Source organism: Enhydrobacter sp., assembly GCF_030246845.1.
Taxonomy (GTDB): Bacteria; Pseudomonadota; Alphaproteobacteria; order Reyranellales; family Reyranellaceae; genus Reyranella.
On the sequence record NZ_CP126889.1, the window covers coordinates 939,322 to 994,352 of the forward strand.

The window sequence follows — 55,031 nt, forward strand, 5'->3', positions numbered from 1 at the left end:
TCAGCAGGAGGATAACCACGATGATCAGGATCAGGCCCACACCGCCGCTGGGGTAGTATCCCCAGCCGCTGCTATATGGCCATGTCGGAAGCGCTCCGAGCAGCACCAGGATAAGTATGATCAGAAGGATGGTCCCAAGCATTTTGATCTCCCGTCATCGCGACCATCCTTGGATGGCGTTACTGCGACAACGGTAATGCTGGCTGCAAGTTCCTGATTTATGTTCGATGACGAACAGTAGTGAGTGCAAATGCTAATCGTTCAGCATCCCTGCGGCTCACAGAGCGTTCCATTGAACATTGTTCAGCAAATCGTCAGGTAGCATGTGCCCTCAAAGAACGTCGCCGGGTTCGGCGGAGGAGCTGTCCGATGCCTTGGGCGATGCCGAACGCTTCCGGCTGCTTGTCAGTGCCGTCAGGGACTATGCGATCTATATGCTGGATCCTGCCGGCTACATTGTGAGCTGGAATGCCGGGGCCGAACGCTTCAAGGGCTACAGGGCCGAGGAAGTGATCGGGCGCCATTTTTCCCTATTCTATACGCCCGAGGATCAGGAGCGCGGAATACCGGCCCTCGCCCTCGAAACAGCCCGCACCTCTGGCAAATTCGAGACCGAGGGCTGGCGCATGCGCAAGGATGGTGGCCGCTTCTGGGCCCATGTGGTGATTGACCCGATTACCGGCCCGGCTGGCAACTTGGTTGGCTTCGCCAAAATCACCCGGGACCTGACCGAACGCCGCGATGCCCAGGAAAAATTGGAGAAGGCCAGGGAGGCTCTATTCCAGTCACAGAAGATGGAAGCGATCGGCCAGTTTACCGGCGGCGTCGCGCACGACTTCAACAACCTGCTTGCCGTGGTGCTGGGCGGCCTGGAACTGGTGCAACGTAGGATTGGTGAGGACGATCCCCAACTCCACCGGTTGCTCGACAATATCAGACAAGCCGCCCAGCGCGGCGCCAATCTCACGCAGAGGATGCTGGCTTTCGCCCGCCGGCAGGAACTCAAGCCGGAGCTGATCGACATCTGCGCCCAGGTTCGGGGCATGGTGGACCTTCTGGATCGATCATTGGGCCCCGATATCACCTTGGCAACGCGCTTCCCGAGAAAAGCGGTGCCGGTGCTGATCGATCCGACCCAGCTCGAGATGGCTGTGCTGAACCTTGCCGTGAATGGGCGAGATGCGATGCCGGGTGGAGGAACTGTCACCATCGAAGTGGCCACCGAGACACTGGACGACAGCAATAGCCACGGTTTGAGCGCCGGAAGCTATGCCCTCCTGTCGGTGATCGATCACGGCATGGGCATGGATGAGGACACGGTGCGACATGCGATCGAGCCATTCTTCTCTACCAAGGGCATCGGCAAGGGAACCGGTCTGGGCCTCTCCATGGTGCACGGGCTGGCCGAGCAGTCGGGCGGCCGGCTCGTGCTGCGCAGCACACCGGGCAAGGGAACGAGAGCAATCCTGCTTTTGCCCCTGCAATCGGCCATCGTGACCGAAGGCCCGGAGCAGGTAGCCGCAGAGGCATCAGCGTCGCCGCCGCTGAATCTGCTCGTCGTCGATGATGACGCCCTTGTCTTGATGAGTACCGCGGCCATGCTCGAAGAAGCAGGCCATTCGGTCACCACGGCCTATTCAGGACAGGAAGCGCTCAAGGTCATCAGCCAGTCCAAGCCATTTGATGTGTTGGTTACCGATCAGGGGATGCCGAGCATGACCGGGCAACAACTGATCCAGCGCGTGCGCGCCCAGTTCCCCCAAATGGCGGTCATTCTGGCGACGGGCTACGCCGAGACACCGCCCGGCTTGGCAGCGGACGTGATCCGGCTGGGTAAACCTTTCCTGCAAGAGCAGTTGTTGCGGGCGGTGCGAGCGGCGAAGGAAGGATTCCGTGCCGAACCTCTTCAGGGTGACTGCTGACAATTGGTAGCGCAACCAAGGGCATTGAGTCCCGGGCGAGTGCTGGGCGTGTGTGCCCAATAGCAGGGCTTGCGGGCGGCCCCGGCCACTCGCTCCGTTGGCGGCTGTCCACTCCAATGTTTCCAACTGGTCGTACAAGGCTTCCAGGGAATTCAGGATACTCTCGGTAACCTGTTCCCTTAGTGCGATTGTTTTGCACGCCTCGCCTGCCAGATCCAGCGCTCGGCATCACCCATGTCGCTGAAGATGCCCAAAGGCCGCTTGCCGAGCATGAGTTGCATGATGAGCGGCCGGTGCGAGGTGATGCTGTCTCTAGTTGCTATGACCGCGCAAGGCCCGAATCGGGAAAGAGTTGCAAACCCGCTGACCATCCCGGCATAGACGGGCACATCGCTCTCGCTCATCCCTGTGAAGCCGCGCTGCGCGTCGAACAACTTGGGATAGGCGAGAGCGTTTTTGGAAGCCAAGGCGTGAAGGAACGCCTCCAGATCCGAGAGCGACACCGCCCCCTCCGCCTGCATGCTCACTAGGCGCTGGCGCCGCGAAATATTCCAGTGAAGAGGCATATCCCGGCCATCATATCGGCCGGCCTACCTTTCGCCCAAGCAACGAAAAGGCATACCTGACCCTATGGAGGCGAGCGAAATGCCTTCCTTGCGTGCTTGCCTTCGCGCTGGCGCTGCTGCCACCAATCGGCGACCGAGCTGGCACTATGGCCGCAAGCGAATATGACGGCCACCATCAGCGCACCTTGCAGGAGCCAATTCATTGCGCGCTTGCCCTCCTTGAATTGAAACGGCGCGAGAAGCAGGTGCGTTGCGCGCTATCTCATTCGTCTCACTGTCATTCAGGGCAACCGCTTGCGGCCAACTGCGGACACAGTCGCCTTGTCGATCGAGCAATGGAATTCGCTGGCCCAGCCCGGATGTTTGTTGGCCTCCTGTGCCGAAAGGGCATCGATCAGGACGGAGGCATCGCCGGCCCGCTCAAATGCGCAGAAAAGCACGGTTTCTGAGCCTGTCTCTTCAGAACTGAGCGCAAAGTCACCTTCTGGCTGCAAACGCTCGATCAGGAGCTTCATGAGTGCGGCCAGATCCTCGCAAACACTTGCCGGAGCATGCGCGACGACCAGATGCAGGTCGTGCCGCCGCTTGGTGAAAGCCGGCCAGGCGAATTGGGCCATGGCCTCGACAACGCGCGCGCTTCGATAAAGGCTCCCATTTGATGCAGATTATCTGCGAGCCTGGCGCTCCTAGGCGAACGTCGCATTCTGTATCCAGCATTTGCGCATAAGCTGGGACTGCCTTGTCCATGGACATGGAAGAACGGGCGGTCGCTGATGCCAACGACCGCCCGGCGTAAGCTACCAGTAGGTTGGCGCCCCGTAGTATCGATCGACCGTCCGGCCAAAGTCCGGCGTCCATTCGAAATTTTCGTAGTCGTCGAGTGTCGGCGCTTGTTCGAGCTTTTGCCGGTCGAGATTGACGACAAAGCCTTGCTTACCCTCGTCATAGGTGAGGGCGGACCATGGTAGGGGGTGTTGCTTCTCGCCCATACCCAGGAAACCGCCGAAAGACATGACGGCATAGATCACTCGGCCGCTCTTCTTGTCGAGCATCAGGTCATCGACCTCTCCCAGCTTCTCACCGGCCATGTTGTAGACATTAGTGCCATTCACCATCTCGGCCCCGATCAGCGAGCCATTGGTGATTTTGGTGACATCAGCCATAGCTGCCTCCGTTGTTGGTGTGTCCGCGATTGAACGGTCTCGCGTGGGCCAACAACGCGCCGCTCCGGTTGCCAGTTCCGGACCGAGCCTCGCGCTGCCTGCAAAAAGGGCCGGGACGCGCGCTTGCACCCATTGCCTGATCATCTCCGTCCGAACTTGTGCCGGTCCGCCGGTGGCACGAACTCGCTTGCACGGCCAGGCTGGCGGTCAGCGCCCAATATTCGCGCGTGGGCCTTGGGGTGCCGTTCCGGCTGCTCGCGAACGTCCTCGCGATAGTCGTCCATTCCCGTCTCGGTATGCGGGTGGGTGACGGTGTGCTCGGCGACGCCGCCGCAGACGGAGCAACTGAAGCTCACGGTGCGATAGTCGCGGTCGAGATAGCCGGGAGGCAAGCGGAGCGGCGCGAACCGGCGGCAGGAGTCGCAGCGCAGCCACATCGAACCGAAAGTCTTGCGAAGCGCGCGAAACGTATAGGGAGCGGCAGGCCAGGGACCGACCATGCGCCCCACCTAGCGGGTCCAACCAGCCGAAAGGCCAAATGCATTTGACACGCCGAACACTCCCAAAGTGCTCGACCGGGTTTCCCACGCCCTCTGTCTCCGCGCAGACCTTGTAGCGCCCTTGTCCAGGGACAGCCAGATCCTTTGGCTCTTTCCTTTCTGCCCGCGGAAGTTGTTGGCAGTTGCAGCGGACGAGTGCCAGCGCCGAGCAAGACGATTGCACTTCCCTCTCGCACGACAACAGCGCATCATGGGTCATCGCTGGCCGAGGGAATGGGGCGCCAGCGCCTGAGAGACAGCGCCGGCGATCAATCGGTCACAGCACTCCCGCCTGACAAATCATGGGAGTGCTTATGGCATCGTTCAACAATCCGAAAGCCGGACAGGACCCCGGACGCCTCGACGGACTAAACATCCTGGTTGCAGAGGACGATTTCGTCATTGCGGAGTACGTGCGCACGGTCATCGAATGGGCCGGCGGCAGCGCGATCGGACCCGCAGCGATGGTCGCGAACGCCCGCACCTTGGCGATGACCGAGCCACTGGATGGTGCCGTCCTCGACATCCAGCTACGTGATGGCGATGCGGTACCGATAATGGATCTGCTCGACAGCCGCGGAGTGCCGTTTGTCGTTCTGACCGGCCACGCTCACACTGTCTTGCCGAACCGTTTCCATCACGCGCCATACCTTGCCAAGCCCTTCGAGGAAGCCGAACTCATTCGCCGCCTGGCAGAGGCGCTGGAATACGGACGGGCCCCGCTACCCGCATGGCGCCACATGACATCACGTGCAAGGGGGAATTGCTGACCATAGTAGGGCATAGCAACCCCCCATATTGGTCGTCGGCGGGCGCGCGCCTGGCTTTAGTGAGTTCCAAAAGGTTGGACGCACGCCACTTTCGGGCGGAACCGTTAGTCAGGAAAGGGCGGCGAATCCGGCGACTTCAGGACAAGACGCTCCGACACCGCGTCGGTGTCGCCATCCAGGAAGGCGCAGGCAAGCGCTGACAGCATGGCATCCCAACTGTCGAACTCGACATGGTTCCCGAACTGGCCCGCATACTCGGCCGGGAGGTCCAGTCTCCAAGTCTCAACCCTCCGGGCCTGACCCGGCGAATAATCCTGAACCCCAAGCACCCTGACCGGTGATCCGCTGGAGAGCGGCGTGAACTCGTAGACCACGTTCGCAATCATCATCGTCGTGCCTCCCACAGGCAGGATGATGCGACGGCCCGTCTGGCCAGCGCGGCACCGATGGGCCGCTTTCCCCTACCCAGAGGAACCGCCGTCAGCAAGCCCGCATCTGGCCCCGAATCGGGCTATGGCGCAAGCGGCATCCGGCGTGCGTCTATCGAAGCCCACCTCATACTGGCTGGTTTCGCGTTTGGTTGTGACCATTGCTACTTGCTCGATCATTGACCTTGCATCATAGGCCGCGCATCCGGTCAAATTCTTCCTGGCGGGGGCCGGGAGGTTGATGTGATGTTAGGGAAGGGAAAGAAGGCGTCGGCCAAAAAGAAGGCGGCGCCGTCAAATGTAGTTGTGCCGTTTCCACGCCCGAAGCCGGATCCTGAACCAGGGCCAAGCGAGCCACCATTTCAGGTGTTCAAGTTCCGCTTCAGAAGCGGGTTCATCGGAGAGCTGGTGCTGCCGACCAAAGAGTACAGTCGACTGTGGTACAGGGTGCAGGAGCCCGACGGTTTCGACCACTTTATCGTTTTCGACAGCGAGAAGCGCCGATTCGCATTGAACGTCCGGCATCTGGTCGCAAGTCAGTTTGACTGGATTGGCGAGGACGGCCTGCAAGGCAAAGCCATCCGGGAGGACGAAGATGTCGGGGAGTTCTATTTTTCGGACTCCAAAAAGCCTTTACGCTTGGAAGTCGAACCCGACGAGATGACACTAGAGGAGTTCGACGACGCAGCGGAGGACGACAATGACCTCTGCCAGATTGCCAACTTCTTCTTTTGGCTCGACTCGGCCCATGAAGGCTCTGACTACGCCGAGCGGCTGCGCATTTCTGATGGCTCTATCATCTGGTTCCGCTTGCAGGACCTATCGTTCGTCTCGGTTCCCCTTTGGTGGTTCTCCGACCATCTCGAGCCTGAGGAAGAGCACGCCAAGTGAAAGGCCCCGACACCGCAAGTCGGGGCCTTCCTTGTCGAGCTGGTGGCAGGCTACGACGCCACCGGCTCACGCTTCCGAGGCTGCGGCCAGCGCCGGAAGGCGATCAGCCACAGAATCACAATCATTCCCAGCGGTGCCGCCGATAGCAGCGTCCACCACCGCGACAGGCCTATCCGCTTGAGCAGTGCCCATGCCGGAATAGCCGTCAGGACAACGACAGTGGCGTAGGGCAGGAGATTGGCCGTCATGCGTCCGCCCAGCCGCCGCGCTTCACGACGCCGAACATGGTCGCGGCGCGACTGATGCTGTCGTCTGCGGACGCAAGCGCCTGCCGGACGGCGTGACCCATGGTTGCCAGCCGTCGCCAATCGCCGGGAGGCTGTTCTGTGCCTTCGCACGCCTGCGCTTGTCGGTTGGCCGTCTCGATCAGCACGCTTAGCAGGTCGTAAACATCCGATGTTCCGGCCGCCGCGTCGGCGAGATAGCGTTCGACGATCGGCCCCCATAGCTTCATCGACTTCCCGGGCGTTGCTCGCTTGACGCCATCGCGGCGCATTTTCCTGCGGGTCATTGTCCATCCTCCGTCTTGGCATTGCTCCTGCTGTCACTGGCGGCGCTTCCCTTCCGGGCAAGTTCGGCAAGCGCTGCAACGCGCTTCATGGTCTTGCCGCTGGAGGCCTCGATCTCCTCCCCGACCTTGCGAAGCAAGCCCGTCAGGTAGACGACATGGCCCCACTTGTCCTTGGCGCCCGGCGACAGCAGTTCCGGGAACTGCGTGGCGTCGTCGCTGACCAACTCGAGGAGAGCGGCCAGCCGGACGACTTCGATGCCGCACGTTTCGAGGTCGTCGCAGTCGCCCTCGATGTCGTCCATCTCCTTGGCCCAATCGGGTGCCGTCTGCATGGTGGTCATTGTGCGGCCTCCTCCTGGCGCATCGGGAAGCGGTTGGTGACGCGGTAGCGGACGATCCATTCGTTCCGCTTTATCGGGCATGTGCCTCGGAAGCCGGGCAGCGCGGTCACGAAGTGGCGACGGCCAACGCTGTCAATCCGCATGAGATGGCGGCCGCCGGTGAAGCGGCCCTCAAGGATGTAGTCACCTTTGGTGACAGGACCCTCGACGGGGGCGAGCGCCAACAGATCGCCGGGACGGTAGCCCTTCCACGGCTTGGAGCCATCGAAGGTGAAAGCCGGATCGATATTGAACGTGCCTCCGGTCACGCGGGCGGTAACGAAAGGCTGGATGCGGTCAAGCACCTTCTGCTGTAGCGCCTTCGGCAAAGCACCCGGCCAGCAGCCGACGATTTCGACAAACTGCCTGAAGTCGCTTGGGCATCGGAGCGGCACGTCCAGCAGGATCAGGAGCGCCGCGCGCATCACCAGCCGATTGGCCCGCCGCCATTCGCCATAGGTGTGGCAGCCCGCGCATTCCCACGTCACTAGATGGTCGTCTGGGAAGCTTCCGGCCCACCCGGGTCTATGGGGCCGGGCAGAGTGCACCGCGTACTCGCGTAGGCGGTTGATGCGCTCGGGCGGTAGGTCCAGGCCAACAATGTGCTTGCGGACGAGTGCGAGGCCCTTTTCCCCGTCGCCATACCTCGCGATGACACTCAGGGCATAGGCTGCGACGGCCCGTTGACGGGTGAACGCAAGCGACGACATCTGCGTGCCGTCAGCGTCGCGACGGATCCTGGTGTCCTCGTCATCGGTGTAGCTGTCGAAAATCATGGCGGCGCCTCCCTAAGCCAGAGAAGCGCGCGCGGCGCGGTAGGCCTTGGCGGCCCGGATGAAGCCCTTGAGCAAGTACCGGTAGCGGGCGAGCCAGCGGGCCTTCTCCTCCCCGCTCATGCGGCTCATGCGCTCCCACGGGCCGCGCGCGTCGCCCTCGTGGACATGCACATGGCTCAGCCAGTTCAGGGCGACGGCCGCCTTCGTCTCGTGCGGCAGGAAATAGCCGTCGATCCAGGCGGTATCCCGATGCTCGCAATAGAGCATGTCGGCGCCAAGCCGGGCGGTGACGGCCGCCACATCGTTCCGGGCGTGCCTGACCTCTGCGGTGCAGATGGTGGCCGCCCAACGGCGGAAGGGAATGCCCGCCAGCTCATGCGAGGGCAAGGCGGTACGTCGAGACACAATGATGCTATGGATATCGGTAGCCATGATCCGGTTCCTCCTAAGGGTGTCCGGGTTGCGGTTAGAGCCTTGGGGAAGCTGCAACTTCCCTTTGGCTCGCTTTTCTGATATCAGCAATTCATGGCTCGGTCAATATCTGATATCAAAAAATCACCGCGGCGAGGCAGGCCCCCAAAGCCTGGGGGTGTTGATCCCGGTATCTTCACGAGATTGCCAACAGACACGCTCGCGGCCGTGGATGCCTACGCCGAGAAGGCCGGCATCAGTCGCAGCGACGCGGTGCGGCAGTTGATCGAGGCCAGCCTCAAGAAGGTTAAGGGTCGTGGCTGAGACCGCTCGAAAGTCTTCATTGCTAAACTGGCGCCGTGGCTTGGTGCGCCTCTGGGCGATGGTATCTATTCTCTGGATCATCAAACAAATTGTGGAAATTGCCCCGCTTGTTGACGGCAGGAATTGGACCTGTCTTTTCCGAGCTTGCCGCGCAGGCGGTGGAATCATGGGCTTCAACTACTTGCCCGCGATGTACACCTTTGGGCCGCCCGTTGCCCTACTCATCTTGGGCTTAGCAGCGGGATGGATACTCAAAGGCTTTCGCCAATGAACTGGGTGCGCGGACTGTTTCGGTCCTGGGCGGTCATATCGCTGCTGTGGATACTGGTCGCCGGCGCGATCCAGTGGACGAATCTTACAGGGTACCGAACCTACGACGTAGCTGGGGCAAGCAAGGCAGGATACTCTGCTGAGGAGATCAATTCGTATCTCTGGAGCCGGCAGTTGCACGCAGCGACATGGATAGCTGCCCCGCCCATCGGCCTTCTTTTGCTCGGCTTAATGGCAACGTGGGCGATCCGGGGTTTTCGCCAATGAATTGAGGGTCCCGGGCTATTCTGGCTGTCGCTGTTGGATGCGCCTTAGACCCTTTGATCGTCTTCTCGTATCGACTTCAGTGTAAAAGTCTCGCGCACAAGCTCGCCTTCCTTCAGGACCTGCCTGATTGCGAATCTTCCGGTGGCTGTTTTGTTGGCCCATTGAGTCGCAAGCTGAGCGGCGTCGAAGGCTGATAGAGCGCGATCGATCTTCCCTCTGATCACACCCCGCAGTCCCTCGCACCTGAACTCGAACATGTGCGCTTCGGGTAGAACTCCCGCAAGCTGCCCCACTATGTCCTCGTCCTTATCAAGGATAGTCGTAGTCGTCGCGCGTTTCGCCGCACGAGCCACAGCATCATTGTCGAATGGTCTATCCGTCTCGCCCGCCACAAGGCGGAGTGTCGCCCCTTCTTGACTTAGATAGGAAAAGAATTCGCGCGCCTGAGAGAGGATCCGCTCATCAACGTTCTCAATGGCAGTCTCGAACTTCTGTTCGTCAGCTTCAGCAAACGCTGAAAGCAACTCAGTTACCTGATCAAGCGCTGATTTTAGAGAGCTATCAAATAGCTGATCCTGTGGCCGCAACTCTTCTAACAAGAATCCGAACGAACCTCTGAGCACGTCTGTAACATGCAAGCGAGTGGCTGCCTTGTTTGGCAGGGGACCACGTTGGGCAAGTCCAGTGGCGCTATCTTGAACGAACTGCTTTGCAACGAGGTCCTGTATCATGCCAACCGCGCGCCCTCCGAACTCACTCTCAATTCCGAGAGAGCCCACCACCGGCCTGCCTCCGAAAAAGACAGCCGCCTGGGCGTGTTGGTCTTCCTCAGGGGGCAGTGCAGCAAGCTCTGCCTCGATTTCGGCCTTCCGGTCCTGAAGGCTCATCCGAATGACTGCGTCTTCGTCTGTGAGCCGGCCCAGCATTCCTTGCACGGCGGCTAGATCAGCCGCTGCATGGTCCCGCTTTAGCTTACGAATGCTACTCATGGCACTGCTTGACCATTTAGCGCGGCAGCCTGCTGGATAGCTGCAACCGCGATATCATCCACCGCTTTGGGTCCGAGATCTACTCGGAGCATTCCTTTCCAGAGATAGTCAACACGCCGATGAGAAAAAAGGCCACAATAGTATCGGGTAGCGTCTACCACCGCCTCCGGTCTCGCGTTCATATCGATCCAAAACACGTCCAGTCGATATGTTCCTTTCGCAGCCAACCTACTAAACACGTTCGGATTCTGCGCCATTAGAAGGGCCATGTCATTTGCATTTGTGGCGCGGGGCCGCAGAAAAAACGTAACCACGTCAAGGTCGTCGGGGTTCTTCCTTTCAACAAAACTGCCGTCTAGCCACTGAAACCCGGATGCGAGACCCAGTTGGCGAAGCTGATCCCGGTGTGCCAGCCACTTTGTCAGTATGTCCAAGCGATCAACCGTACTACCAAACGCATTCACCACATCAATTGGTTGAACGGTATATGGACTAAGGTCGGTTGGCACAGCACCTGGATCTCGTCCAGTAAATGGGGGAAGCACTCCCTGAATATTTAGGGGCGGTACAGGCATTGATCGCTTCTTCCTACGATCCAGTTTTCACCGCTGAACGCGCCCGCCACTCCCACGCCGGCTCGCAGCCATGGGCATGGACCCCCAGGCGATCGGCCTTGGCCTGCTCCTCCTCCCGCACGTAGTCGCTGCTGTACCTGACGAACGCCCAGGCCATCCCAGCCCGCACCATGGCCGCCTGGATATCGACGCCATCGGCCCGGCATAGCCCTACCATCCGACCGTAGCGGTCGTAGCCGCGGTTGTCGCAGGCGACGTGGTGGCCCTTCACCAGCTCGCGCATCTTGCGGGTAGCCTCGATGCCGGCAAGCCATCGATCGGGACAGCGCTGATGGATCTCCGGCGCGTCGATGCCCCACAGGCGCACGCGCTCCTTGCCGAAGCGTAGGGTGTCGCCGTCTGTGACCGTCTGCGCTGCTACCGGGACGGCCAGAACCAGTGCAATCGCCCCCACGACCCGTCCTAGCGGCACGGGAAACTTTCAATAAGCGCCGAAGTAACGAGTTGAGACGCAAGCAAATGGCGAATTTCTGAATGCTGCCAGAGATAGCGAATGACTACATCCATGATCTGCCCTCCGGTCACGCCTGCCGGCACACAAGCTCGAATCGAGGATTTTTGCGTCACCCTGCCGTATTCGAGTCCATCTGAGATGCCCTCGATGTAGGCCAAGCAACGCGACTGTTCCTGGAAGTAATTATAGGTACCCTGTTGCGTCGTGCACGCGGCGTATAGCTGATTGCCATCGAAATAAGCTGCCTCAGCAGGGGAAGCCACCACCAGGGTCAGAAGACCGGCAGCCCACCACTTCATGGCGCGCACTTGAACCGCATGTTCACGCTGCCAGCGGCCATGGTTGATCCGCCGAAGCCACCACCATACTGATTGAAGCCGCCACCGGACGAGCTTTGGTAGATGTCGCGCTCCTGATTGCCCACCAAGAGCGGATGCATACCCTTCTGTGCGCAGAATTTGCGCGCCTCGTCGAAGGCAACTGTCTGGGCGCCCGTGGCTCCGCCTCTTACCGGAGCCGCCCGTGCCGAAACGAAATAGGTCCCATCTGCGGCTTCCATGACCGGACTTGCCGTGGCGCACGCCGCAACCGTGAGGAACGCGAAGATAGAACTGATCGCAACGACTCGCATAAATGCTCCCCCTCCCCGCTTTGGAAGCAATCGTTACACGAGATATCGTATACGACAAGCTCGCAACGGTTGAACTCTCGCAGCTACGTGGTAGCATTTGTATCGAGGAGAGCCGCTGGGGGACGAAGTGCGGTTGCTCGTTACGATTCTGACATTGATTGCGTGGCCGGCGATGGCCGCCGAGCATACACCTTGGCCCGGACACAAGGTCGTCGTGCCGCGCCTCGCTGACATCCTGCCCGTCCGTGGTGGCGACAGTTGCTGCAAACATTGCAGGAAGGGGCAGCCGTGCGGAAACACTTGCATCAGCGCGAAGGCGAAGTGCCATCAGCCGCCGGGATGCGCATGCTAAGACAATCAGCGCGAGCGATGGCTGCTCTAAGCACCATTGTCGCCCTGACATCGCCCGCGACGCTTCGTGCCGATGTCGAGGACTGCCGCAACGCCATACAGACCTTCAAAAGCGCCCGATCGGATATCGCTAGCGCATTGCAGTCATACGTGTCGTGCGTCTCTGGTAGCGATGGCCACGATGATTGCTCCTCGGAGTTTGGAACGCTGACTTCCGCTCAAGATGATTTTGAGACCGCTGTTTCCAGCTACGAAGGCGAATGCAGTTAGTCAGCGCTCAAACCCCTTCCGGCGCATGCATGCGTTGAAGAAGGAGGTTTCCGCCGGGAACAGGCCCGGGTTCTCGACAGCGATGTCCCTGCCTGGCACGCCAATACGTTGCGGCGGGTACTGTGCCTCAGCTTGGCGCCGGGCTTCGATGTGACAGTCCTGCGTATCACCGAGCCCAGCTGGTGAGCCATCGGCCCCCTTCCTCCAACCGTCGCCTTGCCCGGCAGCACACGCGGTCAATGCCAACAGTGGGATAAGGAGCCAAATGCCGTGCAGCCGGCGGCTCAACCGTGATGTCCTACGCGGCCTGAGCAGGATCCAAGGCGGTCCGGCGCTGCAATGCCGGACTGACGACGCGATCGAAGATGGCGCGCTCACTCGAGTTCAAGGCGCCGTAGCCTTCGTGGCAGGCCTTCCAGGCCACTCCGTAGGCCGGCGTTCCACTCTCGACCTCTCCATCTTCCAACAGGCCCTCGATAGCCCACAGCAATTCGTCCGAATGATCGGCCAGTCCCATTCCCTTCGCCCTCCGCCGCGGGAAATGGGTACACCATGGGTGGATTGGAAGACGCAGCGGTCACGCAGAAACGCATAGCGGCGGCCGGGTTCGTCATAGCTCCGTCGCGAGAGCTGGTCGCCGGTCGGACCTAGTAGCGTCTTTCTGGCGTGGTGGCTGCGCCGACAGCAGCGCCGCCCAGCCCGCCCACGACCGCACCGCCTACCGGGTGTCCGACCGTGGAGCCCACGACGGCCCCGGTGCCGGCGCCGACCGCACCGCCTGTCACGGCACGCTGCCCCGGGGTGTCCCCGCAGGCCGCAACCGCCAGAACGAGCCCCATCGCGAGCAAGGTTCCAATGGATCTCATGGTGCCTCCGTACATCGATACGGAAGCAACGCGGCGATCAGAGCGCCTGTTGCTGTGGCCACCGTAAGGATTTTCGTGCACGGCGATCGACCCGTAGGCCCGCAGCACGACATCGCCGTTGTCGCGGCTCCAATCGAAGTCGCTCATGGCGCAGCCCTCTGTTCGGCATCAGGCCGAATGTCAGGGCGGTCCTCTTCCGGATCCTCGGCAAACTCGACGCGGGTCTTCAGGACGTAGCGCGCGTGGGTGCCGGCATAGGGACCGCCGTGCTCCTCATCGATCGTCACGATGTTGAGGCCGTAACGATGGCGCAGCTTGTGGACGTATCCGCTCCAGCGCGGGCCCGGCGTGGTAATCGGCGTGCAGCCCACAGGGCCGGCATGGATCAGGGCACCGAGAGCCCACGCATCCCTGCCAACAAGTTCAATGCTGCGGGGCAGGCCTTCGCCGTCGAATACACGGAACGACTTCTTCACGCGCGCCATTACCGGACCCCCATCGAAAATCCGGCCAGCTCAGCCACAACAAGCGCCGTTTCCGGCGCCAGCCCATGGCGGCGAGCAAGGTGCTTGGCGGCGATCGGGAGTGACCGGACGCGAACCTTTTCGGCGTGCTTGAAGAGCGGAAGGTGCAGAGCGCTGTTGCTAGCGCGACGCGGAGGGGTTACAAGTTTCATGTCGTTTAGCTTTCATCGTGGTTGGTGGGTTAGACGAAACGTTTCGGCCCCAGCGTTCACCGCGCTGGGGCTTTTCATGTCAGGCTGCTTGTTTGTCAGAGGTTGAGGTACGGAGCGGGCCTAGCCGCTTCTCTGCCCAGGCATCGAGGGAATCACGCGGATAGAGCGGCACGCGGCCGGCTACATACGCGGGCGGTCCATCAGACTTCTGGCAGTACCACTTCGCCATTGTGGATGGCTGGACGGGGATGCCATGCACTTCACGGAGATAGCGGGCCGCATCAGCGCGGCGCAGCTTCGGCGGCCAATTGTCGGAAGAGAGGTTCACTTCGCTGGCTCCTTGCACGGTCGGAATTGACCGCGTTTCGGAGCAAAAGATGTTCGTGCCAGAAATCGCCGACCATCATCGCGGCGAAAATTTTATCGGTTCGTTAAATGCCCTTGGAGCAATAATCGCGGACACTTTAGCCTCCGCGATTTAACCGCGATTATCACCGCCATTTGAAGAAGGCGTTGATGCGCTATTGCGTGATGGCGAAGTGCCGCGCGTCGCACACCAGCCATTAGGCAGTGTGCCCATCCATGCCCGTATCGTATCGCGCGAGAGTCCATTTCCCGCTTTGAGCAGCCCGCCCAGACGAGCGCCCTGCTGATCCTTCGGCCCACGCATCGCGTCTTGCGCCATTCCCTCGGTAATGAGCTGGCCTGCAAGATGTCGGCCGTTCGCCCATTGCTTGAACTGGTCCGGAACGTCATCGCGCGAGTAAGTGACGGGTGGGATATAGGTTGGCGTCTGCGGTATGAGATTTTTGCTCTCAAATGACTGTCCTGACACGTCGGCACCGGGAAGCGGCTCGGACACATGCACCGAAGCTGTTTCGACAGACTTCCACAGTTGCTGCGCCTTGCTGCTACTAACCAACAAATCGCTATAGTCAGTGGGTTTTGCGTCGCCGACACGCTGAGCAACGCACAACCGAACGCCCGGAGCCATCCAATGTGATGTGTCGAGTAGCTCGGCGCTCTTCCAAAATTCTGTCGGCAGCGTCATACGCTTGGATGCGACGACGCTTGAGCGGTAAAGCGCGCGAGCGCCCTGACAAGTGACGGAGATAAGTCCCTGCTGGGCCTTGGCAATAATCTCGTCTCGCGCGCCGTAAACGCCCGGGCAACGTGATTCGGCAAGATCCAATGAATTCCTGGCGCGTGATGGAAGTGCGCTAACAGCGTCTTTGCTGCGCTTCACAATCCACACGCACAGCTCTGGAATTGTCCATTCGGCCGAACTGAAACTCACGGTACCTCCGCAGGGTGCATCCGCATTGAGAGGGTCGGCGCGGCGGGCGGAGTGCGGATCTCCGAGTTCGCCCGGCCAAGGACTAGCCGCGCCGATGGGAACAAGTTACGCGCTCGCTTGCGCTCCAATCCTGGTGACGGTCGCATCCTTCTCGCCGGCCATGGCTCTTGCGATGGTTTTCGCCACCCGATCGGTGGCCGCCAGAAGAGTCGCATCGACTACATGGATATAGCGGCCAGTGACGGTGCCGTGGGAGTGGCCCAGCATGGCCGCTATGGTCGGATCGCTGCAGCCAAGTGCGTTGGCGGTAGTGGCGAAGCTGTGGCGCAAGGTGTGCAAGGTGGCGCCCCTGAGTTTGGCTCGCTTGGCGATGCGCTCCCAGGCCTTGGGAAGCCCCTGATAGGGTGCTCCCTCTTCTCCCATGCCGAAAATCGCGTCGCTCCTGGGATGCGGTGGCAGATCCACCAACAGATCAACGGCAGCCTGCCCGAGCGGACGCAGGCTGTAGCCTTCCTTCGTGTTGGCAAGCCGTAGTTGGTGATGATCGAGGTCCACTTCCGACCCGACGAGCCCGGTCACTTCGCTCTTCCTGCAGCCAGTCAGCGCCAATAGGCGGATCTCGTTGACGGCATGCCGGTTCTCGCCCGCCGCTTCCGCAGATTTCAGCGCCGCGCCGAGCTTCCGGTAGTCGTCCATGGTCAAGAACTGGTTCAGCTTCTCGTCGGCAGGCCGCTCGATGCCATGCACCGGGTTGTCCTTCCGCATGCCTTCGCGGATGGCGTAGCTGAATATGCCGCCCAGGAGCCCGACCGTCCGGGCAGCCGTGCCCCGCCCACCGGTGACGCGCGCAACGCCCTTGGGCTTGGTCTTGATGGTCGCCTTGGTCTTGCCGGTCTGAACACCCGTCAGGAACCGCCGGACATCGGACGGCTGCACGTCCGCCACGGCCATCGTGCCGAGTAGCGGCTTGATGTGCCGTTCAATGCGGCCCCGATCGGTGGCGAGGGTCGTTTCGGACTTGGGCCGTTTCCGCTTCCCGAAGACCAACCCTTTCTCGGCTGCCTTCAGATATTCGTCACAGAGCTTGGAAACGGTCATCCGGCCACGGGCAGCGCCACGGTCGGCCGATGGATCGCGACCATCAGCGACGCTCAGGAGCTGCCTTTTTGCCCATTTGCGCGCTTCCTCGGGTGTGGCAGCCCCGCCGTCCTTCATGGCCAGCCTTCGCGTCCTGCCTGCCTTGTTTCGATACTGGACGCCCCAGATCCGCACTCCCGCCGGGGACCTTGGTCCGGGCGGCTTCACGCGCAGCAAGAAACCCTTCAGCTCGCTGTCTCGATACAGCGTATCCCTGGTGACTGGTTTCAGCGCATCGATAAACCGCTTCGTAAGCTTTGGCATCCGGCCTCCGCATAGCCTCCCCCAAGAGGTCCCTTTTGGCCTGGGGACACACTGGGGACACAGGAGCAGGAAAACTGGAGAAATTTCCCGCGTTTTCCGCTGCCTTCCGATAATGGCTCTAGGCCGCCGTTTTTCAAGACTTGTCTATTGTGGGAAAATCCGGGGACACATCGGAAAACTCTTTTCCGCTGCCCTCCGAAGGCAGAGGTCGTGAGTTCGAATCTCGCCGGGTCCGCCAATGATTTCAGAGGTTTAGCACCACCTTCGAGGGCCATCTCACCCCCGGCCAAGCATTGGGGAAGCATGCGCGATATTTTCGCCTCTGCCTTGAACAAACTCAGGCCAAGTCGCTCCGTACCTCGCAAGCTCCTGACACGCACAAACTACTGTAAGCGCGCTGCCCTGCCCGTGCCTGCGAAGGCGCGTGAGAGCTGCATAGATCAGTGCTCGATCCTCCGCGCGTTGGACGCTTTCAACAAAGAGGACGAGGTGTCGAGCTTCCCACCCCTTGAAGCTGTGGAGGGTCGTCGCCTTTACATTCGCCGCGCCCTGAAAAAACGCGCGCTTCTTTCGACGCGAAACTGACGCCTCAGCATCGAAGGTGTGCAGAACATGCACCCCGTAGACCTCAAGCTCGCTCACCACCTCTTGTCCAATTGCCTTGCCGGACAAAAACGTAATGTCAGCGATGGCCGTATCTGCACGAAGCCGTATCATCTGGTGGCGGATTTCGGCAACACACACCGCGACAGAGCTGCCCGGTTCATGCACTTGGACCCAGCGCAGTTCGACGGGGAACAGGTCGGCGAACTCCATCTGCTCACTCTTGCGTTCCACCTCCGGGATATCAACTTCCTCCGTGGTAAGGAATTGCCTGGCAAACTCCTTCACGAGCGGAACCACGCTCGGAGGAAGCCGATAACTGACCCGCAACTCCGCCCAAGGACCTCGAAAGCCCGCATTGCCCATCGCGTCCTCTGTCCAAGCCGCAGCAGTAGCGTAAATATTCTGAGTCTTGTTTGCAGCAAGCACCATCTCCCCACCTGCCTCAACGGCCCTTCGAAGCGCTTGCCACCATTCCAGATAGTAGTCCTGTCCTTCGTCGACCAGCACGGCGTCATAGTGAGGAAGCGTGTCGGGATTCTCTTCGTAGAGGCGCTGCACCAAGCGGGGCAGGTCCTTCTGCAAAACGTCGTCTACTTCGAATTCATCTGCAGCAGACTCCTCTGTCCATAGTTCGTCGTAGGCATTTTTGTTACCGCTCCCAATGCACACACGCTTGCACCACATATGGAAGTTTAGAAAGTCGACCTGTCGGCGAACGACGGAGCGACTGGTGGCATGACGAACGGCCAAGTCGCGTAGGTAATTCAAGAGCGTGATGTTATAGGTTGCGACGAGGACTCGCTTCCCTTGGTCTGCCAATTCTGCTGCACGCGCCGCGAGTACAACGCTCTTTCCGGAGCCCGCAGGTCCCTTGATCCGACGGTAACCGGAAGCAGTACGCGTTGTCGCGAGCTCACGCTGGCGAGCGTCCATTTCCAAAAGATGGCGCTGCTCACGACTGAAGGCCGGTTCGCGCAGCCACCCCCTCAAGTCCTCGGCAATCGCCGCCGACATATATTGTGATGACGTACGTGTCCATTCCGGAAAGATGGCGTCAAGGTTCTCACTCGCTACGTCATCTGCTCCTGCAATCGGATAGTATCTGGGATAGGCTTTTGCGCCAGCGTCATGCGCTCGAAACGGAGCCAGCAGTGCCTCAGCCTGGCGTCGGCTTGCTCTTGAGAAAATGAGCCCAGCGGTGACCGCAGCAAATCCTGCACAGTCGTTTAGCCGAGGGCAATAAAGATCAAACAGCTCATTCTTGTAGAGCCGCACCTTCGTGACTGGGTTGTCGTCCTCCCGGCTGAAAACGCGCCCTTGCGCATCACGGGCCATCAAGCGGAGCCTGCCAGTACTGGCGTCCGAGAAGTAGCTCAACTTGGCGAAGTTCCAGTCCTTCACCTCAAATACAGCGACCCCAACATTGGGATTCAACAGAACTACGTCAGGCCTAAGAGCCTATCCGGAAAGAACTTGAGTCGGAAGAATCTGTTGTGATTCATTGTTCGGCACTCTGTGGTTTGAGACAGGTGCCAGATGTGGACGACAGAGCATCGTCGGGCTCATGAGCGCAAGGCGCTGCGCTACCCCAGCGATTTGACGGATGCGGAATGGGCACTGGTGGCGCCGCTGATTCCCCCCGCCCGCCGTGGCGGGCGGCCGCGCGACGTCAATATGCGGGAAGTGCTGAACGCCGTGTTCTATCTGCTGTCGACCGGTTGCCAGTGGGACGCCTTGCCCAAAGACCTGCCGCCCAAGAGCACGGTGTACGACTATTTTGCGCTCTGGCGCTCGGATCGGACTCTGCTGCGCCTGCATCAGGCCCTGTATGTCCAGGTGCGCGAGGCGGCGGGACGCAAGCCCGAGCCGACAGTAGCAATCCTCGACAGTCAGAGCGCCAAAGCGGCGCAAAAAGGGGGGCCTCGATCGATCCGCAAGGCTACGACGCGGGCAAGAAGGTGACCGGTCGCAAGCGACATATCGTCGTCGATACGCTCGGCCTGTTGCTGAACGTCGTCGTCCATCGCGCCAATGTGCAGGATCGCGACGGCGTCCGCCGGCTGCTGCGCAACGCAAGACGCCGCTTTCCCTCGATCCTCAAACTCTTCGCTGATGCCGGTTATCAAGGGCCACGCGTCGCCCAAGTCGTTGCCGATATCGGCTCCTGGCAGATCGAAATCGTCAAGCGCACCGAGGCGCACAACTTCAGCGTTCTGCCCAAGCGATGGATCGTCGAGCGAACCTTCGCCTGGATCTCTCGCAACCGCAGGCTCGCTCGTGACTTCGAACGCTACGCCTGCACCGTCGTCGCCTTCATTCGCCTTGCCATGATCCGACTCATGCTCAGGCGCTTGACCAGGCCAATACATTGTTCCTGAATCACAACTTCTCGGATCGGCTCTAAGGCCGTTCAGGTGCGGCTGAATGTAAATTTCCCATTCTGGAGGCAGCAGCCTATCAAATAGACCAATGACTTCCTGCTCGCCATCCGTTAGAGGCGTCAGAAGGCTACCAAGCTCTGACAATGGCGGTTCCACTATTCGCTTCGACATTTTTGTGCTCGTCTCAGCACTCAACAAGGACTGTGCAGCTTAGCGTACAAGGCAGAGGTCGTGAGTTCGAATCTCGCCGGGTCCGCCATTCAAATCAGGAGCTTAGTTGAGCCGCCAGAACGGTCTCCGGCGTTGGAGACACGGCGGGACACGTCCGCGCGGCTTCGCCGACTTGAGCGCTGTGCGGGCAGTTTCGGCATTGACGCAATGCGAGGGGATGGCTGAGCTGTGTGCGCACTTCGCGCTGATCGGCCAGCAATGGTCAGAAATCATCCGTTGGCGCAACGGGCCGATCGAGAATGTCTGCGCCGGATCGCAGGTGCGGGCCACGCGGCGCGTCGACGATACGCGCTCTGGGGATGGGCACGATGAACTTGCCGCCCCATTGGCCGATATGGGCGAGCTGGGACATCACTTCGTCCTGCAGATTCCAGGGCAGAATCAGGACGAAGTCCGGCTTGTGGCGGTCGATCGCCTCGGGTGCCCTTATCTCGAGGCGGGTTCCGGGCAGGAACAAGCCCTGCTTGTGCGGCGACCGGTCGACGGTGAAGTCGAGGGTATCGCCGCCGATACCGCAGTAGTTCAGCAACGTATTGCCCTTGGCCGGCGCGCCGTAGCCTACGATCGAATGGCCCTGGCGCTTCAACGCGATCAAAAGCTCGAGAAGCGATCGCTTGGTTTCCCGTACCTGTTCGGAGAAGCGAATGTACGGTTCATCGGTGTGCAGGCCCGCCTCTCGCTCCGTCGCGGCCAGTTCGTCGACGCGATGGGTCCGCTCGTGCACCGCTTCTGTCCTGCAGGCGAACAGGCGCAACGACCCGCCATGCGTGGAAAGTCGCTCGACGTCGAAGATGCGCAGCCCGTTGGCGGGAAAGATGCGCTCGGCAGCCAACAGGGACAGATAGGAGAAGTGCTCGTGATAGATCGTGTCGAACTCGTTCAGCCGGATCAGGTTGAGCAAATGGGGAAACTCGAACGTTGCCACGCCGTCAGGCTCGAGGATCGCCGCGAAACCACTCACGAAATCGTTGATGTCGGGAACATGACCCAGCACGTTGTTGGCCACGGCCAGGTCGGCGGAAAAGCCCTCGTCGGCCAACCTGATTGCCGTCTCGCGTCCGAAGAATTCTATTCGGGTCGGGATGCCGATCTTCGCGATGGCGAAATCGGCCACTGACCTGCACGGTTCGATGCCGAGGACCGGGATACCTTTCTGCTTGAAATACTGCAGCAGGTAACCGTCGTTGCTCGCCACCTCGACGACCAGGCTCTGCGGTCCAAGTCGCAAACGGCGCCGCATATACTCGGCGTAGTTCTTGGCGTGTTGCAGCCAGCTCGTCGAAAATGAGGAGAAGTAGGCATAGTCCTCGCGGAACAAGTCCCGCGATCCGTGAAAGTCCCGGAGCTGCACGAGACGGCAATTGCCGCATACATAGGCCTTCAGGGGATAGAAGGACTCGGCCTGGTCGCGGCGCGCGGGGCTGAGATAGTCGTTGGCCACCGGCGTCACGCCGAGATCCGCGAACACCGTCGTGAGAATGGCGCCGCAGTGCCGGCACGATGCATCCCTGCCCAAACCATCGGGCATTGCTCCCCCTCCAGCGTCACCCCAAGAGAAACGTTCAATCCGGTAGCACGTGTCCGTAACGCCAGCCGTGGCAAAGCTGTGTTTGAAGCCTGCCACGCTCGGCACCCTGTTCGATTTTAGATTCATAGCAACCGCGAATCCTGCAAACGGATCTCGGGAGAGGAAGTCGGTATTCACACCTCCCGCGCTCGAAGGTAGCTATCGGCCGCGCTGGCAACTGTGCCGCATGCCGCCCAGGCACGGCACTCATCTCGTCGATCCAGCGACCGGCAAGCCGCCTGACGGGGAGGATATCGTCACAACCCTGCGAAATGGGCGAGAAACGCCGGCAGCGACCAGCAGTCAGAAGAGCGACCATCCCTGGCTACCGGCGACGGCGCCGAGAATTGTCACGACGCCAAGCGTCAACAATACCCAGTGTGCCCGCTGCAGCCATGCGAAGGCGCGCTCTGGCTGCGTGCGAGCCCAAGTATTGAATCTCCGATGGAGAATGAAGGGCTCCGCAACGAACAAGACAAACGTAAACAACAGCCAAACGCCCGCCATCGCGTGCATCCACCAGAAGTGCGCCGAGAGGAATCGATCCCACAGATCGAGGCGTTCTGTCATATAGATCCCAGTCAGCCCGACGACGACGATTGCCGTCCGCGCCTGCCAGACGAAGCGGCGTTCAATCGCCTGGAATGCCTTGAGCCTGTCGCTTCCCAACAACCCTCGCCGCACCGCCGGTAGCATGGCAGTTGTCGCCATCGAAACGCCGCCGATCCAGATCACGACGGCAAGGACATGAAGTGCACGGGCAAAAATGACGTCCATCATGGGCCCATCCAAGGGTGTCGTCACGCAGCGCCTGGGACAATCCGCAGGCTGAAGCTTCATCTCAAACTTATACTCTCCATCCCCATGTGGGTTTGCGCTGGAGCAAACCGGGCTCCTGTCCTGTGGGCCGGGATCAGAGTGACCTGGATGTGCAGGTCACTCCCTTGCCGATGATGACCAGCGCACCATTTCCCGGTCCACGATAGCTGGCCGCGCCCACCTGAATTTGCTTTACTTCACCTGACAATGAAATTCAGGGAGACGTCTATGCGGGCATCATTCTTGCGTAGCGCTGCTGCCGCTGCCATTTCGTTGATGGCGATCGCGTTCGCTGCCCCCGGATTTGCACAAGACAAGGTGCACCTTCAGACCGACTGGATTCCGTCGGGCGAGCACGCCATGTACTACGGCGGCTGGAGCAAGGGCATCTATGCCAGGCACGGCATCGACATAACCATCACGCGCGGCTACGGCTCGGGCGATACCGTGACCAAGGTCGCCGGCGGCGCGGCCGATTTTGGCGTTGCCGATATCGCGGCGGTGCTCACCGCCCGGGCGCGCACCAACGTTCCGGTCAAGACGATCGCGGTCCTCTACAACGAGTCGCCTCATTCGCTCTTTGTCCTCAAGAGCTCCGGCATCACCAGCTTCAAGGGATTGGAGGGCAAGAAGATCGGCGTCACGCCCGGCAACAGCCACCGCTTCTATTTCCCCGAAGTCGCCAAGCGGGCCGGCACGGATCCCAGCAAGATCATCTGGACGAATATGGATGGCGCGGCGATGGCGGCCCAGCTGATCGCCAAGAACATCGATGCCGCGCCGTTCTACTCGATCCACTACTACTACATCAACAAAGCGGCGGAGAAGGCGGGCGAGGAGCTGGTGGCGCTGCCGTTCGTCTCCGTCGGGTTCAAGATTTATGCTGCGACCCTGATCAGCACCGACAGGCTCGTCAAGGAGAAGCCCGATCTGGTGAAGCGCTTCCTAGCCGCGACGAAGGAGGCCTTCGAATGGGCGCGCGACAATCCGGACGAAGCCTGCAAGCTGCACGTCGCCCGCTTTCCCGAGGTCCAGCTCGATGACTGCACGCACAGCCTGAGTGCCACGATGGCCTTCGTATTCAACGACCATTCGAAGGAAGTTGGCTTCGGCAAGGAGAGCGCCGAGCGCCTGAAGTTCACCTGGGGCGTGGTGGCCGAAGCGCAGGAGCTCAAGAAGGACTGGGACTACAAGCAGGCCATCGACACAAGTCTCCTGCCACAGAAGTAGTCGGCCAGGAGGAGTGCGCCCGTGATCTTGCTCGACCACGTGACACGCGTCTTCAACTCGCGCGACGGCGATCAGGTCGTGGCGCTCGAGGATGTCTCGGTCTCGATCCACGCCAATGAATTCGTCACGCTGGTCGGGCCGTCGGGCTGCGGAAAGTCCACCTTGCTGCGCATCGTCGCCGGCCTGATCCTGCCGACTGCGGGCAGCGCGTCGATCGGCGGCGTCCCGATCCGCGAGCCACGCTCCGAGACCGGTATTGTCTTCCAGGCGCCGACGCTGCTGCCGTGGGCCAGCGTGATGGACAACGTGCTGTTTCCGCTGCGCATGATGCACAAGATCGATTCGAGCAGCGCCGACAAGGCGGCCGCCCTGATCAAGCTGGTCGGGCTCACCGGCTTCGAGCGCAAGTCGCCGCAGGAACTCTCGGGCGGCATGCAGCAGCGCGTCGCGATCTGCCGGGCATTGGTCCACGAGCCGGACATTCTCCTCATGGACGAGCCGTTCGGTGCGCTCGACGCGCTGACCCGCGAAGAGATGACGATGGAATTGCTGCGCATCTGGAGCGAGCGACCCAAGACCGTGCTGTTCGTCACCCATTCGATCACCGAGGCCGTGATACTCGCCGACCGCGTCATGGTCATGACGCCGCGACCCGGTCGCATCGTCGAGATCATCGATGTGAAGGCGCCTCGACCGCGCAGCTTCCATGTGGAGGGTAACGCCGCGTTCCACGACGCCAGCCGTCGTATCCGCGAGCTCATCTTCGGACAGCGCCATGTCAGTCCAGGCCGCGCCGCCGCTTGAGAAGCGGCGCAGGCCGCCTGCCGCCGCTTTCAGCGAGATCGTCGTGCCTCTGCTCGCGACCGCGGCCTTCTTCGTGATGTGGGAGGGAATCTGCCGGACGTTCAATGTGCCGGCCTATCTCGTTCCTGCCCCGAGCCAGATCTGGACGGACACCGTGGCGATCGGGCCGGCCGTCCTCGGGCACACAATGGCGACCCTGAAGACCGTGCTGTTGGGCTTTGCCGTCTCGATCGTCATCAGCCTGCCTCTGGCGGTCCTGCTGACGGCCTCCCCTGCCATCGCCGGCGCCATCTATCCCTTCCTCGTCTGGACGCAATCCATTCCAAAGGTGGCACTGGCACCGATCCTCGTCGTGGCGCTCGGCTCGAACGAGCTTCCACGAGTCGTGATCACGGTTCTTGTCGCCTTCTTCCCGCTGGTGATCTCGGTCGCTACCGGCCTGATGTCCGTGCCGCCGGAACTGCTCGAGCTCAGCCGCGCCTGTCGCGCCTCGAAATGGAGCGAGCTGTGGCGCATCCGCTTGCCCTTCGCGATCCCTTTCATATTCGCCGGCCTCAAGGTCGCGGTATCGCTTGCCGTAGTCGGCGCCGTGGTCGCGGAGTTCGTCAACGCCGATTCCGGGCTGGGTTTTCTCATCGTGACATCGACCGCGTTCTTCAAGGTGCCGGTGGCGTTCGGCGCGCTGATCATCCTGTCGATCATGGGCGTTGTGCTGTTCCAGATCGTGGTGATCATCGAGCGTGTGTTCTTCCCGTGGTCGAGCGCAAATGCGCAGGTGGCGTCGTGACCATCGGCCTGTCGAGGCCCGCTGCGGGCTGCTTTTCTGAAGAGAGGGCAAGATGGCCAAGAGGATGACGGTGATCCGCGGTGGACGTGTACTCGACATCCGGGGCCATGCCGCGCCCAAGGCCGACATACTGGTCCGGGGCGACACCATTGCCAAAATCGGCCCGCCCGGCATGGCCGCTCCGCCCGACGCGAAGGTGATCGATGCCAGGAACCGGTTGCTGCATCCCGGCCTGATCAATGGCCACACCCACAGCCACGGCAACCTGGCCAAGGGCATGGGCGATCGGCTGACGCTCGAGTTGCTGCTCACGGCAGGACCCTGGATGAGCGGCAACCGCACGCTCGAGGACAAGTATCTGTCGAGCCTGATCGGCGCCGCCGAAATGGTGTTGAAGGGCTGCACCGCGGCCTACGACCTGGCGGCCGAGTTCCCCATGCCGTCGGTCGACGGTCTCCAGGCGATCGGCCAGGCCTATGTGGATGTCGGCATGCGGGCCGTGCTGGCGCCGATGGTTGCAGACGCCACCTTCTTCGAGGCCATTCCCGGTCTGATGGAGCGCCTGCCGCCCGGCCTGAGGAAGGACGTCGAGCGCTTTCGCCTGGCGCCCTACAAGGCGAGCGTCGGCCAGATGAGGAAGGCCTTGCAGGGCTGGAAGCTCGACGGCAAGGGTGTGAACCTCGCCGTAGCGCCGACCATTCCGCACCATTGCTCGCGTGAGTTCCTGCTCGCCTGCCTGCGCCTTTCCAGGGACTACGACACCGGCCTGCACACGCACGTCTCCGAATCGAAAGTCCAGGTGATCGCGGGCTACCATCTCTACGGCTCGACGCTCACGGCCTATATGGACTCGCTTGGCCTCGTCGGGCCGAACTTCACCGTGGCGCACGGCGTCTGGCTCGATCGCGACGACATGAAGCGACTCGGCGACAAGGGGGCCTCGGTCTCGCACAACCCCGGCTCCAACATGCGGCTCGGCAACGGGCTCGCCGACATGCGCGGCATGCTGGACGCCAAGATCAACGTCGGCATCGGCACCGACGGCGCGAGCTGCTCGGACAATCAGAACATGTACGAGAACCTGCGGCTTGCCTCCATGGTCTCCAAGGTCCAGGGAGCCGATTGGCAGCGTTGGATCACGACCGAGGAGGTGCTGGAGGCGGCCACGGTGGGCAGCGCCCGCGCTCTTGGCCTCGGCGACAGGATCGGCAGGCTGGAGGAAGGCTACAAGGCCGACATCGTCTTCCTCGACCTCGAGCAGGTGAACTGGATTCCGTGCAACGACCCGACCAACCAAATCGTGCACACCGAGGACGGCACGGGTGTGCATTCGGTGATGATCGGCGGACGCATGGTAGTCGAGAACAGGAAGCTGTTGACGGTCGACCTCGCTGACCTGGCCCGCAAGGCGGAGAAGTCGCGCGAGCGGCTGGAGCGGGCGAACAAGCCGGCCCGGGCCCTCTACGGCAGGCTCGAGAAGATCGTCGGCACCTTCTGCCCCGGCCTGGCCAAGCAGCCGCTGCATATCGATCGCTTCGGCGGCGCGCACTATCACTACGAGCACCAGGCCATACGCGGCCATGCACACTGAATGACCGACACAAACTCGTTGGGAGCGGGCCAACTGCCGGTGTCGAGCGGCCGCTGAATACCTTCCGGCCGCCAACCATCCGCGCTGTCGATCTTCTCGTGCCTGTCACCCTCCCGCCACGGTCGCGAGCGGAGCCCGCTGCAGCTCGAAATGATAGGAGCAGGCGCGGGCCGTCCGCGATTGCAGGTCGAGCGACAGGGTGTCGTTCTTCAGGGTGCCACCGACGGAGCCGCTGAAGTAGTCGCTGTTGGTCGACTTGAACTCGAGGGCCGCCACACCGTTGTTGGCGAGCTCGCCGGTCACCGAGCTTGTTGGCGCGCCGCTCGCGACTTCCGAAAGCTCGCCCTCGAAGGCGTTCCCCCGGAGCGTGAGGCTGATAGACGGGGTCTGGCACCAGGAATCGGTCCTGCCCTTGCCCTTGTATATTCCCTCGCTGGCAGGAGCGGCCTTCATGGCCTCGGGGGCGGCGGCCGGAGCCGCCGGGACGCTTGGCATCCCCGGCGAGGGCATCGTGCATTGCCTGGACTTGATCGACAGATCGACCGCTTCGTATTCACCTTTCAGATGGCCCAGTTCGTCCTTCCTGTCCTTCGTTGCGGCCAAGCCGAACAGCACCGGCCACAAGACGACGAGGCCGACCGCCATCATGGCGGCATCGGCATTGGCATTCTCGCGCTGAAGGCCGGACACCCTTTGCACCTCCTTGCTCAGACGTGTCCGCTCATCGACGAGCTGATTGCACGTCCAGTTCTGGTAGGCAGTCGGGCTGACGTAGCGCGCTTCGATCGAGTCGGGACTGGCGGCGCAGCCCAGCTGAAGAGCACATGCGGCCACCGCAAGCGGCCGTCCCAGCCAAGTTTTCCATTCTGTCCAGGCGCCGTGGCGATCCTGAAGGCAAGGGCTTTCCTCCACGCGCATTGTCTCATGTCTATCCATGACTGCTTCCCCCTCTGATGCAGTTGAAAGAGCTATCGAGTGCTGCTCATCGATAGGCGGCGGACCAGATCCCGAGATGAATCATGGCCCCGTCACCGGTCAGGGCCGCGCCGACAAGGCCGGCACCTCTGAGCCGCAGGTCTTGGCCGCGGCCGATGGCAGGATGCGCTTCGGCACTCATGCGGCCGATCGCTGCGATCACGCGCTCCACCGACTGGGCCGCGCTTCTGGTCGAGCCGTCGGTCGAGGCGTTCGTCTCGTCGTCCATCGCATCAAGGGCGTAACTGCGGACCAGTTTCGGAAGCAGTCGCGCGAGCAGATCCGGGCCGGCCAGGATGTCGAGCCCGGCGAACCGACCGTTGACCAGGAAGGCCGCGCCGACCTGGCCCGGCACCGGCTTGAGCTCCGATACGAACTCGTCGAGGTCCTGCTGATACCGCTCGAAGAGGGCACTGGCGGCGCCGGTGTCGGAGTGGACCGACATCCGCTTTGACTTGTCCGACACGTACTTCCAGACCCCACGCTGGTCGCCCGCCCGGCTGTTCTGTTCGGCCAGATTGGCCGAGACGGACTCGGCGTTGCTGCGGCGCAGTTTCGAGAAGATGACCCGATCGGAGCCGCGGAAGCCGCGGCCACGCCAGGACCACCTGCCCTGTTCGACACAGGAGACCGGAATCTCCAGTTCCGCATGAGCAGGGACGAGAATGCTGAGGTTGAGGATGCGGTTCTGCTTGGCGCCGACCAGCTCCTCGCCGTCGAGCAGGAACACCTCTTCCGGACCACGGTTGCGCAACTTGAGCTGCGGAACGCTTCCGGATTCGGAAACCTCGGTGATCTCGGTTTGTCCTCGCCGCAACGCCTCATCGAGTGCGAGGTATCCTGCCGGCCCCCTCGCCCGGTCGAGCAACGGCACGAGGGCAAGATTCCGGAATGCCTGGACCTCGCCGAAAGAAATCCTCGAGGCAAGGTTCGCGATTTCGGTGACGGGCATGGCTCCTCCGGATGGCAGGCGGGTGGACCGCATTGATATGCAACCCGGGGGTGTCACAAGCGGACATCCTCCTCTATGCTGTGCCGCTGACGATGCTGGAGGCCCGATGCGTTACGAAGTCACCGACCGTGTCCTGCAGCTCGCCCTGGCCATGCAAGGCTCCCGGATCGGCCTCAGCCTTGCCGATATCGAGCGCGACTTCCGGGTGAGCCGGCGCACGGCGCAACGCATGCGTGACGCCGTGCTGCGCAACTACCCCCAGGCCGAGCAGCATCTCGACGAGGAGCGGCGGCCGCGCTGGCGGATTCCGGTGTCGGGAACCGTCACTCCGGGCGCCTTGTCGGCCGAGGACATCGTCGATCTGGAAACAGCGGCGAAGCTGTTGCGCCAGCGCAATCTGCGCAGTCGGGCGGCATCGCTCGACAAACTGGCGCGCAAGCTCCGGGCGACGCTGCCACCCACCGCTCAGCTCCGCCTCGAACCGGATATCGAGGCGCTGCTCGAGGCAGAAGGTCTGGCCATGCGGCCAGGCCCACGGCCCGTGATCCGCAGCGAGGTGATCGACACCATCCGCCTCGCCGTGAAGCAGGGGCGCGAACTGTACGTGTCGTATCGCAGCCGCCACACGAAGCGGTCATCGGGACGGCGGTTGCACCCCTACGGCTTCCTTCTCGGCAAACAGCACTATCTCGTCGGCATGTCTCCGGACCGGCATCCAAACGAAGCCCGGCTGTTTGCACTGGCGCAGATCCAGCGTGTGAGCGTTCTCGACAGGACGTTCGTTCGGGACAGGGATTTCTCTCTCCACAAGTTCGCCGAGCGTTCCTTCGGCGTGTTCCAGGAACCACCGCAGGACATCGTCTGGAAATTCTCGCCGGCCGTCGCGGACGCAGTGGTCGAGTATGTCTTCCACCCGAGCCAGTCGGTCGAGAAGCAGGCCGATGGCTCGGTCATCGTCCGCTTCCACGCCGGCGGCTTGATGGAAATGTGCTGGCACCTTTACACTTGGGGCGCGGACGTAGAGGTGCTGGAGCCCGGCAATCTGCGCAGCCTTATGAGTCGAGCCCTGAAACGTCGCGGCTTCAGCCTCGATGGACAGGCTTGACCTTGCCAGGCCCGGCCGGAAATGACGCCCCGCTGGAGAACGAACGCGAGCGCATTCATTCTCTCCGGTTGAGTTGACGTGGAGGCTCTATCTTCCAACTCGCCCGAAACCGACCAGATATCCGCTCCTTTGGAGCGGAGCGATGTCGGCCAGCTTGTCCTTCCCGAAGTTCCACCCGTTGATCTCGGCCAGGTACTGCACCGACCCGACTCTAATGTTGTAGAAGGTTGTGAAGTCGAGCTCCCCTTCGTCGCTGAAGTGGTCGACCTTTGTCGTGCCCCTGGCTGGAACCACGATCTGGCGATAACGGGAGTGCCCCAGCTCCATCAAGCCGTCCATGTCACCGGCAAATGAGCCGCTGCACATCCCCAACGTTAGGGGTTCATCGCCGAGGTTCACGATGCAAATGTCGATATCCAGCTCCCGGCTGTTTTCATTCTCGAAGGCGCCGAGAAAGACGTTGGGCAAATCCGTGTGGTCCATTGCGCTCCCTGTCCGTTGAATGGTCTGGGATCGGGGCAGGAATGGAAGTCTTTGGGCCGACCCTCGTGAATCAGAAATCGGCGGCAAGGGTGTCATATCCGGACACCCGGAGCGGGAAACGGGCACTGCAGGCTCTTGTGTGGAGCAGAAACCTCGCTATCTGTCGGACAAACATCAGGAATTGGGCCACCGCCGACATCGACCTGCCAGCCCAGGCAAGATGATTCGCGCAAGGAGACATGGCTCAATCGGGCAACACGGAGGGACAAAAATCCATGTCGACTGCAACGGTGCTCACAGATCGCTTCGACCGCGCCTTGCTCTACGCCAGCCATGTGCACGGCGGTCAGGTCCGCAAGGGCACCGCCATTCCCTACATCGCCCACCTGCTCGCGGTGGCTGCCACGGTGCTCGAGTACGGCGGCTCCGAGGACATGGCCATCGCCGGCCTCCTGCACGATGCGGTGGAGGATCAGGGCGGCGAGGACCGCCTCAACGACATCCGCAATCGCTTTGGCGATCGCGTCGCGGGCATCGTCCGCTCATGCTCCGACAGCTTCGTCAATGTTTCGGGAGGCAAGGGAAAGGACGATTGGGAAGTCCAGAAGGCTCGCTACCTTGAGCACCTGAAGGCCGTTGATGCGGAAACGCTATTGGTGTCCTTGTCCGACAAGGTACACAATGCACGGTCGATCCTTCGCGATCTGCGCAAACCGGAGATCGGCATCGCTGTATGGAACCGCTTCACGAAGGGAAAAGATGGAAGCCTCGGTTACTACAAGGCCCTTGCGGACATCTTTGGCGAGCTTTTGTGTGGACAGCCCGGCAAGGAGCAGCTTGCCAAGGAGTTGAGGCACATCGTCGGCGAGCTTCACAGGGACAAGTCCGCGACAGTGCCTCAGTCGGCTCGAGTGACCTGAAACGGCCGGACCGTGTCCGAATATGGCATCCCCTCGTGCATATCTTTCCAGTTGTTTGTGAGGGGAACGCCACGATGCCACGACGGACGAGACAACGGATTTCATCGGCGGAAATCCTGCCGGCGCTGACCGCCGCCATTTCGCCTATCAGGCCGCACTCGGCCTCGACGGCCTGGGCGCAGGCAATTGACGAAGCCCTGCACGTCCTCGCTGAGCTGATCGCGCTCGAGGCTGGGGCCCGCTTTTCTCCACGGCGCCGATCGCGACATCTGAGTTCCGGTGGAAGGGCTTCTCGCTGAAGCCCGTACACCACCTCGGCCCTGTGGCGCGCCGGAATCGATCTGGGAAATGACTGGCGCAGGACGATGTATGTGCGCTTGAATGCCGATTCGTCGTAGGATCAGGTGACGGATCGTCGTCCATGGCAAGCGAGCCTACCGGAAGTCGCGATACCATCCCGCCATCGTTGCGCCCCTCCTCGCAAGATATCCTGTTGGGCACATTGTATTGCGTCCTGCTCACCGTCGTTGCCGGCGGCGTGGCGTGGTGGCTTTGGACGAGCTCCGTCGAATCGGACCGCGAGTACAGATGCTCACGGACGGTGACGGCCATGAGGGCGACGGCCGAGGACGTGCGCCCAAGGCCTCCCGGCGGCTGGCCCGACGGCGCCGAGGTGGATCTGTCGAGCCGCTATCCATATCTCGCCGACGTCCTGGGACAGGCAGGTTGTCCCGATACCCTGGCAAGGCTCCGACAGGGCCTGCCGCTCCCATCGACGCCGGCGCCCTCATGGGTCAAGGAGTTCAGGCCCAACCAATAGGCCGCGGGAGCGCCACCTTCTCCACCGCCGTCTCGCAACGGCGCTGTCAGTCGACAAAGTCCCAGGTCTTTCCGTTGAAGCGCTGCAGCTTCATGCTCTTGATGACGCGGTAGTCGGTGGGGCTGGTGTTGATGGCGCTGCCCGGCAGCAGGAGCGGCAGATGGAAATCCCTGAGGTTCGCCGCCTGCTTCATGATGTTCTCGCGGGTGAGATCGTCGCCCGCCTGGCGCAGCACCTGCTCGAGCGTCTTGGCGTACATGTAGCCGGCCTCGTTCAGGCTGTCGCTCGGCTCGGCCTGCGGCAGGTTCTCCTTCATCCAGGCGAAGAATGCCTTCACGTCCTCGTCGCCCGCCCATTTGGGATCGGTCACGTCCTTTAAAAAGCCCGCCGAGAGGATGCCCTTCGACTTCTCGAGCCCTGCCGGCTTGAAGGTGGCGCCGACCGACGCCGCGCCCAGGTGCAGATAGGTCGTGGGCTTCCAGTTCAGGTCGTCGAGCTTGGAGATCGCCTGCGCCGCCTGCTTGGAATAGGTGAAGAGGAAGAGCGTGTCGGCGCCCGAGTTCTTGAGCGTGATGAGCTGGCTGTCGACGGTGGGGTCGGTGGCCTGGAAGTTCTGCGTGTCGACGATCATCTTGCTCGCCCTGTCGCCCAGCGCCGTCGTGAGCCCATTCAGTAAGTCCTTGCCGAAATCGTCGTTCTGGTAGAGCACGGCGATCCGGGCGTCGGGATTCTTCTTCAGAACATGGGCCGCGTAGAAGCTCGCCTCGGCCTGCAGGTTGGGCTGCCATCCCACGTCCAAGGAAAGTGCGCCGGATCGTTGAAGGCCGTGGCGCCTGCGGCGATGAAGAGCTGCGGCACCTTCTTCTTGTTGAGGTAGCCCCGGATCGCCATGTTGAGCGGGGTCCCGAGGACGTTGAAGACGACGGCCACCTCGTCGTTCTCCACGAGCTTGCGTGCGTTCTCGACCACCTTGGGCGGCGAGTAGCCGTCGTCGAGGCTGATGAAGTCGATCTTGCGGCCGTTGATCCCGCCCCTGGCGTTGAGCGACTTGAAGTAGGCGGCCTCGGCCTTGCCGAGCTGGCCGTAGGCCGAGGCCGGCCCGCTGTAGGCGATGCTCTGCCCAACCTTGATCTCCGTGGCCGATGTGCCCGGACCGTACTTCGCCTGCGCCATGGCGGTGGCGGACCCGAACGCTGCAAGGACGAATACACCCGTAAGAAGCTTGGACACTGTTTCCTCCCGACTATGGAGGAAGCATAGGCATGCAGCCGACGGCGGTGCACGTGGAAGCCACGCGCGAATTCCGCACCTTGGTCAGGCCCTCGGCGTGCCGTTCCTTGACAGGTTTTCGGCCACGACGTTAGGCTTCGTCCGCCTCACCGCGTGTCAAGAAAAAGAGTCCCGGCCAAAGCCGGCTGCACAGGGAGGAGCTGATGACAAACCGAAAGACCGGTGGTGCAAGGGCGTCGCGTCGCGATGTGTTGCGCATCGCTGCCGGCGGCGCACTGGCGCCGATGATCGCGACGGTTACCGCCAGCGCGGCACCGAAGCCGCTGACCTTGCTGCACGAGAGCTCGTTCATCCGCGATTTCGACGCCTACTTCAAGACGAAGCTGGCGTCGCGCTACGAGAAGGAGACCGGCACCAAGATCGACTATGCGCTCGCCAGCGTGGGCTCGCTGCAGACGCGCGTGTCGGCGGTGCTGGAGACCGGGTCGGGCGCCGACATCGTGCTCAACGCCTTCAACTGGCCGTTCCTCTACGACCAGAAATATGTCGATGTCAGCGACATCGCCGAAGAGGTCGGCAAGGCGCAGGGCGGCTGGTACGACGTGGCCAGGGAAGCGGTGGTCGTCAACGGCAAGTGGAAGGCGATCCCGTTCGGCAATATCGGCCAGATCATGAACTATCGCATCGACTGGTTCAAAGAGGTCGGCTTCGACAAGTTCCCGGAAACCTGGGACGAGCTGCTGGAGGCCGGCATCAAGCTCAAGGCCAAGGGCCGTCCGTTCGGCTTCGAGCTCGGCCACGGCTTCGGAGACAATCACGGCTGGGTCTACCCGCTCATGTGGTCGTTCGGCGCCCACGAGGTGGATGCCGATGGCAAGACCGTGACGGTGGACAGCGACGAGATGGCCCGCTGCCTCGACTTCGCGCGCAACTTCTTCCAGAAGACCACGCTCGAGGACTGCCTCGGCTGGACGGACGTCAACAACAACAAGGCCTATCTCAGCCAGCAGATCTCCTGCACCAACAACGCCGAGAGCATCCTCTGGGTGGCGAAGCGCGACTTCCCGGAGATCGGCAAGGTGACGGGCCAGGCACTCAACCCGAAGGGGCCGACCGGCAAGCGTTTCCATATCCTCAATCCGTGGAGCCATTCGGTCGTCACCAGCTCCGGCGATGTCGAGGGGGCGAAGAAGTTCCTGCGCTGGGTCATGCAGCCCGACCAGCTCGGGCCCTGGTACGCGTCGGCCGACAGCTACTACGCGCCTTTCCTCCATGCCTACGACAACGCGGAACTCTGGTCGGTCGAGCCGCGCAACCTGCCCTATCGCGATTCCATCGAGACCTCGCACCTGCCCGGCTGGCCGGCGCCGGTCAGCCGCCCGCAGGCCGAGGTGATCGCCAAGTACGTGATCATCGACATGTTCGCCAAGGCCTGCAGCGGCGGCGCGACCAAGGACGTGATCAAGACCGCGCAGGCGCAGGTGAAGCAGATCTACGGACAGGCCTGAGGCCGGAAGGGTGACCGCCCTCCCCTCCGACTCGGCGATCGCGCTCGAGCTGAGACGGGTTCCCCGGCCGCGCCTGCGCGTCAAGGAGGGAACGGCCTTCGGCTGGCTGATGATCGCGGCGCCGCTGCTCTTCCTCATAGCGTTCGTCGGCTATCCGTTCGTCTACGGCATCTGGCTCAGCTTCCAGGATCGCGCCGTCGCCCGGCCGGCCGTCTTCGTCGGCCTCGACAACTTCATCAGCAACGCGCACGACCCGGTCTTCTGGCAGGTGGTGCGCAACACCTTCGTCTACACCTTCGTCGCCACGATCCTGAAGGCGGCGGGCGGGCTCGCGCTGGCGCTGGTCATGAACCAGCATTTCCGCATGAAGAACCTGGTACGGGCGCTGTTGCTGCTGCCCTTCATCGTGCCGACGGTGCTGAGCACCGTCGCCTGGATGTGGATCCTCGATCCCGCCTTCAGCGTCATCAACTGGTTCCTGGTGCATCTCGGCATGGCCCGGCCGGGGCCGTCCTGGCTCGGCAATCCCTACCTCGCCATGGGCTCGGTGATCCTCGTCAATACCTGGCGCGGACTGCCGTTCTTCGCCATCACGCTGCTGGCGGGATTGCAGACCATCCCCGGGGACCTTTACGACGCCGCCACGATCGACGGCACAGATTCCTGGCAGCGCTTCCGCTATGTCACGCTGCCGCTGCTCCAGCCCGTGCTGCTGATCGTCACCATGTTCTCGGTGATCTTCACCTTTTCGGACTTCCAGCTCATCTATGTGCTGACGCATGGCGGCCCGGCCAACGCCACCAACCTGTTCGCGACCTACTCCTTCGACATCGCCATGAGCGCGGGCCAGCTCGGCCATGGCGCCTCGGTGGCCCTAGCCATGCTGCCCGCGCTCGGCCTGCTCATCGTCGCCCTCACCATCTACATGCGGAGGCGGTGATGGTCGTAGCCCGCGGCTGGCGCGTGAAGACGATGCAGCTCTGGCTGCCGCTGGGCGTCGCACTGCTGTTCACCCTGTTCCCGTTCTACTGGATGGCGGTGACCTCGCTGAAGCCCAACTCCGAGCTCTACAACACCCAGATGATGCCGCTGCTGCTGCATCATCCGACGCTCAAGCACTATATCGACCTCTTCACCCAGACGCCCTTCCTGCTCTGGACCTGGAACACCATGCTGGTCGCCGTGGTATCGACGGCGATCTCGCTCGTGCTCGGGGTCATGCTCGCCTATCCGCTCGCGCGCATCGATTTCCCCGGCTCGGCGCTGATCGCGATCGGCGTCGCCGCCACCTACCTCGTGCCGCAGCCGCTGCTCTTCATCCCAATGGCCGACATCATCAATCGCATGGGCCTCGGCAATACCCTGACGTCGGTGATCCTGACCTACCCCACCATGCTGGTGCCCTTCTGCGCCTGGTTGCTGATGGGCTACTTCAAGAGCGTGCCGCACGAGCTCGAGGAAGCAGCGCGCATCGACGGCGCCAGCCACTTCCAGGCGATGTGGCGGATCGTGCTGCCGCTCTGCACGCCGGGCTTCATTTCCGCCGGCATCTTCGCCTTCACGCTGGCGCAGAACGAGTTCCTCTACGCCCTGATCTTCCTCACCAAGACCGAGGTGCGCACGGTTCCGGTCGGCGCCATCGCCGAGCTGATCCGCGGCGATGTCTTCTACTGGGGCCAGCTCATGGCCGCCGCGCTATTGGGATCGATACCGGTGGCGATCATCTACTCGTTCTTCGTCGAGCATTATGTCGCCGGCCTCACCGCCGGATCGGTGAAAGGCTAGGCTGCCGGGCCAGACACCCTTGTTCCGGCCCGTCCCGGCCCCGGACAGCTCGCCGGCTGCCGCCGCCCCAAGAGGACGGCAGCCGGCGGCTGGTGCTATTCCAGCCGCGGGACGGAACCGCGCTTGGACGAGCGCGCATCCCGAAGCGGAACGAGCACCGTCGCGCCCCACACGACCGCGCAGACGGCAAGCAGACTCGCCATGATCGGATCGCCCCAGCGAGCGAACCCGGCCGCAGCAAGCACGAAAGCGGTGGCGCCGATGAACTTGGACATTGCACCCTCCACGATCGAGGGCGGCATATTTGGGTCAATCGGTAACGCGGTGATGTTGCGATCCAGTCAATCGCGTTTCATGGGTTTCGCCGCGACTGGCCGTCGTCGGCCCTCGGGCAAGACCCGCCGGGGTGCCTGTCGGTTTGGCGAGGCGCGCGCCCCGGCGACCTGCTAAGCTGAGCGCCGTTCACAGGTTTGTGACACTGGAGCCGCCTCTTCCTGTCGGCGCTGCCGTGAGCAGCCCACAATCGGGCCTAGAATGGCGCGCACGTCGTGCGGCGGGCCGCGGCAGGCGGCGCGCCGCGCCGGGCCGACGGCGATTGGGGCGAGCGGGCAGGCGTGAAGGGGCTTTTGGATGGCGGGTGTGAAGAGATCGTCGGGAATCGCCGCTGTCGTGACGGTCGCGATCGTGGCGGCGGGCGGGTACTTCCTGCTCGAGGAGACGGGACGGGACAACGCGCGCGCGGCGGCAGCCTCGCCGGCCGGCCCGATCGTGCCGATCACGGTGACCGTCGCGGAGAAGCAGGATGTTCCTGTCATCGTCCGCGGCATCGGGACGGTCCAGGCGTACAAGACGGTCCAGGTCAAAAGCCGCGTCGATGGCCAGATCGTGAAGATCTCGTTCGAGGAAGGCCAGGACGTCAAGGCCGGCGACCCGCTGTTCCAGATCGATCCCCGGCCCTACAAGGCCCTGCTGGAGCAGGCCCAGGCCGCCAGGCAGCGCGACGAGGCCCAGCTCGCCGGCGCCCAGCTCGACCTCGATCGCTACAGCAAGCTGATCGGCTCCGGCTTCCAGTCACGGCAGACCTACGACCAGCAGAAGGCGACCGTGGAGGCGCTGAAGGGCTCGATCGCGGCCGACCAGGCCCAGATCGACACGGCGCAGCTCAATCTCACCTATTGCGACATACGCGCGCCCATCGACGGGCGGACCGGTCAGCGCTTTGTCGATCTCGGCAACCTGATCCAGGCAAGCCAGGGAACCAACCTCGTCACGATCACCCAGATCAAGCCGATCTACGTCAACTTCACCATTCCGCAGTACGCCAACCATCATCTGCGCAAGAACCAGGCCCGGCATCCCCTGAAGGTGACCGCCTACGGTGCCGACGACACGTTCAAGCTGGCCGAGGGCGAGCTGACGCTGGTCGACAACCAGATCGACACCACGACCGGAACGCTGCGACTGAAGGCGAGCTTCGCCAACCTGGACGAGCGCCTGTGGCCGGGCGAGTTCGTCAACGTGCGGCTGCAGCTTTCGGTCCGGAAGGATGCGACGACGGTGCCGCAGCGCGCGGTCATGCAAGGGCCCGACGGCTACTACGGCTTCGTCGTGAAGCCCGACCTGACCGTGGAACGGCGCGAGGTCGAGGTCGTCGCGCAGCAGGACGGCCTGGCCGTGGTCGGCAAGGGTATCGCGCCGGGCGAGAAGGTCGTGCTCGACGGCCAGTACCGCCTAGTCAACGGCTCGCGCGTCCGGATCGACCAGGCGCCGCCCGAGACCGCCTCGGCAACCGGTAAGGCGGGCTCGGCCGACCGATGAACATCTCCGAAACCTTCATCAAGCGGCCGATCGCGACGTCGCTGATGATGCTGGGGCTGCTGGTGTTCGGCGCCGCGACCTATGGCCTCTTGCCGGTTTCCGCGCTGCCCAACGTCGACTTCCCGACCATCACGGTGAGCGCCACCCTGCCGGGCGCGAGCCCGGAGACGATGGCGTCCTCGGTGGCCACGCCGCTCGAGCAGCAGTTCGCCGCCATTCCGGGGCTCGCCTCGATGAACTCGACCAGCGGGCTCGGCACCACCTCGATCACGCTGCAGTTCAACCTCGACCGCAGGATAGACGGTGCCGCGACCGACGTGCAGACCGCGATCAATGCCGCCAGCGGCCTTCTGCCGAAGGACCTGCCCAACCCGCCAACCTACCGCAAAGTCAATCCCGCCGACCGGTCGGTCCTGATCTACGCGATCTATTCCGACGAACTGCCGATGTACAAGGTCGACAACTACGCCTTCGTGATCCTGGCGCAGAAGCTGTCGGCGGTGTCGGGGGTCGCGCAGGTGTACGTAGCCGGCCAGCAGGACTACGCCGTGCGCGTGCAGGCCAACCCGGCGGCGCTTGCCTCGCGCGGCATCTCGCTGGAGGACGTGCGGACCGCCATCAGCGGCGCCACGCTGAACCAGGCCAAGGGCAACCTCGAGAACCAGCATCTCTCGGTGATGCTGGACACCAACGACCAGCTCTTCGACGCCGCGGCCTTTCGCAACATCATCGTCGCCTACCGCAACGGCGCCCCGGTCAAGCTCCAGGATATCGGCGACGTCGTCGACGGCACCCGCTCGCCGCGCACCGGCGCCTGGTACAACGGCAAGCGCGCCGAGCTGCTGCTGATCTACCGCCAGCCGGGCGCGAACACGGTGGAGATCGTCGACAGGATCAAGGCGATGATGCCGCGCCTGCTCGCCTCGATCCCGCAGTCGGTGCATGTCGAGCTGATGTCCGACCGCTCGCAGTCGATCCGCGACTCGGTCGAGGACGTGCAGTTCACCCTCCTCGTGACCGTCGCCCTGGTGGTACTGGTCATCTTCCTCTTCCTGCGCCACTTCTGGGCCACCGTCATCCCCAGCATCACGGTCCCGCTCGCCCTCGTCGGCGCGTTCGGGGTGATGTATGTCTGCGGCTACTCGATCGACAATCTCTCGCTGATGGCGCTCACCATCGCGGTCGGCTTCGTGGTCGACGATGCGATCGTGATGATCGAGAATATCGTGCGCTACATCGAGGAGGGCGAACGGCCGCTCGATGCCGCCCTCAAGGGCGCGGGCCAGATCGGCTTCACCATCGTGTCCATCACCTTCTCGCTGATCGCCGTCTTCATTCCGCTGCTGTTCATGGGCGGCATCGTCGGCCGTCTGTTCCGCGAGTTCGCCGTGGTGGTGACGGTCGCGGTCTGCATGTCCGCCTTCGTGTCGCTGACGCTCACCCCCGTGATGTGCGCCCAGTTCCTCAAGCGCGAGGCGCATCACCAGCGCGGACGGCTCAACCAGATGTGCGAAAACGCCTTCGATGCGTCGGTGCGCTTCTACGACCGCGGCCTGCGGTGGGTGTTCCGCCACCAGTTCATGATGCTGATGTTGACGATCGGCCTGATCTTCGTCACGGGCTACCTCTACATCACGGTCCCCAAGGGCTTCTTCCCGGAGCAGGATACCGGCTTCATCTTCGGCCAAGCCGAGGCGCGGCAGGACATCTCGTTCTACGCGATGGCGAACATCCAGAACCAGCTCGCGGCCATCATCAAGAAGGAACCGGGCGTCTCGGGCGTGGTCGGCTTCGTCGGCTCGACCGGCGGCAATTCCGCCGAGAACACCGCGCGCATGTTCATCCAGCTCAAGCCCTTCGACGAGCGCCGCGGGCTGTCGGCGCAGAAGATCATCCAGAACCTGCGGCCCAAGGTGGCGACGGTGCCGGGCGTCAAGTTCTTCATGCAGGCCGGCCAGGACATCAACGTGGGCGGCCGGCTGTCGAAGACGGAGTACCAGTACACCATCACCTCCACCGACAGCGAGGAGCTCAACCACTGGGCGCCGATCATCGAGCAGCATATGGCGAAGATGCCGGAGCTGCAGGATGTGGCGTCGGACCAGCAGATCGCCTCGCCCCACATCGCGATCGAGATCGACCGCGACAGCGCTGCCCGGCTCGGCCTGTCGCTGGCCCAGATCGACCAGACGCTCTACGACGCCTTCGGCCAGCGCCAGGTCGCGACCATCTACACCTCGGCGACCCAGTACAAGGTCGTGCTCGAGGTGCAGCCGGAGTTCCAGGCCGATCCCGCCGCCCTCTCGCGCATCTACGTGCCCGGCAGCGGCGGCGCGCAGGTGCCGCTCGGCACGGTGGCCCGCTTCGTGAACCGGATCGCTCCGCTCACCGTCAGCCACCAGGGCCAGTTCCCGGCCGTCACGCTTTCGTTCAACCTCGCGCCCGGCGTCGCGCTCGGCGACGCGGTCGAGAAGATCAAGGACATGCAGGCCGAGCTGAAGACGCCGATCACGCTCGACGGTTCCTTCCAGGGTACGGCGCAGGCCTTCCAGTCGTCGCTCGCCTCGACGCCGCTCCTGATCGCCGCCGCGATCCTTGCCGTCTATATCGTGCTCGGCATGCTCTACGAGAGCTACGTGCACCCGATCACCATCCTGTCGGCGCTGCCATCGGCCGGCGTCGGTGCGCTGCTGGCGCTGATGCTCCTGCACTATGATCTCAGCGTCATCGCGCTGATCGGCATCATCCTGCTGATCGGCATCGTGAAGAAGAACGCGATCATGATGATCGACTTCGCGCTCGAGGCGGAGCGCGAGCAGGGAAAGAGCCCGCTGGAGGCGATTCACGAGGCCTGCCTGCTGCGCTTCCGGCCGATCATGATGACGACTTTCGCCGCGATCGGCGGCGGCCTGCCGATCGCCATCGGCCAGGGCGCGGGGTCGGAGCTGCGCCGGCCTCTCGGCATCGCCATCGTCGGCGGCCTGCTGGTCTCGCAATGGCTCACGCTCTACACCACGCCCGTGGTCTATCTCTACCTCGACCGCTTCTCGCACTGGCTGAGCGGCAAGCGCCGCCGCCCGGCCGGCGAGATTCCCGCCGCCATTCCCGCGCTCTCCGAGAGCCCGTCGGAAGCCGGGACGCGGGCCGCCGACTGAGCGAGTCCGCCCATGAGCGAGAGCCGATACGAGCGGGAGGAGTATCTCGAGCAGAACGAGGAGGAGGCCGCGAGGGCCGCCCGCAGGAAGAACGTTGCGGCGCTGGCGATTCTCGCCGTCCTCGTGGTTGTAGGTATCCTGCTGTTCGAGAGGCTGCGCGACGTATCGCGCCTTCAGGACTGCCTGATGACCCGCGCCGGCAATTGCAACGACATGGTCGAGCCGCCCAGGCCCGCCGGCAACCTGCGTTGACCGGCGGTCAGCTCGCCTTGCGGCGCGCCCTCAGCCAGTCGCCGATCTCGCCCACCAGGCCCTTGCGGAAGGCCATCACGATCACCACGAAGATCGCGCCCTGGATCACCAGGACGAACTCGCCGAAAGAGGCGAGGTAGTTCTGCATCGCCACGATGACGAAGGCGCCCAGTACCGGACCGGTATTGGTGCCGAGCCCGCCCACCAGCGCCATCAGCACGACCTCGCCGGACATCGCCGCGCTCACGTCGGTCAGCGTGGCGAACTGGAGCACCATCGCCTTGGTGGCGCCGGCGAGGCCCGACAGGGCGGCCGACAGCACGAAGGCCAGCAGCTTGTAGCGATCCGCCTCATAGCCGAGCGAAAGGGCGCGCTGCTCGTTGTCGCGGATCGCCTTCAGCACCTGGCCGAACGGCGAATGGGTGAAGCGGAAGATCGCCGCGAAGCCGAACAGGAAGATCGCCAGCACGACGTAGTAGAGCGCGAGATCGTCGGTGATCGGGATCAATCCGCCCAGCAGCGCCCGACGGGGAATGCCCTGCAACCCGTCCTCGCCTCCCGTGAAGGGCGCCTGCACGCAGATGAAGAAGACCATCTGCGCGAAGGCCAGGGTGATCATGGCGAAGTAGATGCCCTGGCGCCGGATCGCGAGCGCTCCGGTCACCAGTCCAAGCAGCGCCGCGCCGCCCACGCCGGCCACCAGGCCGGCCTCGGGCGGCAAGCCCATCGCCTTGACGACGTAGCCGAAGAAATAGCCGCCCATGCCGAAGAACATGGCGTGGCCGAAGCTCATCAGCCCGGCATAGCCCAGCAGCAGGTTGAAGGCGCACGCGAACAGCGCGAAGCAGAGCGCCGTCATCAGGAACACCGGATAGACGAGCAGCGGCGCGATCAGCGCCAGCGCGATCAGGACCCCGGCCACGACAAAGCGCTGGTTCTTCATTTGGTCTGCCCGAACAGGCCCGCAGGCTTCACCATCAGCACGATCGCCATGACGACGAAGATCACGGTGTTGGAGGCCGGTGGGTAGACGACCTTGGTGAAGCCCTCGATCAGGCCGAGGCCGAAACCGGTGACGATCGAGCCCATGATCGAGCCCATGCCGCCGATCACCACCACGGCGAACACGACCAGCACGAGATTGCTGCCCATCAGCGCCGAGACCTGCTGGATCGGCGCCGCGAGCACGCCTGCCAGTGCCGCAAGCCCGACTCCGAGCCCGTAAGTGAGCGTGATGAGGCGCGGCACGTTGATGCCGAAGGCGCGCACCAGTGTCGGATTCTCGGTCGCGGCGCGCAGATAGGCGCCGAGCCGCGTGCGCTCGATGCCGTACCAGGTGGCAAGGCAGATCACCAGCGCCGCCACGACGACGAAGCCGCGGTAGGCCGGCATGAACATGAAGCCGAGATTGTAGCCGCCGGGAATGGGCGCGGGATAGGGCGCGCCCGAGGAGCCCCATTGCCATTGGAAAAGCCCCTCGATCACCAGCGCCAGGCCGAAGGTGAGCAGAAAGCCGTAGAGATGGTCGAGATGGTAGATGCGCTTCAGGAGCAAGCGCTCGATCACGACGCCGAACAGGCCGACGATCAGCGGCGCCAGCACCAGCGATGCCCAGAACGGGATCTCGAGGTGCGTGAGCATCAGCCACGCCGCGAAGGCGCCCAGCATGTACTGCGCGCCGTGCGTGAAGTTGATGACGTTCAGCATGCCGAAGATGACGGCGAGGCCGAGGCTCAGCATGGCGTAGAAGGCGCCGTTGATCAGGCCGAGCAGGAGCTGGCCGAACAGCGCCGGGAGCGGGATACTGAAGATGTCGAGCATCGCGCGGTCAAACTCCCAGATAGGCCTGCAGCTTGTCGAGGTTCTGCGCGACGTCGGCGGCGGCGATCATGTCGACCACCCGGCCGTCCTCCATCACGTAGTGACGGTCGGCGATGGTGGCGGCGAAGTGGAAGTTCTGCTCCACCAGGAGGATCGTGAAGCCGCGCTGCTTAAGCTGGCGGACGATCTCGCCGATGCGCTGCACGATCACCGGCGCCAGCCCCTCTGTCGGCTCGTCGAGCAGCAGCAGATTGGCGCCGGTGCGCAGGATACGGCCGATCGCCAGCATCTGCTGTTCGCCGCCCGACAGCTTCGTGCCCTGGCTGCGGCGACGCTCCTCGAGATTGGGGAAGAGACCGTAGATTTCCTTCACGCCCATGCCGCCCGGCTTCACCACCGGCGGCAGCAGGAGGTTCTCCTCGACGTTCAGGCTCGAGAAGATGCCCCTCTCCTCGGGACAGTAGGCGATGCCCAGACGGGCGATCGCCTCGGACGGCCGGCCCACCGTCTCGTGGTTCTCGAAGCGCACGGAGCCCTTGCGCTTGCCGACGATTCCCATGATCGACCGCAGGGTCGTGGTCTTGCCCACGCCGTTGCGACCGAGCAGCGTCACGAGCTCGCCGCGGCCGATCTCGAAGCCAACGCCGTGCAGGACGTGCGACTCCCCGTACCAGGCCTCCAGGCCCTCGACCTTCAACAGCACGTCACGCATGGCCGGTTCCGACGTAGGCTTCGACGACCTGCGGATCCTTCGAGACGGTTTCGTAAGGCCCTTCCGCCAGCACCTCGCCGCGGGCCAGCACCGTGATGGTGTCGGAAAGATCGGCGACGACCGACATGTTGTGCTCGACCATCAGGACGGTGCGATCGCGCGCGACGGTGCGGATGAGACCGGCGATGCGCTTGATGTCCTCGTGCCCGAGCCCCGCCATCGGCTCGTCGAGCAGCATCATCTCGGGATCGAGCGCCAGCGTGGTGGCGATCTCGAGCGCCCGCTTGCGTCCGTAGGGCAGCTCGACCGCCGGCAGGTCGGCGATGCCGCCGAGCCCCACCGCCTCGATCAGCTCGAGCGCGCGCGCGTCGAGACCGTCGAGCACGCGCTCCGAGCGCCAGAAATGGAAGGAGTTGCCGAGCTTGCGCTGCAAGGCCACGCGCACGTTCTCGCGCACGCTGAGGTGAGGGAACACGGCTGAAATCTGGAATGACCGGATCAATCCCATGCGCGCGATCGCCGCAGGCGAGCTGCCGGTGATCTCCCGTCCGTTGAAGCGGATACGCCCTGACGTAGGCGTCAGGAAGTGCGTGAGGAGATTGAAGCAGGTCGTCTTGCCGGCGCCATTGGGGCCGATCAACGCATGAATCGTGTGGCGGCGAACGCTCAGATTCACGTTCTTGACCGCCACAAAACCCTTGAATTCCTTGGTAAGTCCCGTTGCCTCGAGAATCGTTTCTTCTTTTCCCATCCGCTCTCCCTTTGCGGTGCCGCGACTTAATCGAAGCTTTGCCGCGATGTCCAGCGCCGCTCTGGCCCCAGGAATGTCACGGCCGGCCGCTGCGGAACCGTCCTTCTGTCGCGATGGGCGGCGGATGCCGGCCATGCTCCTCATGCCTGCCGCGAGCGCCCTTGGCATCGACTGCGAAGGAACGCTAAGTAGGGCATGCACGTGGTTCTGTAGCGGTGTGGGAGGAAAGCTCAGTATGAAAGTTTCGACTGTTGTGCGGCTCGGCGCGGCGCTTGCCGCGGGCGTAAGTCTGGCTGTCGTCGGCCTCGCGGCCATCGCGCAGGCTGAGACGCCGGCGCCACTCAAGATCGGCGTGCTGGCGGGCCTTTCGGGCGTCTATGCCGATGTCGCCCAGGGGCAGGTGGAGGCCATGCAGCTCGCCGTCGAGGACGTGGGCGGCAAGGTGCTGGGCCGGCCGATCGAGGTCGTGTCGGCCGACCATCAGAACAAGCCGGACGTCGCCGCGGGCATCGCCCGCAAGTGGTACGACGAGGGCGTGAAGATGATCAGCGGCATCGATACGTCTTCGGTCGGCCTCGCCGTTCGCAAAGTGGCGCAGGAGAAGGGTCAGATCGATCTCAATGTCGGCTCGGCGTCGGCCGACCTCACCGGTCCAGCCTGCTCGGCAACCGGCGCGCACTGGGTTTACGACACGTATGCCCTCGCTCACGTGACCGGCAGCGCCGTCGTGAAGAACGGCGGCGACACATGGTTCTTCATCACGGCGGACTACGCCTTCGGCAAGTCGATGGAGGACGAGACCACCAAGATCATCAAGGCCGCGGGCGGCAAGGTGCTGGGTGGCGTCAAGCATCCGCTCAGCACGCAGGACTTCTCCTCGTACATCCTGCAGGCGCAGGCCTCCAAGGCGAAGATCGTCGGCCTCGCCAATGCCGGCATGGACACCGTCAACGCCATCAAGCAGGCCGCAGAGTTCGGTGTCGTCAAGGGTGGCCAGCGCGTCGCCGCGCTGCTGATCTTCGAGAGCGACGTGCAATCGCTCGGTCTGCCGGTGGCGCAGGGGCTGGTCCTGACGACCGCCTTCTACTGGGACCTGAACGACGAGACCCGGGCCTGGACCAAGCGCTTCCGCGCCAAGAAGGACAAGCTGCCGAACCTCACGACAGCGGGCGTCTACAGCGCCACCCTGCACTATCTCAAGGCTGTGCAGGCCGCCGGTACCGACGATCCGAAGGCCGTGATGGCCAAGATGCGCGAGATGCCGATCAACGACATGATGACCAAGAACGGCAAGCTGCGCGCCGACGGCCGCGTGATCCGCGACATGTACCTTTTCCAGGTGAAGTCGCCGGCCGAGTCCAAGGGCAAGGACGACATCTACAAGCTGCTCGCCACCGTGCCGGGCGATCAGGCCTATCGTCCGCTCGAGGATGGTCATTGCCCGTTGATCAAGAGCTGAACTTTCGTTGTCGGAGGGCAGACGGGCGCCAATCGCCGCGCCCGTCGGCCGAAGGCGCACACGGACTTGGCATATCGCGCGGCACGACCTAAGTTCGCGCCTTGGCGACATCGCCGCATCAGGGAGGTAAGAACAACATGAAAGCTTCGAATGCTGTGCGGCTGGGCGCCGTGCTGGCGGCCGGCGTGAGCGTGACCATCGCGGGCATGGCGGCCATCGCCATGGCCGAGGCGCCGGCGCCGCTCCGAATAGGCGTCATGGAAGGCTTCTCGGGCGTCTATGGCGACCTGACCCAGGGCGAGCCCGAGGCCATGGAGCTCGCCGTCGAGGATATGGGCGGCAAGGTGCTGGGTCGTCCGATCGAGATCCTGTCGGCCGACCATCAGACCAAGCCCGATATCGGCGCGGCCATCGCCCGCAAGTGGTACGACGTCGACGGCGTGAAGATGATCACCGGCATCGGCACCTCGTCGGTGGCGCTGGCCGTCCGCAAGGTGGCGCAGGAGAAGGGCCAGATCGACCTCAATACCGGCGCGGGCAGTGCCGACCTCACCGGGCCGGCCTGTTCGCCGACCGGCGCGCACTGGGTCTACGACACCTACGCGCTGGCGCATGTGACCGGCAGCGCCGTCGTGAAGAACGGCGGCGATTCCTGGTTCTTCATCACCGCCGACTATGCCTTCGGCAAGTCGCTGGAAGACGAGACCACCAAGGTCGTGAAGGCGGCCGGCGGCAAGGTGCTGGGCGACATCAAGCATCCGCTCAGCACGCAGGACTTCTCGTCCTATCTTCTGCAGGCGCAGGCCTCCAAGGCCAAGATCATCGGCCTCGCCAATGCCGGCATGGATACCGTCAACGCCATCAAGCAGGCGGCCGAGTTCGGCATCGTGAAGGGCGGCCAGCGCCTGGCCGGCCTTCTCGTCTTCGCGACCGACGTGCAGGCGCTGACCCTGCCGGTGGCGCAGGGCCTGGTGCTGACCGAGGCCTTCTACTGGGACCTGAACGACGAGACGCGGGCCTGGACCAAGCGCTTCCGCGCCAAGAAGGACAAGCTGCCGAGCATGCTGACCGCGGGCGTCTACAGCTCGACCCTGCACTACCTCAAGGCCGTCAAGGCCGCCGGCACCGACGATCCGAAAGCGGTCATGGCCAAGATGCGCGAGATGCCGATCAACGACATGATGACCAAGAACGGCAAGCTGCGCGAGGATGGCCGCGTGATCCGCGACATGTACCTCTTCCAGGTGAAGTCGCCGGCCGAGTCCAAGAGCAAGGACGACATCTACAAGCTGCTGGCCACGGTCCCGGGCGACGAGGCGTTCCGTCCCCTGAAGGATGGCCACTGCCCGCTGATCAAGGGCTGAGCCTTCCCCATTTTTCAAGAAAGGGCGCCCCTTCGGGCGCCCTTTCCATTTGCGTTGCCGGCATTTCCGGCCGCCCAAGCTTGCGCGCCGGCGATCGTCACTGTCTTATGGCTCTCGGAGCCTGGCAAGCGGGCCGAGGGAGTAGACGCCAAGTGACTGTTCAAGATCGCCCGCTGAAGGGCGCCTGGGGAATGACCGGGCTCTTGTTCCTCTTCATGCTGATCAACTTCGGCGACAAGGTCGTGGTCGGCCTCGCCAAGGGTCCCATCTCGGAAGAGTTGAACCTTAGTCCCGAGGAATATGGCCTCCTCGCCTCGTCCTTCTTCTTCCTGTTTGCAGTGTCGGCCGTCGTGGTGGGCTTTGTCGCCAACCGGATAAAGACGCGGTGGGTTCTGCTGGCGATGGCGATCATCTGGTCCCTGGTGCAGTTTCCCATGCTGGCGACGGTGAACCTGGAAGTGCTGATGGCCTGCCGCATCGTTCTTGGCGCGGGCGAAGGACCGGCTGCAGCCGTGGCCATGCATGCGACCTACAAGTGGTTCCCCGACAGGCTGCGCGGCCTGCCGACAGCGATTCTTGCCCAAGGCGCGGCCCTCGGTGTCATCGTCACCGTTCCGGCGCTCAACTGGATCATCGTGCACCATTCCTGGCATTGGGCGTTCGGCGCGCTCGGCATCGCCGGTCTGCTGTGGGCGGTGCTGTGGCTGATTTTCGGTCGCGAAGGGACACTGGTCGATCGCCCCGCCGACGGCGGTTCCCGGGATGCGCGCATCCCCTATCGATACCTTCTGACCTGTCCCAGCATCGTGGCGGCGGCCTGCACCTGCTTTGCCGCCTATTGGGGTCTCTCGCTCGGCCTCACCTGGTTCACCTCCTACCTGCGCGAAGGCCTGGGCTACTCGCAGCAGGAGGCCGGCACTTTTACGATCCTGCCATGGATTTTCGGCTTCTTCGTCGTGATGATCGGCGGCTTCATTTCCCAGCGCCTGAGCGCGAAGGGCGTTTCGAGCCGCATCGCCCGCGGCGTCTTCCCGGCCGGCACCCTTATCCTCGGCGGCTGCTTCATGCCGTTCGTGGGCGGCCTGCCGTCGCCCGCCCTCAACCTCGCCCTTCTCATCTTCGGCTCGGCGATCGGCAGCACGGTCTATGTCGTCCTGCCGATGATCGTCAGCGAGCTGACGCCACAGCCGCAGCGGGCGGCGATGCTTGCCACGTCCGGCGCGTTCTACACCCTGGCGGGCATCATCGCGCCGTTCATCATGGGCAAGGTCATCCAGGACGCCGCCACCGTGGTCGCGGGATACGAGTTTGGCTACCTGATCATGGGCTGCCTGATGATCGCAGGCGGCCTGATCGGCTTCCTGTTCATTCGGCCAGAAGCCGACCGCAAGCGGCTCGCCAGGCATATGACGCCTGCCCTGGCGATACAGACAGTCAGCGCCGTCTAAGTCCGACCGTCGAGAAAGGAACGCAACAGGCCGGAACACTGCGTCGCATGGGAGAAAGGCAAGCCGTGCCGAGCCGGCCCGATGACGTTCAGTCGTGCATTGGGCAGCAGCCTATGCAGCTCGGCCATCACCGGCACAGGAATGAACGGGCTGCCATCCGGATGCAGGAGCAATACGGGGCAGCGGATGTTCTCGAGGCGCGGCGTGAGATCGGTGCCGACGAGGACACCGAGCGCCTTCAGGATCGTATTGCGCGGCCATTCGGCCTGCTGTCCCTCGAACCAGGCTTCTTTCTCGGCGTCGAGGGCGCCGGCATGGAAACGATCGGGCATGAAGGCATGCGACCAGCCGGCGGCGCCGCCGCTGTCGAGCTGGCCGCGCCAGACCTCGACATGCTGGATCGAGGATCCGAGATGCGCGCCGTTGCTGACGGTCAGGGTCGCGATGCGATCGGGCCGCTCGATCGCCGCGGCGAGCGCCACCGTGCCGCCCAGCGACTCGCCCACGAGATGGAAGCGCTCGAGGCCTGCCGCGTCGGCCACGGCGAACAAATCGTCGACCATGCGCGGCAGCGACCATTTGAACTCGGCCGGCGGGCGCGCCGAGCGGCCGCAGCCACGCATATCGAACGCGACCACCGGATAGCGATCGATCAGCGCCGGAAACCAGCCGCGCCACAGCAGGCCGCTGCTGCCGATCCCGTGATGGAACAGGATCGGCAGTCCCTTCGTCTGCCATGGCGCGGCGATGTCGACGGCGTCGTAGTGCAACGCGCCGTCGGCCGTCGGGGCGACCGGCATCGCCTGCCCTACTTCACCGAGGAGAAGGCCGTCGGCGCGAGGAACTGGTTGGAGACATTGGCGACGATCTGGCCGTCCTTCTCCGTCTCGGCGCGCCGGGCGAGCCATTCCGGGTCGGCGGCGAAGGCGTTCCACTTCCTCTCGCGATCGGCAAGCGACTCCCATTGCAGGAAGTAGGTCAGCTCCTGATTCGACTCGCCGACCAACGTGGTGAAGAAGCCGGCCTGCCTGATGCCGTGCTTCTCCCAAAGCTTCAGCGTGATGTTGGCGAAGCGGCTGAGCAGCGCCGGCAACCGGCCCGGCACGCAGCGATAGACGCGCATTTCATAGATCATGCTCTTCTCCCCTTTTGCAACGACCGATCAAAACTTGCCGTCGAAGCGCGGCGCGAAGCCGTCGGCCTTCGAGTCGATGTGGCAACTGAAAGGCGCCCCGAAATGGCAGGGCATCAACCGGGCGCTTGTGCCCGCGCAATGCTCCAGCGCCGCTCTCCTGCTCTTGCGCGCATTGTCCTGATCGAGGCAGGCGAAGCTGTTCCAGTCGGGGTGATAGACCTGCAGCGCGTGGTGCAGGATGTCGCCGCAGAACAGCGCCTTCTCGCCCTTCGACTCGAACTTGATGGCGATCGTGCCGGGCGTATGGCCGGGCGCCGGCTCGACCTTCAGGGTCTCGTCGAGCGCCTGGGCGCCCGTCACCATCTGCGCGAGCCCCGCCTCGACCACCGGCAGCACGGAGTCGCGGAACGAGCCGCCGTTCGCCGGGCCCTTCAACGGGTCACTGTCGAGCTTGTGGTAGAAGTCGTAATCCTCGCGACTGAAGACGTACTTCGCGTTCCTGAACGTCGGCACCCAGCGGCCGTTGTCGAGCCGCGTGTTCCAGCCGACATGGTCGACATGCAGGTGGGTGCACATCACCATGTCGATCTCGTCGGGCTTTACGCCCGCCGCCGCCAGCCGCTCGAGATACCTGGTCTCCATCATGTGCCACTTCGGCCGATAAGCACGCGGCTTGTGGTTGCCGACGCAGGTATCGATCAGGATTCGCTTGCCGCCGATCTTGATCAGCCAGCTATGGACGCTGAGCTTCAGGAAGCCGGAGGCTTCGTCGTAGTGGTTGGGCGAGAGCCAGTCGCGGTGCCGACGGACCACATCGGCGTTCCAGGCTGGAAAGAATTTCACGGCCTCGAAGTTGGGCTCGTAGCTTTCCTCGATACGCGTGACCGTGGCGCTCCCCAGCTTCAGCTCGACCATGCTCGTCCCCTCCTCGCTCGGCGGCGAGCTTAAGCGGCGGATGCCGTCCGGAACAGGCGAACGCCGGACGATTTTCGACAGCCGAACACCGCTCCGGCGCGCCTTCACTGAACGCTCGACGCACCGCAAGGCCCAACCCAAACTATAGACCTTGCTGCATTGCGGGATCACGAACAGCCATGTCCGATGAATTTGTCTGGTGTTCCGCCACAGACCTGGGCCGGCGCTACGCCAGGAAAGACCTCTCTCCAGTCGAGGTCACGAAGCAGATGCTGGCGCGCGCCGACCGATTGCAGCCGCATCTCAATTTCCTCGTTCTGATCGACCACGAGGGCGCACTCGAGACGGCCCGGGCTTCCGAGGCGCGCTGGGCCAAGGGCAAGCCCCTCTCGCCGCTGGATGGCGTGCCCACCTCGATCAAGGACACGACGACGGTCAAAGGTTGGCCGACACGCTACGGCTCTCGCGCGACGGACGAGACGCCCGCGGTCGAGGATGCGCCGGTCGTCGGCCGTCTGCGGGCGGCCGGCATGCCGATCCTGGGCAAGACCACGACACCCGAGTTCGGCTGGAAGGCGCTCACCGATTCGCCGCTTCAAGGCGTGACCCGAAACCCTTGGAACCTCGCACATTCGCCCGGCGGCTCGTCGGGCGGGGCGGCGGCGATGACGGCCGCGGGCGTGGGACCGTTCAACCATGGCAACGACGGCGGCGGCTCGATCCGCATCCCTTCGGCCCATACCGGCCTGGTCGGCCTCAAGCCGTCGTTCGGCCGCCTCGCCCAATATCCGGCCGATGCGCCATTCGCCGACGTCGTGAGCCAGGGCGTCCTGGCGCGCAGCGTCCTCGATACCGCCCTGGCCTTGAATGCGACGGCCGGCCCCGATCCTCGCGACTGGCGCTCCCTGCCGCCGGAAGCGCGCGACTATATGATCGGGCTCGACGGCGGCGTGCGCGGCTGGAAGATCGGGCTCAGTCTCGATCTCGGCCACGTGAAAGCCGATCCGGAAGTCCGCGACCTCGTAGCGGCGGCTGCCCGACGCTTCCAAGAGCTCGGCGCGCATATCGAGGAGGTGGGGCCCCTGATCGAGCCCCTGCAGCAGTCGTTCGAGCCGCTCTGGATCGGCAGCTTCGCCACCCGGCTGCGCCAGATCCCGAGCCAGCTCCACGACAAGCTCGACCCGGGCTTCCGGGCGGCCGCCGAGAGGGGCCTGGCCATCACGCTCGCCGACTACGCCAGATCGTACGAGGCGAGGTCCAGGCTCGCCCGCGACCTGGCGCTGTGGCATCGGAAATACGATCTGCTGCTGGCGCCCGTCACGCCGACCGCCGCCCCGACGGTGGAAACGCTCTACAACTCGGAGAGCTTCCCCCGCTGGACGAAAGGCGCGCCCTACACCTTGCCCTTCAATCTGACAGGCCAGCCGGCCGCCTCGATGCCGGCCGGTCTCACTGCAACCGGCCTGCCGGTCGGCCTTCAGATCGTCGGCGCCCCTCGCACCGACCATCTGGTGCTGCGGGCCATGCGCGCCTACGAAAGCGTCACCAGCTGGGCCTGGCCGCAGCCGAAGGTCGTGGAGGCGCTGGCACGCCTCTAGCGAATGGGGCGGTGACCGCCATTGAAAAGCCGCAGAATGCCTATAATTTCTCTCGCAGAGGACGCCTCTCGACGACCTGAGCGGCCTGTCCATGCGGACGTTGGCTGCAGTGGTCGACGCCGCTGCCGGACCCTCCGCGTTTCAGTATCCACTTTCCGGAGTCGGCGGCCACCGGCGCCGACCTCTTGATCGAGCCAAATCACGGATCCGCCGGTCCGTCGCGTCGTTCCGTCTGCCCGAGCTTGCGGCGCAGCAGCGGTCCGGCCGCAGGTTCGGAGCGGGTCAGGTAAGGACCGCGGCAGGAGGTTGCAATGAGTACGTCCACCGACAGGATGTCCCATCAATGGCGGGACGTCGCCAATCTGATCCTGGGCCTCTGGATGCTGATCTCGCCGTGGGTGCTGGCCTATATCGGCGAGCCGACGGCGGCCTGGAACGCCCACATCGTCGGCATCATCGTCGCCGTAGCGGCGATCGCCGCGCTGGTGGCGTTCCACAAATGGGAAGAATGGGTCAACGTCGCGCTCGGCATCTGGCTGATCGTCTCTCCGTTCCTGCTGGGCTACGCGATGTTGTCCAACGCACTCTGGAACCAGATCGTGCTCGGCATCGTGATCGGCGTCCTGGCCCTCTGGACCGCCGTCACGTCGACTGAACGCGGCGTCACGGCCTGACGCCGAACTGCGTCCGAGGTTGACGCGCCCGACGACAGGCCCTCGCCGGGCGCGAGAGTGCGGGCCGACCAGCAGCGCGCGAACATATTGTTCGGATCAGTCGAGATCCATTCCGTCCATGCCGGCGTTCTTGCGCGCCTTCCTGGCGAGTTCGGTGAGGATCTTGCCAGCCTGATAGGGGTCGATCACCTGCTCGGCCATCGGCCCCTTGTGCCAGCCTTCGGCCACGGCGAACTGGCCGTTGCCGGCCTGGAAGACGCGGCCGGTGACCTCGCGGCTCTGCTCGCTCACCAGCCATGTCGCGACCGGCGCAATCCACCTGGGATCGCGGCGCTTCTTGTCCTCCTCGGAATACTGCCGCAGGTCCTCGGTCATGCGCGTGAAGGCCGAGGGCGAGATCGAGTTCACGGTGACGCCGTAGCGCCCGAGCTCACGCGCCGCGATGATCGTGAAGGAGGCGATGCCGGCCTTGGCCGCGCCGTAGTTGGTCTGGCCGATGTTGCCGTAGATGCCCGACACCGATGTCGTCGTGACGATGCGTGCATCGACCGGGCCGCCCTTCTGCTTGGCGAGATCGCGCCAGTAGGCGGCCGCATGCCGGGCCGGCGCGAAGGTGCCCTTGAGGTGCACCTTGATCACGGCATCCCATTCGTCCTCGCTCATGTTGACTAGCATGCGGTCGCGCAGGATGCCCGCATTCAGCACCAGTGCGTCGAGCTTGCCAAAGGTCTGGATCGCCTGGTCGACCATGCGCTTGGCGCCATTCCAGTCGGAGACGTCGTCGCCGTTGGCGACCGCCTCGCCGCCCTTGGCCTTGATCTCGTTCACGACCTGTTGAGCGGGGCCGACATCGTGGCCCTTGCCGGCGCGATCGCCGCCCAGGTCGTTCACCACCACCTTGGCGCCGTGCTCGGCCAGCATCAGGCAATGCTCGCGGCCCACCCCGCGGGCCCCGCCCGTCACGATCGCCACGCGGCCTTCGCACAATCTCGCCATTGCACCCTCCTGTCTTTTGCGTGTCTGGAAATCCCCGTCCTGCGCTAGTCTAGCGGGTCAAAGAGGAGGATCGCCATGGACACCCTGCCGCTCGTTTCGCCTGAACAGGTTGGCCTTTCCGCAGCGCGGCTCGCGCGCGTGAGCCAGTGGATGAAGGACTGGGTCGACAGCGGGCGGCTGCCCGGCATGGTGACCTGCGTGATGCGCAAGGGCGAACTCGCCTTTGCCGAGGCCTACGGCAAGGCCGACGTCGAGCGCAACAAGGCGGTGCGGCCGGATACGATCTTCCGC

At 63.3% G+C, this 55,031-nt stretch carries 60 protein-coding genes and 1 pseudogene (2 of these 61 only partly in view); 23 read left to right on the top strand and 38 right to left on the bottom strand.

The annotated features are described in order from the left end of the window. Positions 1–142: the 5' portion of a DUF3309 family protein gene (locus OJF58_RS04880; RefSeq protein WP_300782099.1), read on the bottom strand. The gene continues 14 nt to the left of window position 1, outside the view; the window shows 142 of its 156 coding nt (coding positions 1–142); it begins with the start codon at positions 140–142; the stop codon falls past the left edge of the window. 232 nt (positions 143–374) lie between these two features. Here OJF58_RS04880 and OJF58_RS04885 point away from each other — a divergent pair, with 232 nt between their 5' ends. Beyond that, positions 375–1,922 (top strand): PAS domain-containing sensor histidine kinase, encoded by a 1,548-nt coding sequence (locus OJF58_RS04885; protein ID WP_300782101.1) that lies wholly within the window; start codon positions 375–377, stop codon positions 1,920–1,922. A 179-nt stretch (positions 1,923–2,101) separates the two neighbouring features. On the opposite strand, the gene OJF58_RS04890 is transcribed toward OJF58_RS04885, so the two are convergent. The 4 genes from OJF58_RS04890 to OJF58_RS04905 all read right to left on the bottom strand — a co-directional run bounded on the left by OJF58_RS04890 (position 2,102) and on the right by OJF58_RS04905 (position 4,151). Next, the gene (locus OJF58_RS04890; protein WP_300782104.1) at positions 2,102–2,425 is read right to left on the bottom strand and encodes a hypothetical protein; all 324 of its coding nucleotides are present in this window, start codon (positions 2,423–2,425) and stop codon (positions 2,102–2,104) included. Positions 2,426–2,769: 344 nt separating this feature from the next. After that, on the bottom strand, positions 2,770–3,105 hold the full coding sequence (locus tag OJF58_RS04895; protein ID WP_300782106.1) for a hypothetical protein: 336 nt from the start codon (positions 3,103–3,105) through the stop codon (positions 2,770–2,772). A 180-nt stretch (positions 3,106–3,285) separates the two neighbouring features. Next, a complete protein-coding gene (locus OJF58_RS04900; protein WP_300782108.1) occupies positions 3,286–3,651 on the bottom strand; it encodes a PRC-barrel domain-containing protein in 366 nt (121 codons plus the stop codon). A gap of 140 nt (positions 3,652–3,791) precedes the next feature. After that, positions 3,792–4,151: a hypothetical protein gene (locus OJF58_RS04905; protein WP_300782109.1), complete on the bottom strand. Its 360-nt coding sequence runs from the start codon at positions 4,149–4,151 to the stop codon at positions 3,792–3,794. Between the two features lie 353 nt (positions 4,152–4,504). Here OJF58_RS04905 and OJF58_RS04910 point away from each other — a divergent pair, with 353 nt between their 5' ends. Beyond that, on the top strand, positions 4,505–4,960 hold the full coding sequence (locus tag OJF58_RS04910; protein WP_300782112.1) for a response regulator: 456 nt from the start codon (positions 4,505–4,507) through the stop codon (positions 4,958–4,960). 104 nt (positions 4,961–5,064) lie between these two features. On the opposite strand, the gene OJF58_RS04915 is transcribed toward OJF58_RS04910, so the two are convergent. Continuing rightward, the gene (locus OJF58_RS04915) at positions 5,065–5,349 is read right to left on the bottom strand and encodes a hypothetical protein (protein ID WP_300782114.1); all 285 of its coding nucleotides are present in this window, start codon (positions 5,347–5,349) and stop codon (positions 5,065–5,067) included. Positions 5,350–5,631: 282 nt separating this feature from the next. On the opposite strand from OJF58_RS04915, the gene OJF58_RS04920 reads away from it, so the two are divergent. Next, on the top strand, positions 5,632–6,279 hold the full coding sequence (locus tag OJF58_RS04920; RefSeq protein ID WP_300782142.1) for a hypothetical protein: 648 nt from the start codon (positions 5,632–5,634) through the stop codon (positions 6,277–6,279). Positions 6,280–6,329: 50 nt separating this feature from the next. Here the strand turns inward: OJF58_RS04920 and OJF58_RS04925 are convergent, their stop codons facing one another. The 5 genes from OJF58_RS04925 to OJF58_RS04945 are packed head-to-tail and all read right to left on the bottom strand — an operon-like array spanning position 6,330 to position 8,438. Next, the gene (locus tag OJF58_RS04925; protein WP_300782143.1) at positions 6,330–6,527 is read right to left on the bottom strand and encodes a hypothetical protein; all 198 of its coding nucleotides are present in this window, start codon (positions 6,525–6,527) and stop codon (positions 6,330–6,332) included. Continuing rightward, complete coding sequence (locus OJF58_RS04930) at positions 6,524–6,850, bottom strand: hypothetical protein (protein ID WP_300782144.1); 327 nt, start codon at positions 6,848–6,850, stop codon at positions 6,524–6,526. Before OJF58_RS04930 ends, OJF58_RS04925 begins: the two co-directional genes overlap by 4 nt. Next, complete coding sequence (locus OJF58_RS04935; protein WP_300782147.1) at positions 6,847–7,191, bottom strand: hypothetical protein; 345 nt, start codon at positions 7,189–7,191, stop codon at positions 6,847–6,849. The genes OJF58_RS04930 and OJF58_RS04935 overlap by 4 nt, the downstream gene beginning before the upstream one ends. Further along, positions 7,188–8,006 carry a hypothetical protein gene (locus tag OJF58_RS04940; protein ID WP_300782149.1) on the bottom strand — a complete coding sequence of 273 codons (819 nt, stop codon included), beginning with the start codon at positions 8,004–8,006 and terminating at the stop codon, positions 7,188–7,190. The genes OJF58_RS04935 and OJF58_RS04940 overlap by 4 nt, the downstream gene beginning before the upstream one ends. A gap of 12 nt (positions 8,007–8,018) precedes the next feature. Next, positions 8,019–8,438 (bottom strand): hypothetical protein, encoded by a 420-nt coding sequence (locus tag OJF58_RS04945; protein ID WP_300782151.1) that lies wholly within the window; start codon positions 8,436–8,438, stop codon positions 8,019–8,021. Between the two features lie 93 nt (positions 8,439–8,531). On the opposite strand from OJF58_RS04945, the gene OJF58_RS04950 reads away from it, so the two are divergent. After that, the gene (locus tag OJF58_RS04950) at positions 8,532–8,741 is read left to right on the top strand and encodes a ribbon-helix-helix domain-containing protein (protein WP_300782154.1); all 210 of its coding nucleotides are present in this window, start codon (positions 8,532–8,534) and stop codon (positions 8,739–8,741) included. Positions 8,742–9,322: 581 nt separating this feature from the next. Here OJF58_RS04950 and OJF58_RS04955 read toward each other — a convergent pair. The 11 genes from OJF58_RS04955 to OJF58_RS05005 form a co-directional block, all read right to left on the bottom strand. Next, positions 9,323–10,165, bottom strand: coding sequence for a hypothetical protein (locus tag OJF58_RS04955; protein WP_300782156.1), 843 nt, complete (start codon positions 10,163–10,165; stop codon positions 9,323–9,325). A 98-nt stretch (positions 10,166–10,263) separates the two neighbouring features. After that, complete coding sequence (locus OJF58_RS04960; RefSeq protein WP_300782158.1) at positions 10,264–10,842, bottom strand: hypothetical protein; 579 nt, start codon at positions 10,840–10,842, stop codon at positions 10,264–10,266. 13 nt (positions 10,843–10,855) lie between these two features. After that, positions 10,856–11,296, bottom strand: coding sequence for a thermonuclease family protein (locus OJF58_RS04965; RefSeq protein WP_300782161.1), 441 nt, complete (start codon positions 11,294–11,296; stop codon positions 10,856–10,858). 8 nt (positions 11,297–11,304) lie between these two features. Further along, on the bottom strand, positions 11,305–11,655 hold the full coding sequence (locus tag OJF58_RS04970) for a Rap1a/Tai family immunity protein (protein ID WP_300785167.1): 351 nt from the start codon (positions 11,653–11,655) through the stop codon (positions 11,305–11,307). Further along, positions 11,652–11,987 (bottom strand): hypothetical protein, encoded by a 336-nt coding sequence (locus OJF58_RS04975; RefSeq protein ID WP_300782163.1) that lies wholly within the window; start codon positions 11,985–11,987, stop codon positions 11,652–11,654. The genes OJF58_RS04970 and OJF58_RS04975 overlap by 4 nt, the downstream gene beginning before the upstream one ends. 919 nt (positions 11,988–12,906) lie before the next feature. Then, positions 12,907–13,125 carry a hypothetical protein gene (locus OJF58_RS04980; RefSeq protein ID WP_300782166.1) on the bottom strand — a complete coding sequence of 73 codons (219 nt, stop codon included), beginning with the start codon at positions 13,123–13,125 and terminating at the stop codon, positions 12,907–12,909. Positions 13,126–13,255: 130 nt separating this feature from the next. Next, positions 13,256–13,474 carry a hypothetical protein gene (locus OJF58_RS04985; RefSeq protein ID WP_366526816.1) on the bottom strand — a complete coding sequence of 73 codons (219 nt, stop codon included), beginning with the start codon at positions 13,472–13,474 and terminating at the stop codon, positions 13,256–13,258. A 143-nt stretch (positions 13,475–13,617) separates the two neighbouring features. Further along, positions 13,618–13,959: a hypothetical protein gene (locus tag OJF58_RS04990; protein ID WP_300782168.1), complete on the bottom strand. Its 342-nt coding sequence runs from the start codon at positions 13,957–13,959 to the stop codon at positions 13,618–13,620. Between the two features lie 669 nt (positions 13,960–14,628). Next, entirely contained in the window at positions 14,629–15,447 is an 819-nt protein-coding gene (locus OJF58_RS04995) for a hypothetical protein (RefSeq protein ID WP_300782171.1), read from the bottom strand. A 105-nt stretch (positions 15,448–15,552) separates the two neighbouring features. Continuing rightward, complete coding sequence (locus OJF58_RS05000; RefSeq protein WP_300782173.1) at positions 15,553–16,848, bottom strand: site-specific integrase; 1,296 nt, start codon at positions 16,846–16,848, stop codon at positions 15,553–15,555. 276 nt (positions 16,849–17,124) lie between these two features. Then, positions 17,125–18,888: a DNA helicase gene (locus OJF58_RS05005; protein WP_300782176.1), complete on the bottom strand. Its 1,764-nt coding sequence runs from the start codon at positions 18,886–18,888 to the stop codon at positions 17,125–17,127. A gap of 102 nt (positions 18,889–18,990) precedes the next feature. On the opposite strand from OJF58_RS05005, the pseudogene OJF58_RS05010 reads away from it, so the two are divergent. Next, a pseudogene (locus tag OJF58_RS05010) lies at positions 18,991–19,832 on the top strand (IS5 family transposase). A gap of 436 nt (positions 19,833–20,268) precedes the next feature. Here OJF58_RS05010 and OJF58_RS05015 read toward each other — a convergent pair. Together OJF58_RS05015 and OJF58_RS05020 are read right to left on the bottom strand one after the other, a co-directional pair. Then, on the bottom strand, positions 20,269–21,594 hold the full coding sequence (locus OJF58_RS05015; protein WP_300785170.1) for a class I SAM-dependent methyltransferase: 1,326 nt from the start codon (positions 21,592–21,594) through the stop codon (positions 20,269–20,271). Between the two features lie 342 nt (positions 21,595–21,936). Next, on the bottom strand, positions 21,937–22,413 hold the full coding sequence (locus tag OJF58_RS05020) for a hypothetical protein (RefSeq protein WP_300782178.1): 477 nt from the start codon (positions 22,411–22,413) through the stop codon (positions 21,937–21,939). A gap of 357 nt (positions 22,414–22,770) precedes the next feature. Between OJF58_RS05020 and OJF58_RS05025 the strand changes: the two genes are divergently transcribed. Genes OJF58_RS05025 through OJF58_RS05040 form a run of 4 tightly spaced genes read left to right on the top strand, consistent with a single transcriptional unit; the run spans position 22,771 to position 26,864 of the window. Continuing rightward, complete coding sequence (locus tag OJF58_RS05025) at positions 22,771–23,682, top strand: ABC transporter substrate-binding protein (RefSeq protein WP_300782181.1); 912 nt, start codon at positions 22,771–22,773, stop codon at positions 23,680–23,682. Positions 23,683–23,703: 21 nt separating this feature from the next. Then, positions 23,704–24,486 carry an ABC transporter ATP-binding protein gene (locus OJF58_RS05030; protein WP_300782183.1) on the top strand — a complete coding sequence of 261 codons (783 nt, stop codon included), beginning with the start codon at positions 23,704–23,706 and terminating at the stop codon, positions 24,484–24,486. Then, positions 24,458–25,273: an ABC transporter permease gene (locus OJF58_RS05035; RefSeq protein ID WP_300782185.1), complete on the top strand. Its 816-nt coding sequence runs from the start codon at positions 24,458–24,460 to the stop codon at positions 25,271–25,273. The genes OJF58_RS05030 and OJF58_RS05035 overlap by 29 nt, the downstream gene beginning before the upstream one ends. 52 nt (positions 25,274–25,325) lie before the next feature. Continuing rightward, on the top strand, positions 25,326–26,864 hold the full coding sequence (locus OJF58_RS05040) for an amidohydrolase family protein (protein ID WP_300782188.1): 1,539 nt from the start codon (positions 25,326–25,328) through the stop codon (positions 26,862–26,864). 105 nt (positions 26,865–26,969) lie between these two features. On the opposite strand, the gene OJF58_RS05045 is transcribed toward OJF58_RS05040, so the two are convergent. Continuing rightward, a complete protein-coding gene (locus OJF58_RS05045) occupies positions 26,970–27,554 on the bottom strand; it encodes a hypothetical protein (RefSeq protein WP_300782191.1) in 585 nt (194 codons plus the stop codon). A gap of 292 nt (positions 27,555–27,846) precedes the next feature. Then, the gene (locus OJF58_RS05050) at positions 27,847–28,791 is read right to left on the bottom strand and encodes a DUF6569 family protein (RefSeq protein WP_300782194.1); all 945 of its coding nucleotides are present in this window, start codon (positions 28,789–28,791) and stop codon (positions 27,847–27,849) included. 22 nt (positions 28,792–28,813) lie between these two features. Between OJF58_RS05050 and OJF58_RS05055 the strand changes: the two genes are divergently transcribed. Continuing rightward, positions 28,814–29,896 carry a WYL domain-containing protein gene (locus OJF58_RS05055; RefSeq protein ID WP_300782196.1) on the top strand — a complete coding sequence of 361 codons (1,083 nt, stop codon included), beginning with the start codon at positions 28,814–28,816 and terminating at the stop codon, positions 29,894–29,896. 87 nt (positions 29,897–29,983) lie between these two features. Here the strand turns inward: OJF58_RS05055 and OJF58_RS05060 are convergent, their stop codons facing one another. Continuing rightward, positions 29,984–30,379, bottom strand: coding sequence for a hypothetical protein (locus OJF58_RS05060; RefSeq protein ID WP_300782197.1), 396 nt, complete (start codon positions 30,377–30,379; stop codon positions 29,984–29,986). Positions 30,380–30,618: 239 nt separating this feature from the next. Here OJF58_RS05060 and OJF58_RS05065 point away from each other — a divergent pair, with 239 nt between their 5' ends. Beyond that, the gene (locus OJF58_RS05065; protein ID WP_300782199.1) at positions 30,619–31,299 is read left to right on the top strand and encodes an HD domain-containing protein; all 681 of its coding nucleotides are present in this window, start codon (positions 30,619–30,621) and stop codon (positions 31,297–31,299) included. A gap of 866 nt (positions 31,300–32,165) precedes the next feature. Here the strand turns inward: OJF58_RS05065 and OJF58_RS27075 are convergent. After that, on the bottom strand, positions 32,166–32,912 hold the full coding sequence (locus OJF58_RS27075) for an ABC transporter substrate-binding protein (protein WP_366526835.1): 747 nt from the start codon (positions 32,910–32,912) through the stop codon (positions 32,166–32,168). Then, the gene (locus OJF58_RS27080; RefSeq protein WP_366526817.1) at positions 32,855–33,349 is read right to left on the bottom strand and encodes an ABC transporter substrate-binding protein; all 495 of its coding nucleotides are present in this window, start codon (positions 33,347–33,349) and stop codon (positions 32,855–32,857) included. Before OJF58_RS27080 ends, OJF58_RS27075 begins: the two co-directional genes overlap by 58 nt. 203 nt (positions 33,350–33,552) lie before the next feature. On the opposite strand from OJF58_RS27080, the gene OJF58_RS05075 reads away from it, so the two are divergent. The 3 genes from OJF58_RS05075 to OJF58_RS05085 are packed head-to-tail and all read left to right on the top strand — an operon-like array spanning position 33,553 to position 36,642. Next, entirely contained in the window at positions 33,553–34,857 is a 1,305-nt protein-coding gene (locus OJF58_RS05075; protein WP_300782201.1) for an ABC transporter substrate-binding protein, read from the top strand. Positions 34,858–34,867: 10 nt separating this feature from the next. Beyond that, positions 34,868–35,797: a sugar ABC transporter permease gene (locus tag OJF58_RS05080; protein ID WP_300782203.1), complete on the top strand. Its 930-nt coding sequence runs from the start codon at positions 34,868–34,870 to the stop codon at positions 35,795–35,797. Further along, positions 35,797–36,642, top strand: coding sequence for a carbohydrate ABC transporter permease (locus OJF58_RS05085; RefSeq protein ID WP_300782205.1), 846 nt, complete (start codon positions 35,797–35,799; stop codon positions 36,640–36,642). The genes OJF58_RS05080 and OJF58_RS05085 overlap by 1 nt, the downstream gene beginning before the upstream one ends. 95 nt (positions 36,643–36,737) lie before the next feature. Here OJF58_RS05085 and OJF58_RS05090 read toward each other — a convergent pair whose 3' ends face one another. Continuing rightward, positions 36,738–36,917, bottom strand: coding sequence for a hypothetical protein (locus OJF58_RS05090; RefSeq protein ID WP_300782207.1), 180 nt, complete (start codon positions 36,915–36,917; stop codon positions 36,738–36,740). Between the two features lie 364 nt (positions 36,918–37,281). On the opposite strand from OJF58_RS05090, the gene OJF58_RS05095 reads away from it, so the two are divergent. Genes OJF58_RS05095 through OJF58_RS05105 form a run of 3 tightly spaced genes read left to right on the top strand, consistent with a single transcriptional unit; the run spans position 37,282 to position 41,867 of the window. Beyond that, positions 37,282–38,460: an efflux RND transporter periplasmic adaptor subunit gene (locus OJF58_RS05095; RefSeq protein WP_300782210.1), complete on the top strand. Its 1,179-nt coding sequence runs from the start codon at positions 37,282–37,284 to the stop codon at positions 38,458–38,460. Then, on the top strand, positions 38,457–41,615 hold the full coding sequence (locus OJF58_RS05100) for a multidrug efflux RND transporter permease subunit (RefSeq protein ID WP_300782213.1): 3,159 nt from the start codon (positions 38,457–38,459) through the stop codon (positions 41,613–41,615). Before OJF58_RS05095 ends, OJF58_RS05100 begins: the two co-directional genes overlap by 4 nt. Before the next feature lie 12 nt (positions 41,616–41,627). Further along, a complete protein-coding gene (locus OJF58_RS05105; RefSeq protein ID WP_300782216.1) occupies positions 41,628–41,867 on the top strand; it encodes a hypothetical protein in 240 nt (79 codons plus the stop codon). Between the two features lie 7 nt (positions 41,868–41,874). Here OJF58_RS05105 and OJF58_RS05110 read toward each other — a convergent pair whose 3' ends face one another. From OJF58_RS05110 to OJF58_RS05125, 4 genes are read right to left on the bottom strand one after another with little or no spacing between them, the layout of a single operon-like run. Beyond that, positions 41,875–42,810 carry a branched-chain amino acid ABC transporter permease gene (locus OJF58_RS05110; protein ID WP_300782219.1) on the bottom strand — a complete coding sequence of 312 codons (936 nt, stop codon included), beginning with the start codon at positions 42,808–42,810 and terminating at the stop codon, positions 41,875–41,877. Further along, positions 42,807–43,688, bottom strand: coding sequence for a branched-chain amino acid ABC transporter permease (locus tag OJF58_RS05115; RefSeq protein WP_300782221.1), 882 nt, complete (start codon positions 43,686–43,688; stop codon positions 42,807–42,809). Before OJF58_RS05115 ends, OJF58_RS05110 begins: the two co-directional genes overlap by 4 nt. A gap of 7 nt (positions 43,689–43,695) precedes the next feature. Next, positions 43,696–44,400 (bottom strand): ABC transporter ATP-binding protein, encoded by a 705-nt coding sequence (locus OJF58_RS05120; protein ID WP_300782224.1) that lies wholly within the window; start codon positions 44,398–44,400, stop codon positions 43,696–43,698. After that, entirely contained in the window at positions 44,393–45,151 is a 759-nt protein-coding gene (locus OJF58_RS05125) for an ABC transporter ATP-binding protein (RefSeq protein WP_300785171.1), read from the bottom strand. Before OJF58_RS05125 ends, OJF58_RS05120 begins: the two co-directional genes overlap by 8 nt. A gap of 235 nt (positions 45,152–45,386) precedes the next feature. Here OJF58_RS05125 and OJF58_RS05130 point away from each other — a divergent pair, with 235 nt between their 5' ends. The 3 genes from OJF58_RS05130 (at position 45,387) to OJF58_RS05140 (ending at position 49,422) form a co-directional block, all read left to right on the top strand. Further along, positions 45,387–46,610, top strand: a complete 1,224-nt coding sequence (locus tag OJF58_RS05130; protein ID WP_300782227.1) for an ABC transporter substrate-binding protein — start codon at positions 45,387–45,389, stop codon at positions 46,608–46,610. 206 nt (positions 46,611–46,816) lie between these two features. Further along, a complete protein-coding gene (locus OJF58_RS05135) occupies positions 46,817–47,974 on the top strand; it encodes an ABC transporter substrate-binding protein (RefSeq protein ID WP_300785173.1) in 1,158 nt (385 codons plus the stop codon). A gap of 152 nt (positions 47,975–48,126) precedes the next feature. Beyond that, positions 48,127–49,422, top strand: a complete 1,296-nt coding sequence (locus tag OJF58_RS05140) for an MFS transporter (protein ID WP_300782230.1) — start codon at positions 48,127–48,129, stop codon at positions 49,420–49,422. Here the strand turns inward: OJF58_RS05140 and OJF58_RS05145 are convergent. From OJF58_RS05145 to OJF58_RS05155, 3 genes are read right to left on the bottom strand one after another with little or no spacing between them, the layout of a single operon-like run. Then, positions 49,419–50,222, bottom strand: a complete 804-nt coding sequence (locus tag OJF58_RS05145; protein ID WP_300782232.1) for an alpha/beta hydrolase — start codon at positions 50,220–50,222, stop codon at positions 49,419–49,421. The two genes, OJF58_RS05140 and OJF58_RS05145, sit on opposite strands and share 4 nt — an antisense overlap. Positions 50,223–50,230: 8 nt before the next feature. Beyond that, positions 50,231–50,557: an NIPSNAP family protein gene (locus tag OJF58_RS05150; protein ID WP_300782234.1), complete on the bottom strand. Its 327-nt coding sequence runs from the start codon at positions 50,555–50,557 to the stop codon at positions 50,231–50,233. Between the two features lie 27 nt (positions 50,558–50,584). Beyond that, complete coding sequence (locus tag OJF58_RS05155; RefSeq protein WP_300782236.1) at positions 50,585–51,472, bottom strand: MBL fold metallo-hydrolase; 888 nt, start codon at positions 51,470–51,472, stop codon at positions 50,585–50,587. 179 nt (positions 51,473–51,651) lie between these two features. Here OJF58_RS05155 and OJF58_RS05160 point away from each other — a divergent pair, with 179 nt between their 5' ends. Together OJF58_RS05160 and OJF58_RS05165 are read left to right on the top strand one after the other, a co-directional pair. Continuing rightward, a complete protein-coding gene (locus tag OJF58_RS05160) occupies positions 51,652–53,070 on the top strand; it encodes an amidase (protein ID WP_300782239.1) in 1,419 nt (472 codons plus the stop codon). Between the two features lie 311 nt (positions 53,071–53,381). Further along, positions 53,382–53,744, top strand: a complete 363-nt coding sequence (locus OJF58_RS05165) for an SPW repeat protein (RefSeq protein ID WP_300782241.1) — start codon at positions 53,382–53,384, stop codon at positions 53,742–53,744. 96 nt (positions 53,745–53,840) lie between these two features. Here the strand turns inward: OJF58_RS05165 and OJF58_RS05170 are convergent, their stop codons facing one another. Beyond that, complete coding sequence (locus OJF58_RS05170) at positions 53,841–54,740, bottom strand: SDR family NAD(P)-dependent oxidoreductase (RefSeq protein WP_300782244.1); 900 nt, start codon at positions 54,738–54,740, stop codon at positions 53,841–53,843. A gap of 75 nt (positions 54,741–54,815) precedes the next feature. Between OJF58_RS05170 and OJF58_RS05175 the strand changes: the two genes are divergently transcribed. Next, positions 54,816–55,031, top strand: the start of a protein-coding gene (locus OJF58_RS05175) for a serine hydrolase domain-containing protein (protein ID WP_300782246.1). Its footprint extends 1,011 nt past the window's final position; the window shows 216 of its 1,227 coding nt (coding positions 1–216); its start codon is at positions 54,816–54,818; the stop codon falls past the right edge of the window.

Bases quoted from the DNA above. Each gene is read 5' to 3' on its own strand.
- OJF58_RS04990 (WP_300782168.1), bottom strand. From the start codon at position 13,959: ATGGCGCGCGTGAAGAAGTCGTTCCGTGTATTCGACGGCGAAGGCCTG.
- OJF58_RS04940 (WP_300782149.1), bottom strand. From the start codon at position 8,006: ATGATTTTCGACAGCTACACCGATGACGAGGACACCAGGATCCGTCGC.
- OJF58_RS04910 (WP_300782112.1), top strand. From the start codon at position 4,505: ATGGCATCGTTCAACAATCCGAAAGCCGGACAGGACCCCGGACGCCTC.
- OJF58_RS05015 (WP_300785170.1), bottom strand. From the start codon at position 21,594: ATGCCCGATGGTTTGGGCAGGGATGCATCGTGCCGGCACTGCGGCGCC.
- OJF58_RS05090 (WP_300782207.1), bottom strand. From the start codon at position 36,917: ATGTCCAAGTTCATCGGCGCCACCGCTTTCGTGCTTGCTGCGGCCGGG.
- OJF58_RS04960 (WP_300782158.1), bottom strand. From the start codon at position 10,842: ATGCCTGTACCGCCCCTAAATATTCAGGGAGTGCTTCCCCCATTTACT.
- OJF58_RS04970 (WP_300785167.1), bottom strand. From the start codon at position 11,655: ATGAAGTGGTGGGCTGCCGGTCTTCTGACCCTGGTGGTGGCTTCCCCT.
- OJF58_RS04915 (WP_300782114.1), bottom strand. From the start codon at position 5,349: ATGATGATTGCGAACGTGGTCTACGAGTTCACGCCGCTCTCCAGCGGA.
- OJF58_RS04895 (WP_300782106.1), bottom strand. From the start codon at position 3,105: ATGGCCCAATTCGCCTGGCCGGCTTTCACCAAGCGGCGGCACGACCTG.
- OJF58_RS05145 (WP_300782232.1), bottom strand. From the start codon at position 50,222: ATGCCGGTCGCCCCGACGGCCGACGGCGCGTTGCACTACGACGCCGTC.
- OJF58_RS04975 (WP_300782163.1), bottom strand. From the start codon at position 11,987: ATGCGAGTCGTTGCGATCAGTTCTATCTTCGCGTTCCTCACGGTTGCG.
- OJF58_RS05115 (WP_300782221.1), bottom strand. From the start codon at position 43,688: ATGCTCGACATCTTCAGTATCCCGCTCCCGGCGCTGTTCGGCCAGCTC.
- OJF58_RS04980 (WP_300782166.1), bottom strand. From the start codon at position 13,125: ATGGGACTGGCCGATCATTCGGACGAATTGCTGTGGGCTATCGAGGGC.
- OJF58_RS04925 (WP_300782143.1), bottom strand. From the start codon at position 6,527: ATGACGGCCAATCTCCTGCCCTACGCCACTGTCGTTGTCCTGACGGCT.
- OJF58_RS05035 (WP_300782185.1), top strand. From the start codon at position 24,458: ATGTCAGTCCAGGCCGCGCCGCCGCTTGAGAAGCGGCGCAGGCCGCCT.
- OJF58_RS05100 (WP_300782213.1), top strand. From the start codon at position 38,457: ATGAACATCTCCGAAACCTTCATCAAGCGGCCGATCGCGACGTCGCTG.
- OJF58_RS05050 (WP_300782194.1), bottom strand. From the start codon at position 28,791: ATGCCCGTCACCGAAATCGCGAACCTTGCCTCGAGGATTTCTTTCGGC.
- OJF58_RS05000 (WP_300782173.1), bottom strand. From the start codon at position 16,848: ATGCCAAAGCTTACGAAGCGGTTTATCGATGCGCTGAAACCAGTCACC.
- OJF58_RS04930 (WP_300782144.1), bottom strand. From the start codon at position 6,850: ATGACCCGCAGGAAAATGCGCCGCGATGGCGTCAAGCGAGCAACGCCC.
- OJF58_RS05170 (WP_300782244.1), bottom strand. From the start codon at position 54,740: ATGGCGAGATTGTGCGAAGGCCGCGTGGCGATCGTGACGGGCGGGGCC.
- OJF58_RS05020 (WP_300782178.1), bottom strand. From the start codon at position 22,413: ATGATGGACGTCATTTTTGCCCGTGCACTTCATGTCCTTGCCGTCGTG.
- OJF58_RS05075 (WP_300782201.1), top strand. From the start codon at position 33,553: ATGACAAACCGAAAGACCGGTGGTGCAAGGGCGTCGCGTCGCGATGTG.
- OJF58_RS05110 (WP_300782219.1), bottom strand. From the start codon at position 42,810: ATGAAGAACCAGCGCTTTGTCGTGGCCGGGGTCCTGATCGCGCTGGCG.
- OJF58_RS05165 (WP_300782241.1), top strand. From the start codon at position 53,382: ATGAGTACGTCCACCGACAGGATGTCCCATCAATGGCGGGACGTCGCC.
- OJF58_RS05040 (WP_300782188.1), top strand. From the start codon at position 25,326: ATGGCCAAGAGGATGACGGTGATCCGCGGTGGACGTGTACTCGACATC.
- OJF58_RS04935 (WP_300782147.1), bottom strand. From the start codon at position 7,191: ATGACCACCATGCAGACGGCACCCGATTGGGCCAAGGAGATGGACGAC.
- OJF58_RS04945 (WP_300782151.1), bottom strand. From the start codon at position 8,438: ATGGCTACCGATATCCATAGCATCATTGTGTCTCGACGTACCGCCTTG.
- OJF58_RS05150 (WP_300782234.1), bottom strand. From the start codon at position 50,557: ATGATCTATGAAATGCGCGTCTATCGCTGCGTGCCGGGCCGGTTGCCG.
- OJF58_RS05130 (WP_300782227.1), top strand. From the start codon at position 45,387: ATGAAAGTTTCGACTGTTGTGCGGCTCGGCGCGGCGCTTGCCGCGGGC.
- OJF58_RS05155 (WP_300782236.1), bottom strand. From the start codon at position 51,472: ATGGTCGAGCTGAAGCTGGGGAGCGCCACGGTCACGCGTATCGAGGAA.
- OJF58_RS05105 (WP_300782216.1), top strand. From the start codon at position 41,628: ATGAGCGAGAGCCGATACGAGCGGGAGGAGTATCTCGAGCAGAACGAG.
- OJF58_RS05135 (WP_300785173.1), top strand. From the start codon at position 46,817: ATGGCGGCCATCGCCATGGCCGAGGCGCCGGCGCCGCTCCGAATAGGC.
- OJF58_RS04900 (WP_300782108.1), bottom strand. From the start codon at position 3,651: ATGGCTGATGTCACCAAAATCACCAATGGCTCGCTGATCGGGGCCGAG.
- OJF58_RS05125 (WP_300785171.1), bottom strand. From the start codon at position 45,151: ATGGGAAAAGAAGAAACGATTCTCGAGGCAACGGGACTTACCAAGGAA.
- OJF58_RS04985 (WP_366526816.1), bottom strand. From the start codon at position 13,474: ATGAGATCCATTGGAACCTTGCTCGCGATGGGGCTCGTTCTGGCGGTT.
- OJF58_RS05160 (WP_300782239.1), top strand. From the start codon at position 51,652: ATGTCCGATGAATTTGTCTGGTGTTCCGCCACAGACCTGGGCCGGCGC.
- OJF58_RS05060 (WP_300782197.1), bottom strand. From the start codon at position 30,379: ATGGACCACACGGATTTGCCCAACGTCTTTCTCGGCGCCTTCGAGAAT.
- OJF58_RS05065 (WP_300782199.1), top strand. From the start codon at position 30,619: ATGGCTCAATCGGGCAACACGGAGGGACAAAAATCCATGTCGACTGCA.
- OJF58_RS05085 (WP_300782205.1), top strand. From the start codon at position 35,797: ATGGTCGTAGCCCGCGGCTGGCGCGTGAAGACGATGCAGCTCTGGCTG.
- OJF58_RS05120 (WP_300782224.1), bottom strand. From the start codon at position 44,400: ATGCGTGACGTGCTGTTGAAGGTCGAGGGCCTGGAGGCCTGGTACGGG.
- OJF58_RS04955 (WP_300782156.1), bottom strand. From the start codon at position 10,165: ATGAGCCTTCAGGACCGGAAGGCCGAAATCGAGGCAGAGCTTGCTGCA.
- OJF58_RS04905 (WP_300782109.1), bottom strand. From the start codon at position 4,151: ATGGTCGGTCCCTGGCCTGCCGCTCCCTATACGTTTCGCGCGCTTCGC.
- OJF58_RS04950 (WP_300782154.1), top strand. From the start codon at position 8,532: ATGGCTCGGTCAATATCTGATATCAAAAAATCACCGCGGCGAGGCAGG.